The organism is Glycomyces rhizosphaerae, from assembly GCF_042647865.1.
In the GTDB taxonomy this organism is placed as follows: domain Bacteria; phylum Actinomycetota; class Actinomycetes; order Mycobacteriales; family Micromonosporaceae; genus Glycomyces; species Glycomyces rhizosphaerae.
Genome location: NZ_JBHRWO010000018.1, coordinates 1 through 57,671, shown reverse-complemented (window position 1 = coordinate 57,671; position 57,671 = coordinate 1). Strand labels below are relative to the sequence as shown.

37 protein-coding genes and 1 pseudogene (1 of these 38 running past the window's edge) are annotated in these 57,671 nt (G+C 66.3%); 27 read left to right on the top strand and 11 right to left on the bottom strand.

The window, feature by feature from the left end; all coding sequences use genetic code 11:
* The 5 genes from ACFO8M_RS18290 to ACFO8M_RS18270 all read left to right on the top strand — a co-directional run.
* A protein-coding gene (locus ACFO8M_RS18290; RefSeq protein ID WP_387978196.1) for a protein kinase domain-containing protein crosses the window boundary here: on the top strand, nucleotides 1-4,106 show its 3' portion. 2,182 nt of this gene lie to the left of the window's left edge; 4,106 of the gene's 6,288 nt are visible here — the last part of the coding sequence; its start codon lies beyond the left edge, outside the window; its stop codon occupies nucleotides 4,104-4,106.
* The gene (locus ACFO8M_RS18285) at nucleotides 4,103-6,958 is read left to right on the top strand and encodes a DEAD/DEAH box helicase (protein WP_387978194.1); all 2,856 of its coding nucleotides are present in this window, start codon (nucleotides 4,103-4,105) and stop codon (nucleotides 6,956-6,958) included. The genes ACFO8M_RS18290 and ACFO8M_RS18285 overlap by 4 nt, the downstream gene beginning before the upstream one ends.
* A complete protein-coding gene (locus tag ACFO8M_RS18280; protein WP_387978192.1) occupies nucleotides 6,958-11,031 on the top strand; it encodes an Eco57I restriction-modification methylase domain-containing protein in 4,074 nt (1,357 codons plus the stop codon). The genes ACFO8M_RS18285 and ACFO8M_RS18280 overlap by 1 nt, the downstream gene beginning before the upstream one ends.
* Nucleotides 11,032-11,145: 114 nt before the next feature.
* On the top strand, nucleotides 11,146-11,967 hold the full coding sequence (locus tag ACFO8M_RS18275) for a helix-turn-helix domain-containing protein (RefSeq protein WP_387978190.1): 822 nt from the start codon (nucleotides 11,146-11,148) through the stop codon (nucleotides 11,965-11,967).
* Nucleotides 11,964-12,149 (top strand): DUF397 domain-containing protein, encoded by a 186-nt coding sequence (locus tag ACFO8M_RS18270; protein ID WP_387978188.1) that lies wholly within the window; start codon nucleotides 11,964-11,966, stop codon nucleotides 12,147-12,149. Before ACFO8M_RS18275 ends, ACFO8M_RS18270 begins: the two co-directional genes overlap by 4 nt.
* Before the next feature lie 224 nt (nucleotides 12,150-12,373).
* Here the strand turns inward: ACFO8M_RS18270 and ACFO8M_RS18265 are convergent, their stop codons facing one another.
* The 4 genes from ACFO8M_RS18265 to ACFO8M_RS18250 are packed head-to-tail and all read right to left on the bottom strand — an operon-like array spanning nucleotide 12,374 to nucleotide 15,092.
* Complete coding sequence (locus tag ACFO8M_RS18265) at nucleotides 12,374-12,613, bottom strand: hypothetical protein (protein ID WP_387978186.1); 240 nt, start codon at nucleotides 12,611-12,613, stop codon at nucleotides 12,374-12,376.
* The gene (locus ACFO8M_RS18260) at nucleotides 12,613-13,374 is read right to left on the bottom strand and encodes a hypothetical protein (RefSeq protein WP_387978185.1); all 762 of its coding nucleotides are present in this window, start codon (nucleotides 13,372-13,374) and stop codon (nucleotides 12,613-12,615) included. The genes ACFO8M_RS18265 and ACFO8M_RS18260 overlap by 1 nt, the downstream gene beginning before the upstream one ends.
* Nucleotides 13,375-13,377: 3 nt before the next feature.
* Entirely contained in the window at nucleotides 13,378-14,649 is a 1,272-nt protein-coding gene (locus tag ACFO8M_RS18255) for a hypothetical protein (RefSeq protein ID WP_387978183.1), read from the bottom strand.
* The gene (locus tag ACFO8M_RS18250; RefSeq protein WP_387978181.1) at nucleotides 14,646-15,092 is read right to left on the bottom strand and encodes a hypothetical protein; all 447 of its coding nucleotides are present in this window, start codon (nucleotides 15,090-15,092) and stop codon (nucleotides 14,646-14,648) included. Before ACFO8M_RS18250 ends, ACFO8M_RS18255 begins: the two co-directional genes overlap by 4 nt.
* 479 nt (nucleotides 15,093-15,571) lie before the next feature.
* Here ACFO8M_RS18250 and ACFO8M_RS18245 point away from each other — a divergent pair, with 479 nt between their 5' ends.
* From ACFO8M_RS18245 to ACFO8M_RS18225, 5 genes are all read left to right on the top strand, one after another.
* Nucleotides 15,572-15,883 (top strand): hypothetical protein, encoded by a 312-nt coding sequence (locus tag ACFO8M_RS18245; protein ID WP_387978179.1) that lies wholly within the window; start codon nucleotides 15,572-15,574, stop codon nucleotides 15,881-15,883.
* Nucleotides 15,880-16,194 (top strand): hypothetical protein, encoded by a 315-nt coding sequence (locus ACFO8M_RS18240; RefSeq protein ID WP_387978177.1) that lies wholly within the window; start codon nucleotides 15,880-15,882, stop codon nucleotides 16,192-16,194. Before ACFO8M_RS18245 ends, ACFO8M_RS18240 begins: the two co-directional genes overlap by 4 nt.
* Nucleotides 16,191-16,502, top strand: coding sequence for a hypothetical protein (locus ACFO8M_RS18235; RefSeq protein WP_387978175.1), 312 nt, complete (start codon nucleotides 16,191-16,193; stop codon nucleotides 16,500-16,502). The genes ACFO8M_RS18240 and ACFO8M_RS18235 overlap by 4 nt, the downstream gene beginning before the upstream one ends.
* Before the next feature lie 79 nt (nucleotides 16,503-16,581).
* Nucleotides 16,582-17,163, top strand: coding sequence for a type IV toxin-antitoxin system AbiEi family antitoxin domain-containing protein (locus ACFO8M_RS18230; protein WP_387978174.1), 582 nt, complete (start codon nucleotides 16,582-16,584; stop codon nucleotides 17,161-17,163).
* Nucleotides 17,160-18,071 (top strand): nucleotidyl transferase AbiEii/AbiGii toxin family protein, encoded by a 912-nt coding sequence (locus ACFO8M_RS18225; protein ID WP_387978173.1) that lies wholly within the window; start codon nucleotides 17,160-17,162, stop codon nucleotides 18,069-18,071. The genes ACFO8M_RS18230 and ACFO8M_RS18225 overlap by 4 nt, the downstream gene beginning before the upstream one ends.
* Nucleotides 18,072-18,095: 24 nt before the next feature.
* Here the strand turns inward: ACFO8M_RS18225 and ACFO8M_RS18220 are convergent, their stop codons facing one another.
* The 4 genes from ACFO8M_RS18220 to ACFO8M_RS18205 form a co-directional block, all read right to left on the bottom strand.
* A complete protein-coding gene (locus tag ACFO8M_RS18220; RefSeq protein WP_387978171.1) occupies nucleotides 18,096-19,820 on the bottom strand; it encodes an ABC-three component system protein in 1,725 nt (574 codons plus the stop codon).
* On the bottom strand, nucleotides 19,820-20,068 hold the full coding sequence (locus tag ACFO8M_RS18215; RefSeq protein WP_387978170.1) for an ABC-three component system middle component 6: 249 nt from the start codon (nucleotides 20,066-20,068) through the stop codon (nucleotides 19,820-19,822). Before ACFO8M_RS18215 ends, ACFO8M_RS18220 begins: the two co-directional genes overlap by 1 nt.
* On the bottom strand, nucleotides 20,055-21,002 hold the full coding sequence (locus tag ACFO8M_RS18210; RefSeq protein WP_387978168.1) for an ABC-three component system protein: 948 nt from the start codon (nucleotides 21,000-21,002) through the stop codon (nucleotides 20,055-20,057). Before ACFO8M_RS18210 ends, ACFO8M_RS18215 begins: the two co-directional genes overlap by 14 nt.
* Before the next feature lie 110 nt (nucleotides 21,003-21,112).
* A complete protein-coding gene (locus ACFO8M_RS18205) occupies nucleotides 21,113-22,996 on the bottom strand; it encodes an AAA family ATPase (RefSeq protein ID WP_387978166.1) in 1,884 nt (627 codons plus the stop codon).
* Between the two features lie 138 nt (nucleotides 22,997-23,134).
* Here ACFO8M_RS18205 and ACFO8M_RS18200 point away from each other — a divergent pair, with 138 nt between their 5' ends.
* From ACFO8M_RS18200 to ACFO8M_RS18170, 7 genes are all read left to right on the top strand, one after another.
* Complete coding sequence (locus tag ACFO8M_RS18200) at nucleotides 23,135-24,415, top strand: sigma-70 family RNA polymerase sigma factor (protein WP_387978164.1); 1,281 nt, start codon at nucleotides 23,135-23,137, stop codon at nucleotides 24,413-24,415.
* Nucleotides 24,324-27,449 (top strand): helicase-related protein, encoded by a 3,126-nt coding sequence (locus tag ACFO8M_RS18195; RefSeq protein WP_387978162.1) that lies wholly within the window; start codon nucleotides 24,324-24,326, stop codon nucleotides 27,447-27,449. The genes ACFO8M_RS18200 and ACFO8M_RS18195 overlap by 92 nt, the downstream gene beginning before the upstream one ends.
* Nucleotides 27,446-29,287: a DrmB family protein gene (gene drmB / locus ACFO8M_RS18190; protein ID WP_387978160.1), complete on the top strand. Its 1,842-nt coding sequence runs from the start codon at nucleotides 27,446-27,448 to the stop codon at nucleotides 29,285-29,287. The genes ACFO8M_RS18195 and drmB overlap by 4 nt, the downstream gene beginning before the upstream one ends.
* A gap of 3 nt (nucleotides 29,288-29,290) precedes the next feature.
* Entirely contained in the window at nucleotides 29,291-30,388 is a 1,098-nt protein-coding gene (locus ACFO8M_RS18185; protein WP_387978158.1) for a division plane positioning ATPase MipZ, read from the top strand.
* 35 nt (nucleotides 30,389-30,423) lie between these two features.
* Nucleotides 30,424-32,460, top strand: coding sequence for an N-6 DNA methylase (locus tag ACFO8M_RS18180; RefSeq protein ID WP_387978157.1), 2,037 nt, complete (start codon nucleotides 30,424-30,426; stop codon nucleotides 32,458-32,460).
* A gap of 79 nt (nucleotides 32,461-32,539) precedes the next feature.
* Entirely contained in the window at nucleotides 32,540-34,675 is a 2,136-nt protein-coding gene (locus tag ACFO8M_RS18175; RefSeq protein WP_387978155.1) for a UvrD-helicase domain-containing protein, read from the top strand.
* A gap of 215 nt (nucleotides 34,676-34,890) precedes the next feature.
* On the top strand, nucleotides 34,891-39,723 hold the full coding sequence (locus tag ACFO8M_RS18170; protein WP_387978154.1) for a DEAD/DEAH box helicase: 4,833 nt from the start codon (nucleotides 34,891-34,893) through the stop codon (nucleotides 39,721-39,723).
* A 249-nt stretch (nucleotides 39,724-39,972) separates the two neighbouring features.
* Here ACFO8M_RS18170 and ACFO8M_RS18165 read toward each other — a convergent pair.
* Nucleotides 39,973-40,743: pseudogene (locus tag ACFO8M_RS18165) on the bottom strand (McrC family protein); the annotation flags it as partial.
* A 194-nt stretch (nucleotides 40,744-40,937) separates the two neighbouring features.
* A complete protein-coding gene (locus ACFO8M_RS18160; RefSeq protein ID WP_387978152.1) occupies nucleotides 40,938-41,381 on the bottom strand; it encodes a hypothetical protein in 444 nt (147 codons plus the stop codon).
* Between the two features lie 1,073 nt (nucleotides 41,382-42,454).
* Between ACFO8M_RS18160 and ACFO8M_RS18155 the strand changes: the two genes are divergently transcribed.
* The 8 genes from ACFO8M_RS18155 (at nucleotide 42,455) to ACFO8M_RS18120 (ending at nucleotide 54,091) form a co-directional block, all read left to right on the top strand.
* The gene (locus ACFO8M_RS18155) at nucleotides 42,455-43,135 is read left to right on the top strand and encodes an IspD/TarI family cytidylyltransferase (protein ID WP_387978150.1); all 681 of its coding nucleotides are present in this window, start codon (nucleotides 42,455-42,457) and stop codon (nucleotides 43,133-43,135) included.
* Nucleotides 43,128-43,835 carry an SDR family NAD(P)-dependent oxidoreductase gene (locus ACFO8M_RS18150; protein ID WP_387978148.1) on the top strand — a complete coding sequence of 236 codons (708 nt, stop codon included), beginning with the start codon at nucleotides 43,128-43,130 and terminating at the stop codon, nucleotides 43,833-43,835. Before ACFO8M_RS18155 ends, ACFO8M_RS18150 begins: the two co-directional genes overlap by 8 nt.
* Before the next feature lie 11 nt (nucleotides 43,836-43,846).
* Nucleotides 43,847-45,538 carry a CDP-glycerol glycerophosphotransferase family protein gene (locus tag ACFO8M_RS18145; protein WP_387978147.1) on the top strand — a complete coding sequence of 564 codons (1,692 nt, stop codon included), beginning with the start codon at nucleotides 43,847-43,849 and terminating at the stop codon, nucleotides 45,536-45,538.
* 162 nt (nucleotides 45,539-45,700) lie between these two features.
* Nucleotides 45,701-46,210, top strand: coding sequence for a SigE family RNA polymerase sigma factor (locus ACFO8M_RS18140; RefSeq protein ID WP_387978145.1), 510 nt, complete (start codon nucleotides 45,701-45,703; stop codon nucleotides 46,208-46,210).
* Nucleotides 46,207-47,553, top strand: a complete 1,347-nt coding sequence (locus ACFO8M_RS18135; protein WP_387978143.1) for a hypothetical protein — start codon at nucleotides 46,207-46,209, stop codon at nucleotides 47,551-47,553. The genes ACFO8M_RS18140 and ACFO8M_RS18135 overlap by 4 nt, the downstream gene beginning before the upstream one ends.
* A gap of 201 nt (nucleotides 47,554-47,754) precedes the next feature.
* Nucleotides 47,755-50,466, top strand: a complete 2,712-nt coding sequence (locus ACFO8M_RS18130; protein WP_387978141.1) for an MMPL family transporter — start codon at nucleotides 47,755-47,757, stop codon at nucleotides 50,464-50,466.
* Nucleotides 50,463-52,832, top strand: a complete 2,370-nt coding sequence (locus tag ACFO8M_RS18125; RefSeq protein ID WP_387978139.1) for a YhgE/Pip family protein — start codon at nucleotides 50,463-50,465, stop codon at nucleotides 52,830-52,832. Before ACFO8M_RS18130 ends, ACFO8M_RS18125 begins: the two co-directional genes overlap by 4 nt.
* A 116-nt stretch (nucleotides 52,833-52,948) precedes the next feature.
* Nucleotides 52,949-54,091, top strand: a complete 1,143-nt coding sequence (locus tag ACFO8M_RS18120; protein ID WP_387978137.1) for a thioester domain-containing protein — start codon at nucleotides 52,949-52,951, stop codon at nucleotides 54,089-54,091.
* On the opposite strand, the gene ACFO8M_RS18115 is transcribed toward ACFO8M_RS18120, so the two are convergent.
* Nucleotides 54,036-54,749 carry a MerR family transcriptional regulator gene (locus tag ACFO8M_RS18115; protein WP_387978135.1) on the bottom strand — a complete coding sequence of 238 codons (714 nt, stop codon included), beginning with the start codon at nucleotides 54,747-54,749 and terminating at the stop codon, nucleotides 54,036-54,038. The two genes, ACFO8M_RS18120 and ACFO8M_RS18115, sit on opposite strands and share 56 nt — an antisense overlap.
* 224 nt (nucleotides 54,750-54,973) lie before the next feature.
* Here ACFO8M_RS18115 and ACFO8M_RS18110 point away from each other — a divergent pair, with 224 nt between their 5' ends.
* A complete protein-coding gene (locus tag ACFO8M_RS18110; RefSeq protein ID WP_387978133.1) occupies nucleotides 54,974-55,327 on the top strand; it encodes a hypothetical protein in 354 nt (117 codons plus the stop codon).
* 888 nt (nucleotides 55,328-56,215) lie between these two features.
* On the top strand, nucleotides 56,216-57,481 hold the full coding sequence (locus tag ACFO8M_RS18105) for an ATP-binding protein (protein ID WP_387978131.1): 1,266 nt from the start codon (nucleotides 56,216-56,218) through the stop codon (nucleotides 57,479-57,481).
* Nucleotides 57,482-57,671: the final 190 nt, after the last annotated feature.

Genomic DNA, 57,671 nt, shown 5'->3' with positions numbered 1-57,671 from the left:
CGGCCATCCGCAAGACCCTGCTCGCCGGCTCAGCCGCAAAGCATCCTGAGACCACCCGTCCCCTGTTGGCCTTCCGGCTCCACCAGTTCCTGTCCAAAGGCGACCACGTCTACACCACCGCCGAACCCGAGCAGACCCGCACGTTCACCCGCGACTACCAGGTGGTGGTCCCCGGGACCGCCGACAATTACGACCGCGGCAAGCGGCTGTACCCGTTGGCGTTCTGCCGCGACTGCGGCCAGGAGTACCTGACGGTCCTGCGCACCACCGACATCCGAACCGGCCGATTCGAGTACCGCGCCCGTATCGACAACGACCTGGTCGACGACGACCACGTCCAGACCGGGTACCTCTGCATCGACACCGACCAGCCCTGGACCGCCGACACCGCCGCCCTCATCGCGGACGACCGCCTCCCCGAATCCTGGCTCGAAACCGACGCGGCCGGGAACCGGACCCTCGCGAAGAACAAGGTCGGCCGCGTCCCCCGCGCGGTCCAGGTCGACCCCACCGGATATGAAGGCGACGGCATCGGAGCGGCGTTCATCTCCGGGCGCTTCGAGTTCTGCCTCGCCTGCGGCATCACCCACGAAGGCGCGCGCGGCAAGGACTTCGGCCGCCTCGCCGCGTTCAACCAGGAAGGGCGTTCCTCGGCCACCTCGGTCGTCTCCGCCAACATCCTCGACTCGCTGCGATCGTCCCACCTGCGCGACAAGGCCAAGAAGCTCTTGGCGTTCGTCGACAACCGCCAGGACGCCGCACTCCAGGCCGGGCACCTGAACGACTTCGCCCGCGTCGTCCAGCTGCGCGGCGCTCTTTACCGCGCGCTCAAGAAAGCCGACAGTGGACTTGACGACGAGGACGTGGCCGCCGCCGTCGTCGCCGAAATGGGCCTCGGCCCCGCCGAGTACGCGGCCAGCGAGGCGCTGCCGGGTTCGCAGCTGGCCCGCCGGGCCCGCAGCACCTTCGAAGCGGTCGTCAACCTCCACCTCCACGTGGACCTGCGCCGCGGCTGGCGCGTCACCATGCCGAACCTGGAGCAGACCGGGCAGCTCGTCCTCGAATACCACGACCTCGACCTGATCGCGGAAGGCGACTGGAGCGGCTGCCACCGGGCGCTGGCCGACGCCGATCCGCAGACCCGCCGCGGCCTGCTCAAGGTCCTCCTCGACGCCATGCGGCGATCCCTCGCGATCGAAGCCGACTGCCTTGACGCCGAAGGGTTCGACTCGCTTCAGCGCGGCAGCCAGAGCCGGCTGTCCGAGGCGTGGCGGCTCGACGAGACCGAGGACAAGCCTGAGCAGGCCACGGTCTACCCGATGCCCGAACCCAAGGGGTCCGACAAGTCCTGCGCGTTCATGTCCGGCCGCAGTAAGATGGGTCGCCACGTCGCGAACGTCCTCAATGGATTCGGTAGCCGCCTCTCAACCGATGAGCGGCAGGAGATCATCCACGACATACTGCGCATCCTCGCTCGCTACGGCCTGGTGACCGAGGTGGCGCCGCCGCCGAGCCGGCGCGGCGGCCTGTACCGGGGGCCGCGCCGCCCCGACGCCACCGGCTACCGGGTCAACGCCGGGGCGTTCCTGTGGAAGGCCGGTCGCGGACGCGAAGGCATTGACGACCCGCTGGCGATCACCCGCAGACAGGGGCGTCCGCCCGTCCACACCTACTTCCGGGACCTGTACGACTCACCGGAAGCCGCCCTGGTCAACCTGCGCGCCAAGGAGCACACCGCGCAAGTGAGCCCGACCGAGCGCCAGCTCCGCGAGGACGACTTCCGCGAGGCGCGGCTGCCGCTGCTGTACTGCTCGCCCACGATGGAACTCGGCGTCGACATCGCCGAACTCAACGCGGTCATGATGCGCAACGTCCCCCCGACCCCGGCGAACTACGCGCAGCGCTCGGGCCGGGCGGGGCGCAGCGGCCAGCAGGCCCTCGTGGTCACCTACTGCGCCACCGGCAACAGCCACGACCAGTACTACTTCGACCGCCGCGAGCAGATGACCGCCGGAGCGGTCACGCCGCCGCGCATCGACCTGTGCAACGAAGACCTCATCGCCGCGCACCTCCACGCGATCTGGCTCTCCCAGCTCGACGCCTTCCGGCTCGGCCGCTCCGTCACCGAACTGGTGCAGACCGACGCGCTCGAAGTCGACGACCCCGACACGAAAGCCGAGCTGCCGCTCCACGACCACGTCACAGACGCGATCCGCTCCACGGCCGCCCGCGCCCGGACCCTCGAGATCGCCCGAGCACTCCTCGCCGATCTGGAACCCGTTCTGGCGGAAACCACTTGGTGGGACCAGGAGTGGCTGGAACGCACGGTGAGGCAGATACCCGAGACCTTCGATGCGGCTTTCGGCCGCTGGCGGACCCTCTACCGCTCCGCCAAGGTCGAACGGGAGGAACAGCACCGGCGCCAGGACGACACGAGCCTGACGCCGCGCGATCGCAAGCAGGCCGGGCGCCGCCGCAGGGAGGCTGAGACTCAACTGGCGCTGCTGCGCAACGAGAGCGACGACGACTTCAACCTGGGCGCGGACTTCTACCCGCACCGCTACCTCGCCAGCGAGGGCTTCCTGCCCGGCTACTCCTTCCCTCGGCTCCCCTTGGCCGCCTACATTCCCAACCGCGCAGGCACCGGAGCCGAAGGCGACTACCTCCAGCGCGCCCGCTTCCTGGCCATCCGCGAGTTCGGGCCCGACGCCCTGATCTACCACGAGGGGCGCCGCTACCAGGTCAAGCGGATCCAGTTGCCGCCCAGCGAATCCGGCGACCTCGCGCTCACCCGCGCGAAGCGCTGCCCGGTCTGCGGATGCGGCCACGACGAACGCGATAAGACCGACATCTGCAATATGTGCAAGACCAGGCTCCCGAACGAGGGCCGCCAGAACCTGCTCGAACTGCGCACCGTCTTCACCACCCCCAGGGAGCGGATCTCCTCCGACGAGGAGGAGCGCCGCCGCGCCGGGTACATCCTCGAGACCTCCTACCGCTTCAACGACAAGGGGCAGCAAGGGGGCCGGTCCGACGCGATCGTCCGCGACCGGGACGGCGAGCTCGCCCGCATCGCATACGGCGACGCCGCCACGGTGCGAGTGGCTAACATCCGCCGGAGGATCGCCGGCCGCGACGAACCCGACGGCTACTTCATCGACCCCTCCACCGGGCAGTGGATCAGCAAGAAGCAGGCGGCGGACGCCGTAGGCGACGCCTCCGAACTCGCCGACGACGACACCGAGACCCGCCTCCGTGCCCTAGTGGTGCCCTATGTCGAGGACACCCGCAACATCGCCGTCCTCAGTCTCGACCACGCGATCGACCCCGACCAGGCGCTTTCGCTGATGTACGCGCTCGAACGCGGCATCGAAGCGGCCTTCCAGCTCGAAGACTCCGAACTCACCAGCGATCTGCCCACCGGCAGCGACGACCAGACCAGGTTCCTGCTGTTCGTCGAATCCGCCGAAGGCGGCGCAGGCGTGCTCCGCAGACTGCATCAGGACCCGGGCGCACTCGCCAAGGCCGCCCGCAGAGCCCTGGAGATCTGCCACTTCGACCCCGAAACCGGCGAAGACCTGTGGAGCGAGGACTGCGCCAAAGGCTGCTACAAGTGCCTGCTCTCCTACGGCAACCAGATCGTGCACGACCGCATCAACCGCCACGGCGCCAAGGATCTCCTGCTCAAACTCGCCCGCGCGCAGGCGCTGCCGACCGCCGCCGGGAAGTCCCGCACCGACGAGCACCGCCGCCTGGAACAGGGCACCGACTCCAGCCTGGAACGCGACTTCCTCGCCATGGTCAAAGCAGAGGGCTACCGGCTCCCGAGCCAGACCCAAGTCCTGCTCGACGAGCACCACGCCCGCCCCGACTTCGTCTACTACGTCGAAGGCGGCACCTACGCCGTGTTCGTCGACGGGCCCGTCCACGACCGCACCGACGTGGCCCTGCGCGACGCCGAGGCCGAAACACGGCTCATCGACGCCGGCTGGATGGTCATTCGGTTCCGCTACGACGACGACTGGCATGATGTGATCGCCCGCCACCGCGAGGTCTTCGGACCCGGCAAAGCCAAGACCGCTGACGACACCGAGGAATCAGCATGACCGACATCGCCCCCGGCAGCCTCGTCACCGCCCGCGGCCGCGACTGGGTCGTCCTGCCCGAGTCCGAGACCGACCTGCTCGTCCTGCGTCCCCTCGGCGGCTCCGACGACGACATCGCCGCGATCTTCCCCGAACTGGAGACGGTCGAGCCGGCCAGCTTCCCGCCCCCCACGGTCGACGACCTCGGCGACGCCTCCTCGGCCGGGCTCCTGCGCACCGCCATGCAGATCGGCTTCCGCTCCTCGGCCGGGCCCTTCCGATCCCTCGCCCAGATCGCCGTCGAACCCCGCGCCTACCAGCTCGTGCCGCTGCTCATGGCCCTGCGCCAGGACACCGCCCGACTGCTCATCGGCGACGACGTCGGCGTCGGCAAGACCATCGAGGCCGGACTGATCGCCGCCGAATTCCTCGCCTCCGGTGAAGCGAAGGGCCTGGCCGTGCTGTGCTCGCCCGCGCTGGCCGAGCAGTGGCAGGCGGAGCTGCGCGGCAAGTTCGGCATCGACGCCGAACTCGTCCTCTCCTCCACAGTGGCCAAACTGGAACGGGGACTCGAATCCGGCGAGTCGCTGTTCGACCGCTACCCCAACATCATCGTCTCCACCGACTTCATCAAATCGCCCCGCCACCGCGACCTGTTCATCCGCCACTGCCCGGACCTGGTGATCGTCGACGAGGCCCACACCTGCGTCGCCACCGACGACCGCGCCGGCAAAGGCCAGCAGCTCAGATTCGAACTCCTGCAACGACTCGCCGCAGACCCCTCCCGCCATCTGCTCCTGCTCACCGCCACACCGCACAGCGGCAAGGCCACCGGGTTCCGCAACCTCCTCGGCCTCCTGGACCCGGGCCTGGAGGACGTCGACCTCAAGACCGACACGGGGCGCCGCCGCCTCGCCCGCTACTTCGTGCAGCGCCGCCGCGTCGACATCCGCCGCTACCTCGACCAGGACACCGCCTTCCCCTCCGACCGGCAGTTCCGCGACCAGGTCTACCAGCTCACCCCCGCCTACCGGGCCCTGCTCGACGACGCCCTCGCGTTCGCGCGCGGCCGCCTCGCCGCCTCCTCCGGACTGGAGCACCGCAAAGCCTGGTGGTCCACACTGGCCATGCTCCGCTCCATCGTCTCCTCACCGCGCGCCGCCGCCCAGACCTGCGCCTCCCGGTCCCGCACCGCCCAGGCCGGGTCCATCGACGAGGCCGACGAACTCGGCCGCCCCATCGCCTACGACTTCACCGACGCCGACCGCATCGAAGGCGTCGACGTCTCGCCCGGCGCCGTCGACGACGACCACGCCGCCGTCCTCGAAGCGCTCCAGAAGCAGGCCGAAGCCCTCGAAGGCCCCGAGCACGACGCGAAACTCGCCGTCCTCATCAAGCAGCTCAAAGTCCTCCTGAAGGACGGCTACAACCCCATCGTGTTCTGCAAGTACATCGGCACCGCCGACTACGTCGCCGAACAGCTCGCCAGCGCCCTCGGCAAGAAGACCCACGTCAAGGCCGTCACCGGCACGATCTCCCCGCAGCAGCGCATCGACCGCATCGAGGCCTTCGCCGCGCTGGCCGCCGAAGAGCCCGACTCCCGGCGGGTCCTGGTCGCCACCGACTGCCTCTCCGAGGGCGTGAACCTCCAGCACCACTTCGACGCCGTCGTCCACTACGACCTCGCCTGGAACCCGACCCGCCACGACCAGCGGGAAGGCCGCGTCGACCGGTTCGGCCAGTCCACCGACCAGGTCAAGGTCGTCACTATCTACGGCAAGGACAACGGCGTCGACGGCAAGGTCCTCGACGTCCTGATCAGGAAGCACCGCCAGATCTACGAGACGCTCGGCTACCGCGTCTCCGTCCCCGACGAGACTTCCTCCGCCGTGACGAGCGCCGTCGTCGAATGGGTCCTCATGCGCGACTCCGGGCCCGACAAGGAGCAGCCGCTCCTGGACGGCCTCCTCCAACTCGAAGCCGAAGTCGAGCAGGCCTGGCAGTCCGCCGCCGAACGGGAGAAGGCCTCCCGCACCCGCTACGCGCAGGAGCCCATCCGCACCGACGAGGTCGCCACCGAACTCGCCGCCGTCCGCGACGCACTCGGCGAAGCCGAGAACATCGCCCCGTTCACCCGCCACGCCCTCCACGCCCTCGGAGGACTGATCACCGCGCCCGGGCCGCAGGGTTTCAACGCCGACGTCTCGGCCACCCCGGTCGGCCTGCGCGACGCGCTCGCCGCCGCTCTCGGCGGCGAAGCGGTGGACGGGAACCGGCCCATCCCGTTCCACACCCAGCCGGCCGTCGCACGTGGCGAGGCCGCCCTCGTCCGCACCGACCCGGCCGTGGCCGCCATCGCCGACTTCGTCCTCAACGGCGCCCTCGACGACACGATCGACGAGGCCCACCGCCCGGCCCGCCGCCTCGGGGTCATGCGCACCTCCGCCGTAGCCAAGCGCACCACGCTCCTGCTGGTGCGCTTCCGCTTCCAACTGCGGATGCCCTCCCGTCACGGCGTGCGCCACCTCGTCGCCGAGGACGCCCGCATCCTCGCCTTCCAAGGCGCGCCGAGCAACCCGACCTGGCTCGACGACGAAGCGACCGCGGCCCTTCTCACCGCCGAACCGGACGACAACACCGCTCCCGAGTTCGCCCGCAACGCCGCGAAGCTGATCCTCGACGGCCTGCCTGGACTCGACGCGCACCTGAACGCCACCGCCGACCGGCTCGCCGAACGCCTCGCCGACTCCCACCAGCGCGTCCGCGCCGAGACCGGCCGCAAGACCTCCACCGTCCTCGACGTCACCGCGCAGCGCCCCGCCGACCTCCTCGGCGTCTACGTCTACCTGCCCGTCCCCACCGGAGCCGCATGATGCCGACCACCACCGGCCACACCGCCGTCACCACCGAAGGCGACCTCATCGCGGGCGAACTGCTCACCCGCATCGAACGCGGCATCGAACTCGACGGCGCCCGGCCCGCCGACTACGGCGCCATCGGCCGCCGCAGCGTCGCCGACGACGCCGAACGCGCCTGGGACTACCTCAAGACCGCATGGACCGGCCTGCGCGACACCGTCCCCGCCTCGGACCACCCCACCGATCCGACCGGGGCCGCCCGCCGCTCCTGGATCGAACCGCTGTTCTCCGAACTCGGCTACGGCCGACTCGCGAGCACCGGCGGCGGCATCGCCTCCGACGACGGCCAGAAGCGGTTCGCGATCAGCCACCGGTGGACGCACGTCCCGATCCATCTCGCCGACTGGGCAACCGGCCTCGAAGACCGCCAAGCCGGACAGCCCGCCCCGCACTCGCTCGTACAGGAATGCCTCAACTCCACTGGCACGCACCTGTGGGGCCTCGTCACCAACGGCCGCCAACTGCGGCTGCTGCGCGACTCCACGGCCATCGCCGGAACCGCGTACGTCGAGTTCGATCTCGAGACGATCTTTGACAACGAGCTGGTCAACGAGTTCATCCTGCTTTACCGGCTGTTGCACGTCTCCCGCTTCGAGGTCGCCGACGACGCCCCACCCTCGGCCTGCTGGCTGGAGAAGTGGCGCACCAGCGCCATCCAGGCCGGAATGCGCGCCCTCGACCAGATGAAGACCGGCGTCCGCGACGCCATCACTGTCCTCGGCACCGGATACCTGAGCCACCCGGCCAACGGCCACCTCATCGACAACCTCGACGCCGAACAGTTCCACCGGGCCCTGCTGCGGGTCATCTACCGCCTGCTGTTCCTGTTCGTGGCAGAAGACAAGGGCGTCCTGCACCCTGAGGACGCCGATGAGCAGGCCAAGGAGCGGTACCGCAAGTACTACTCGTCGGCGAGGTTGCGAGCGCACGCCAGGCGTCGGCGCGGTACGACGCATGGAGACCTGTACCAGGGACTCAGGCTGGTGCTGGGTGCGCTGGGAAGCGAAGGCGGGCAACCGAAACTGGCGCTGCCGGGGCTCGGCGGCATCTTCGAGGACACCGAAGCCGACGAGGTCCTGGACGGCTTGCGGCTCTCGAACGAGTACCTGCTGCGCGCGGTACGCGCGCTGGCGGTCGTGCGCGACAGGAAGACCCGACGCAACCGGGCCATCGACTACCGACACCTCGACGCTGAGGAGCTCGGGTCGGTGTACGAGTTCCTGCTGGAGCTGGTGCCTAAGTACAGCCCGGCGCAGCGGCGGTTCCAGCTCATAGAGCTGGCCGGGAACCAGCGCAAGACGACCGGCTCGTACTACACGCCTTCGAACCTCATTGAGCGCCTGCTCGACACGACCCTTGACCCGGTGATCGACGCGGCCGTGAAGCGGGGAGAAGCAAAGGGCGGAGCCGATCCGGCACAAGCCATTGAGAAGGAACTGCTGGACCTCACGGTCTGTGACCCGGCCTGCGGATCGGGGCACTTCCTGGTAGCGGCGGCGAGGCGCATCGCGAAGAAACTTGCAGCCGTGAGGGAGCAGAACCCTGAACCGACGCCGAAGGCGCTGCGGGCGGCGCTGCGGGAAGTGGTCGGCCGATGCATCTACGGCGTCGACATCAATCCGATGGCAGTTGAGCTGGCCAAAGTCTCGCTATGGATGGAGGGGTTGGAACCGGGGAAGGCACTCGGGTTCCTTGACGCCCATATCAGGTGCGGGAACTCTCTGGTCGGTGCTTACCCGGCGCTGATGGCCAAGGGGATTCCTGACGAAGCGTGGGATCCGATCGAAGGCGACGACAAGGCCATCGCGCGGAAGCTGAAGAAGCGTAACAAGGAGGAGCGGACCGCACGCGAGCATGGCGGTGGTCGACTGGACGGGCTCTTCGAGCTTGAGGCGGGAGCCAGCCACTCGAACTCTGCGCTGGCGAAGAGCCTGCGGCGGATTCTCGAAGCGCCCTCGGACAGTATTCGCGATGTCCGGCGGAAGGCCAAGGCGTACAAGGAGCTCCAGGAGTCCGAGGAGTACCGGAAGGAAATATTGCTCGCCGACACCTGGTGCGCGGCGTTCTTCTGGATGAAGGACGCGCGAGAGGACCAGGAGCTCGCACCTACTGATGGGACCTACTGGGACCTCGACGAGTTCGGGTTCGACAACCCGATCGGCCAGGCCATCGCAAGGCAGGCCGCCGAGATCGGCGACGCGAACCGCTTCTTCCACTGGCACTTGGAGTTTCCTGAGGTTTTCAGCTCAGGGCCCGAAGTCAAAGCCAGCGGACACGCAGGGTGGGACGGCGGCTTTGACGCTGTTGTGGGGAACCCGCCTTGGGAACGCATCAAGCTCCAGGAGCTCGAGTTCTTCGCGACACGAGATATCAAGGTCGCTGAGGCTTCAAATGCTGCTGCCCGGAAGCGCCTGATCGCGAACCTGGGCGAGGACAATCCGCGGCTTCACGCGAGTTTCCTTGCGGCGAAGCGGGAATCATCCGGAAGCGCTCATTTCCTGAAGTCTTCAGGGCGCTGCCCGCTCACCGCTATGGGCGACATCAATACCTACAGCATTTTCGCTGAGACCGATCGAACGATCACAGGACCGCGTGGCAGGACCGGCGTTATAGTCCCGACAGGGATCGCAACCGACGCCACTACGCAGAGATTTTTCAGAGATCTAGTCGAATCCAAGTCACTTGCAGCGCTTTACGACTTTGAGAATTCGGCACCCGTGTTCCCCGACGTGCACCGTTCCTTCAAGTTCTGCATCCTGTCGATTGCAGGCCCGGCTGCGCGCGAAGAAGTCGCCAGGTTCGCCTTCTTTCTCCACGACCCAGCCGAACTCGACGATGCCTCGAAGTCCTTCAATCTCTACCCGGAAGAGATTCTGCTCCTGAACCCGAACACCGGAACCTGCCCGGTATTCCGGAGCCGGCGGGATGCTGAGATCACCCTGGGCATCTATCGCCGGGTGCCGGTACTTGTCAAGGAAGGCGACCCGAACGGGAATCCTTGGGGAGTATCGTTCATGACGATGTTTCATATGTCTAACGACTCGCATCTCTTTCGCTCCCGCGAAAGGCTTGAGGAAGACGGATGGCGTTTGGAAGGCAACACCTTCATCCGGGGCGACGAGCGGATGCTTCCGCTCTATGAGTCAAAAATGATGCACCATTACGACCATCGTTGGGCGACTTATGGGCAGGACGGCTCGATCCGCGATTGCACGCTGTCGGAGAAGCAATCGTCCAATGATGTAGTACAGCCCCGCTATTGGGTGTCAATGAATGACGTTGATAGCGGTAAGCGCGATAAGAAGGGCCAGATCATATACGAATCGGGCGTTTCAAGTCGGCTAAATTCAGTCGGATGGAATCGCGAATGGCTGATTGGCTGGAGGGATATTTGCCGATCCACGGATGAACGTACCGGAATCATTGGCCCGTTTCCTAAGGCGGCCGTGGGGAACAATCTGCCGATATCGATCGTTAACCTTAAAGACACGATAGACGTGGCAAATCTGATTTCGAATTGCAGCGCCTTCGTTTTTGATTATCAAACTCGTCTCAAGGTGGGGGGAGTACATCTCAACTTCTTCATCTCCAAGCAGCTGCCAGTGTTGGATCCCATTTCGCAACACGCGCATACTGCATTTACTGCTCCCAGGGTACTCGAACTTGCGTTTACTTCAAATGACATGAGGTCCTTGGCGCGAGATCTGGGCGATGAAGGCGAACCTTTTGTTTGGAATGAGGAACGGCGGTTTGTGATGCGGGCGGAGTTGGATGCTTTGTTCTTCCATCTCTATGGCATTGAGCGTGAGGATGTTGATTACATCATGGAGACGTTCCCGATTGTCAAGCGCAAGGACATTGCGAAGTTCGGTAGCTTCCGAACTAAGGAGCTGATCCTTGAGATTTACGACCAGATGGCTGCCATCGGAGTGTCGTTCGAGAACCCGCCTGTCGATGGGGAGAACTTCTTCTCGCGGTTGACGCCTCCTCCCGGCCAAGGTCCGCGTCACGCTCCGCGTGAATCGTAAGGTGTCGGATTGGCGACAGAAGCCGGGTTACGTGGCGGGTTACGGGCGTCGTTCTGTCGGAAACGCCGTCCTGATGGTTGTGTCTGCTGTAGTGCTTCTGCCACTATCCGTGTCATGAGCGCGAAGGCTTTCCTCACCATCATCCAGATCGCACGGTTGCTCGTGCAGTACCGCAAGCGGGCCAAGCTCACCCACAAGTCGGTCGCTGACAAGGTCCAGATGAGCGTTTCGAAGATCCGCGACCTTGAACACGCGCGGTCTCCACAAGTGAAGTGGGCGGACATGCTTGCGTTCGCACGCGTCTATGGGCTCAGCCCTGAAGAAACCGAGAATCTTGTTCGGCTCGCTGAGTCCTCCGAGACCCCGGATCTCTTCCACTCCTTCAAGATCCCGTCGGTCTTCTTCACCTTCCTTCAAATGGAGCTGACAGCCTCGAAGATCATGATCTGCGAATCGGAGCTCATCACCGGCCTGTTCCAGACCGAGGCGTACATGGACGCCATCACGGATGACGACGCGCCTGACCGCAAGGGCCCGGCCGGAGCGGCCGGGTTCCGGCTCGACCGCCAGACCAGCTTCATGGAACGGGACTGGTTGCCCGAGGTCGTCTACCTGACTTCGGAAGCGGCGCTTCGCCACGAGATCGGCGGCTCGGAGGTGATGGCGCAGCAGCTTGAGCACCTCAAGCAGCTCGACCGGGACTTCTCGCTGTTCAAGTTCCTTGTGGTGCCTTTCTCTGCGGGGGCGTACCGTTCGCTTGGTAGCTCCTATCGGATCTTCGAGTTCGAGGGCGGCGAGTTCCCCAAGACGGTCTACCTAGAATCGTTTGAAGGGGCTCGTTACTGTGAGGTGCCGGAGACGGTGGCCTCCTTCCAGAACGCCTTCGACGAGTCTGTCAAGAAGGCCATACCGATGAAGGATTTCAAACTGTCATGAGGACAACGAAGTGGCGCAAGTCCAGCCGTTCCGGCAACGGTCAAGCTGGCAGCGACTGCGTTGAAGCCCGTGCCGCCGGGGCCGGGTTCGAGGTTCGCGACTCCAAGCTCTCCGAGGACTCCCCGGTCTTCGGTCTGGAGCAGGGCGACTTCGTCGCGCTGCTGGAGAACGCGAAACGCTGAACCAGTCGGCCCGCAGACCTCCCGGTGCTGACAACCCGAGCGGGTGCCTGAGGGCCAGGCAACCAACGGCAGGAGCCGAAAGCGCCAGTCAACCGAACCGCAACTACCGACACCGAGCCGGGGCCCGCACACGCGGGCCCCGGCTCAGCTTGATGGACTTCCGGAAGGATCCGGTTGGAGGTCGACCCAACCCGCCTCACTCCCTCGCCGGTGCGACCCGCCCGCTACCTCCAGAGCACCAGGTACGCTACGAACCCCATCAGACAGACCATGACCCCGAACAGGAATCCGCTGAGTTCCGAGCGATCGCTCTCCTCGTCCTCCTGAACGAGTCGAGCGATCTCCTGTTCCAGGTGTTCTCTCGCCTGCTCGTGCGCGAAGCACACCTGATTGAGCCGGCCGATCTCCGCTACGAGGTCCTCGACGCTGTGCCGCTCAAGCGGCAGGAACGGATCGATCGCCACTACATGCCGCCGTCGATCGCGGCTTCGATACTCGCGTGCAGCTCGTCGAGGTACCCGCTGGTCGCGAGGAACTCGGCCATCGAAGTAGCGGTCATCGCGCATTCCGCGGTTCCGGCGGGTTCGCATCCGGCCTCGAAGACCTCGCCGGGTTCGAACCGCACCAGTATCTCGACCGTGTAGAAGTCACCGAGGAGGACGGCGGTCGCCATCGACCGCTGAGCGGTCTGGTTGGTCGGCGTCTCCTGGGCGGTGATCCGGGAGTCGTGCCAGGGTGAGCCGCTCTCCAACTGGAGCTCCGTGTCGATCGGCGCGTCGCTGAACGACTCAGCAGTCCCCTTGGCCGAGTCCTGGTAGTGCTCGAACGCGAGCACGTTCGTGTCGAACACGTCGATGACGGCGTGCACGGGGTCGAACCCGGGGCCCTCTTCCGGTTCGACGAAGACCGTGCAGGTGCCGGTCCAGGCGGTGTCGGGCTCGTCGGGATACGAGGTGGAGGTGTAGTCGACGGTCCCCGCGTTCGCGAACTCGCCGAGGAGCGGCTCGAAATTTAGTGCAGGGCAGGCGCCGTCGAACTCGGACAGCGCGGCGGCGCGGTCGTCGAACCGTTGCAGCTCAGGAGGAGTGGCCTCGGCGACCGTAGTGGGTTCCGCGGTCTCGGGGTCCACTGCTTCACCGTCGGGCGATTCCTCAGCTGTACAGCCGAAGAGGGAGACGGTCGCCATGAAGACCGCGACGGCTCCGACTGCGAACTTCGGTCTCATGGTTCAGTACCCGCTTCCCGCCACAAGATAGGTGGTGCCGATCAAGTCGAAGTCCGCCTGGGACAAGTTCCGGAGCTGCGCCGCGCACTCGGCCCGGAGGTCCGAGGCCTCCTGGGCGGCCTGGCCGACCCCCTCGACCATAGTCGTCATGACTTCGCGGACTTTCTCGGCTGAAGGAATGAGTTCGGTCTTCGGGTTCAAGGTCGCGTCGACTCCCGCGAGCCCGCCGATGGTGGAGAGCAGCCCCGTGATGCCGATCGTGCTCGCCGCGACGGGGCCGAGAACAGGAGCCAGCCCGACCGTACCGGTGACCAGGCCGGTGGTGGTGAGCACGCTGATCGCCTGGTCGCCGAAGAGTCGCCGCACCGAGAGCTCGTCGATCCGCGCCTGTCCGTTCCGCAGGGCTCCGGCCACCGCGAAGTGCAGCCCTATCTGCATCGCCAGGTCGGAGTCCGCCCCTCGCGTCAGGTTCAAAGCGATGGCGATATGCCGTTGCAGCGCTTCGCGGACCGCCTCCGAGTACTGCTCCCTGAAAGTCTCGGCATCTTTGCCCTCCCAGTTCTGGCCGAGCGCCTCGATGTGCGCAAGCGTCGTGGAAAGGTCGCTCTGCGTCGCGTCGAAGGCCGCGTACAGGTCCGAATGCGCCTGCGCGGTGTGGAACATGCCGTCGAGGTCGTCGAACTGCAATGCCGTATCGCAGGCGGTGCGCAGATCGCCCACCAGGATCTTCGCCCGCTCCTCGCCCGCGGCTTCGATGTCCCCGATCACCGCGTCGGGATCAGGTCCCATCGGGGCGTACCCCTGGTAGTAGTTCATGCCGTCGACGGTGGGGAGGACGATCTCGGGGCCGTCGTACCACTTGAACGTGGTGATCGTCTCCGCCCCCCAGCCGTCGCCGCCGATGGTGACATTGTCGCCGACACCGGCCTTGTGGTCCTCCCACTGCTCCTTGGACATGTCGATGTAGGACTCCCAGCCTGGGTAGAGCTCCTTAGCGACCTCGCGGATCATCGCATCGCGAACGGGCGGCTCGAACCCCTCGACGAAGGCGAGGATCTCCGGTTTCGTCGGCACTCCGGTGGGGTCGTACGGCCCGTCCGGTTGCGGGGGAGCGGGTGTGATGGTCCCGGTCTCGGGTTCGAGGTATTCCTCCTGGAACTCGTCGACCGCCCACTCGGCGGCGTCCGCCGCATCGGAGACCCGGTCGGAAACGGTGCCGACCGGATCGGTCACCAAGCCCTCGGCAGTCTCTGCTAGTTCGTCCCAAAAGCTCACAGCGCCGTTCCTTCGGTTCGGGTGGAGGAAGATCCGCCGAGATGCTTGTCGAACTCGCTCGGCGCCTCGGTCAGTGAATCGCCGCTCTGGCCTTCCTCCATCGGTGTGTAACCGCCCGTCTCGAAATCGGCGGAAGCCGCCTCTTCCAGTGCACTCATGGAAGCCGCGATCTCACCTTCCGCCAGTTCATCGTCGTCTGCGATCTGTTCGAGCTCGGGGCCGAGGCGGTCGTAGTTCTGCCTCGATTCCACGACCGCGTTGCGAAGCAGCAGGTGGTAGTCGGTGAACACGGCGGCCACCTCCGCTGACATCCCGTTGGTCTCGAGATGGCCGCCCGCGTCGACCACGAGCTGTTCCAGGGCCTCGTAGGCATCGGCGAGGACGGGCACGTCGGTTCTGGCGACTTCACGAGTCGCTTCGGGGTCGAAGTTCCTGTCGCTCAAGTCAGGGGGCTCCTCTTCATTAGGGTGCAATGGCGATTTCCGGGGCATATCGATCCAATGCAGAGCAGCACTCATGGTAGCGGATCCCTGCCGCAATCGAAGTACGCAAAAGGGGGACCGAGCGCGATGCTCGTCTCCTCCGTCCTGCTTCCCCTCTTGTAGGAGAGGACGATGTCTGCCGCGTAGTCGAGGACGCCCGGCGGGCGCTGCTACCAAAGGCGTCGACGCGAGGTCGCCTCGATACCGGTGTTGATCATCAACACCTCTGAACGCCACTGCCGACCGCACCTCCTCCGCGTATAGCGCGAATGACTGCCGGATTAAACCCCAGGTCAAAGGCTTGGAATGACCGCTCGACTCTCCTATGGTCAATGTGTCGGCGCGCGGTGGGGCGCACCGGCTCGGCGGGAGGAAGCGGCTCGGCGCTGCCATTGGTGGGGCTTCCTTCCGCCGCCTCATCGATGAGACGGAGCGAGACCATGCCGCAAGCGCAACCGCAGACCGAACCGGGCGTAATCCGGCTCGGGCACATTGTCATCGAGAGCCACAGGGCCGTCGTCACCTGGCCCGGCTCCGGCGACGGCGTCGCCATCGACTTCCCCGACCTGCGTTCGCGCTTCGGCATTGTGGCCGGGCTCGACCGCGACCCCCGGCTCCGTGTCGAGCCGTGCCACGCGTCCCTCGTTGACCTCGAAGGCCGGATGCTCATCCTTGAAGCGGTCGCAGCACTGTGGATTCGCCACTCCATCGCCTCGGTCCCTGCGGCGCTGCGAAGGGGGGTGTGCCGATGAGTCGCCGTCCGCAGCCCTCGCCGGTCCGCACCGCCGGTCGCCATGAGTGGGGGAGGACCGTTGTCGCGGGCTGTGCGATCCGCATGTGGGCCGACCTGCGCAACCGCCGCACCGTCATCCAGCTCGACACCCCCGAGTCTCAGGATGTCGGCGTCGTGGTCACGATCGGCGACGTCGGCGCTGCTGACCTCGGCCGTCCGGTCCTGCTCGTCAACCCGCAGCAGCGCTCCTGGGCCGGCACGCGCGAGGCCCGCATCCGCCTGCTGGACTTTGCAGTCCGCTACTTCCGCGACATGGAGGCGTCCGCATGAGCACCGCAGCGCGCACCGAATTCGAGCTCGGCACCTTCAGATTCGCGAGAGTCCTGTCCTTCGCCGTCCTCGGCGACGACCCGCACGACCCCGGCACGGTCCGCGTCGTCCTCGACGACGGCATCCAGGAGCCGTACCCGATCCTCGCTATCGAATCCGTCGGCCGCTTCGAGCCACCGCCCGTGTCGGTCTGGCGCGAGAACTGGATCGCCCCGAGCGACCCCTGGGCGCGCATCATCTACGGCAACACCCTCGGTGTGATCCGCCAGGCCCGCGCCCGAATCAAACGAACCGGCCTGTCGGCTTGAGCGTGTCGAAGACAAACGAATTGCTTACAGATATACTTGATCTGTAAGCAATTCGTTGTATCGGCGTGGAGGTCGTTCGATGGGCGGTATGCCTTTGCCTCTGATCTTCCAGCGCTCGGACCTTGCCCGGCTCGGGCTGACACCCCATCGTCTGTACGCGATGGCGAAGGCCGGGGAGCTGGAGCAGTTCGCTCCCGGGGTCTACGTCCGTGCCGGCGCGATGGACGACACCGCCGCCACGTGGGCGTCGATCGCGATACGGAACCCGTCGGCGACGATCTGCCTGACCTCGGCCCTGTCGATGCACGACCTGACCGACGAGATTCCCGCCGCCACCGACATCGCCCTGCCGCGGGGCGATCGAACGCTCACCACACGCTTCGCCCCGATCCACTGGCACTCTTTCGACAAGGCCACCTTCACGATCGGCAGGGCAGCGCACGCCATCACCGAGGACATCGAGATCGGCCTGTATTCACCCGAGCGGACCCTCATCGACGTCTACCGCCTACGGCATGACATCGGAGCCGACGTCGCCCACGAAGCGTTGAAACGCTGGCTCCGACGACGCGGCAGCACACCATCCGAGTTGATGGCGATGGCGAGATCCTTCCCTAAGGCGGAGCCCAGTCTCCGGACCGCATTGGAGATCCTTCTTTGAGTCCGAATCCGCAGCATGGAACGCCCTCCGGCGACGCTTTCCTGGCCATTCAGCAGCATTCCCGGAAGCACCGGCTCGATGTCCAGGAGCAGATGACCCTGTACTCCCTGGAGGGACTGCTCGCACGTATCGCGACGTCGCCGTTCCGCGAAGACTTCGTGCTCAAGGGCGGAGTCCTGCTGGCGGCATTCAGCCTCCGCAGGCCCACCAAGGACATCGACCTGCAGGCCACCAGGCTCGCGAACGACCTCGACGAGGTGGCTGAGCGATTCCGTGTCATCGCCGCCATCGACGTCGAGGACGGTCTCGCCTTCGACCCCGCGAGCGTCGCCGCCCGAACGATCCGAGACGGGGACGACTACAACGGTGTCCGGGTCAAGCTGATGGGCCGGCTCGGCAGGGCGCGATTGTCGATCGGTGTCGACGTGAACTTCGGGGACCCGATCTGGCCCCGGCCCGTGGAGGTCACCGTGCCGCGCCTGGTGGACGACGGGCGCGGGCCGGTCACGATGCTCGGCTATCCGCTGCCGATGGTGATCGCCGAGAAGACGGTCACCGTCATTCAGCGCGGAACCGTCAACACCCGGTGGAGGGACTTCGCCGACCTGCACACGATCTCACGCAGCCGTGACATCGCGGCCGGCGAACTCCGCGCGGCGCTCGACGTCGTCGCCGAGTACCGCGGCGCGGTTCTGCGGCCGCTGCTGCCCGAGCTCGCCTCGATGCCGGAGATCGCTCAGTCAAGATGGGCGGCATGGAGGCGCCGCCAAGCGCACGTGGCCTCCCTGCCCGAGGATTTTGCGGATGTGCTCGGTCGGGTTGCCGCGTTCGTCGACCCGGTACTGCATGAGGTCTGGTCGGCATCGGCCGGCTGGGACGCTGCTGCCACCAAGTGGAGCCAGACATAGGGGGAATTCGAGCGGGCGTCCGGGTCAGTCGAACTTGAACCCGAACAGCCCGCCGGTCTCGTCCGCGTCGGTCAAGGGCGGGTGCAGCAGGTACGGGTCGGGATCGAAGCCGCAGTCGCGGCCCTTCGCCAGCACATCGGAGTTGATCGGCACGATGTACTGGAGCCCCTCGGCTTGCGCCACTTCGGCGGCGAGTTGCAGGCCCGAGGCGACCTGCCGCTCATCGACTCCGTCGAAGATCCGGCCGTCGTGGACCAGGAAGTCCGGGCCGCGTCCGCCTCGATGAGCCATGACCGCGCATACGAGGTCGAAGCACAGCACCCGCATGTTCCCGATGCCGTTGCTCTCCTGGTTGGCGATGTGCGGGCGGATGTCGAGGTTCTTCTCGCCCTCGTTGATCGTCAGGTACGCCTCGCGGGTCCGCGAGTAGATCCGGCGGGCGTAGTCGGTGAACAGGTTCGAAGCCTCGCTTCGGTACGAATCCCGTTCACGCAGATCCTCATGGACCCGGCTCTTCAGTTCCAGCAGTTGGAGCCGGACCTCGTCCTGGATGTTCTGGATCCGGTCGAGCAGGTCCGTCTGCTCCCGCAGCGACCGGAGCTGGGCCTCTTTCGAAGCGATCGAATGCTGGAGCATCTGGAGGCCCTGGAGCGCGCCGCCTTGGTTGAGGCGCTGAAGGATCAGCGAGCGCTCGTCGTCCTTCTCTTTGCGTTCTCGGCGGCGCTGATCGATGCGCCGGCGCGTCTCCTGGAGTTCTTCACGGAGGAACCGCTGCCGGTTCTCGGCGACGACCCGGTGGAACTGCTCCACCTCGTCATAGCGGCGCTTCACTTCACGCGGCAGTGCGATGCCGAGCTCTTGGAAGGCCGTCGAGAGGTAGTCGTCGGAGGGGATGTGCTCGCGTTCGAGGGAGTCGCGGATGTCCGCCTCGTTGCGCTTGTCGATTTCGTCGGCTCGGGCCAGATGGTCGATCTCGGTCGTCAACTCGTCGGCCCGGGTCTTCAAGCGCTCGAACTCGGGTATGACCTGGAACCTGTCGATCTGCTCTTGAAGCTGCTCCATGTCGTGCATGAGCAGGCGCACCTTGCCGTCGATCTCCGCTTGATCCCCGACGACCTCGCCCAAATCGAGGCCCTTGAGCGCCTGCTTGAGCCCGGTCACGGAACTCTGCTTCTCGGCCAACGCCCTGTACTGGTCGATGAGCCTGGCGTCAAGGCCGAGGAGATAGGCGAGATGCGTAGAGAACACCGTCTTCTTGATCGCCTTGGTGGAGAACTCCAGCGGTGCTTGAAACCCGCCGTCGCGCTCGCGGCGGATCGTGTAGCCGAGGAGGAATCGCGCCGACAGGCCTTCGACTTCAGTGCTCTGGGGGTACAGGTTCCGCTGGACCTCGGTCTTCCAGTCGCCCAGGCTCATGACGCCGTCGAACGCCCTGCCTTCAAGCGGAGGGGAGGTCTGCACGCGTTTGGCGCCGCCCTGACGGTTGACCTCGAGGGTGCCGCCGAGGATCGGCCAGTCGAGTTCGAGGCTGAACGTCCTCGGCAGGAATACCTCGCGCGAGCACAGGTGCTTGCCGGCGTTCGCGCCAAGGAGGAAGTGCAGCACCTCGATGAGGCTGGTCTTGCCGGAGCCGTTGCGGCTGTCGGAAGAACTGGAGTGCTGCGTCCGCTCGGCGACGATGATGTTCATGCCGGACCGGAAGCGGAACTCCTTGAAGCCGGGGTAGTCGGCGCTGAGTCTCCTGAGCATCAGCGCCTCCCGGTGCGGCGCAGTGTATGGCCGTCGAACTCGACGAGGCCGAGCGCGTAGAGCATGTCGAGTGCGAGCTGGAACCATCCGAAGGTGATCGGCTGCTCGAAGCCGTTGCCTGCGCGCCACTCCTTGAGTCGGGTCCAGGTCTCCGAGACCGTCCGGGGCGATTCAAGCTGCATGCTGATCTGCGCGGCCACAGAGAGCAGCGCCCGCTGGGGGCTGACCGAGCGGTTAGGAAGCAGCATGGGATCCAGTCTCCACTTGGGTGCCGACATCGGGCGGGTTCTCGAAGATGTGGCAGCGCTGAAGGAAGTACGCGAGCACAGTGTAGGCGGCCATCAGCTTGCGTCCGGCGAGTGAACCGCCCCCGACGCAAAGCAAGAGGTCTTCGATGATCTCGTCCGCGTCGGAGCCGGCTTCGAATAGCTCCGAGTACCGGGAGTTCATCGCTTGAGCGGCGAAGGGTTCTGCCATCTCGTCACGGTGGCTGTCGTAATAAGTGTCGACCAGAGTCGTGTACTTCCATGCCTGGCGCAGCCATTCTCGGTTCCAGTCGACGATCCGGTTGAAGTCGAGCTTGTTCTCCTTCGGGAGCGGGATGGAGGACATGTCGTCGGGTCGAGGTGCGGGCATGAGCTTGGTGAGGGTATCGAGCAGGTCGCTGACCTCCTCGATGCCGGTGCGTGACACCAGCATCGTGAAGTCGAGCTCGTCCTTGAGAATGCGGCGCTGGAGGTGTGGTTCAAGATCCAAGAGCAGATCGATGAGCCGGTCCTCGCCCCAGGGGGTGATGGTTATGCCGGGATACTCCAGTTGAGCTGCGGCGATTGCGCTGCCGAGGTCGGGGTGGGAGCCCCCGGCATCGTTGTGGACGAACACGAACTCGCGGAACTCTCCGGCACGGTTGGTGCACGCGCTCTGAATGTCCTTGCGGAACTTGCGGATCGCGACGGCAGGGTTCTGCGTCGTCGATCCGTAGCAGGCGTAAAGCTTCCCGTCCCAGATTCCCAAGCCGTCGGCGCCTCGGTCGCCGCTGCTACGGACTGGCAGGTACCCGCCCGTCGCCGACTTGGCCATCAGCTCGTGGAAGAGCTTCTCGAAGGCGGTGTCGGTGGTCTCCTTGAGCATGGATTTGAAGGCGTCCCTGACGAAGCGCCGGTAGAGGGGTTCTCCTGTCATTGGGCCTCCAGGCTTGCGAGGGGTTCGAGCCGCATTCGGTCGCTGACAGTAATGTCAGTGTGGCACACGGATATTCGACTGTCCAGCACCGTCCCTGGAACGGCTCGAGCTCAGTGCTTGGTCAGGCCGCGGGCCATGTCGAGGACCTCGGTCAGAGCCGTGCACAGCTCACCGTCGCAGCGTCGCACCGCCTGCCGGTAGTTGGAGGGCCGCTTCGACTTGCCTTCGCCGAGCTCACGGCAGACCCCGTCCATGGCGGCGTCCCACGGAGCCCACTCGGTGAGCACCTGCTCAAGGTTGTCATCCCAGACGTAGAGCCTGCCGCGCAAGCGGCCGCTCGGGAAGTCCTGCAGCGGCTCGGCCTTGTGGTACGCCTGGATCCGGCGGTTCTCGGCGATCACCTTCTTCCGCTCCGACTCGGCGTCCTCGGCGGTCTTGCCCTTCTTCTCCAAGAGCCGCGCAGGGTTTCCTTCGTCGGAGTCGAAGACCGTCATCGCCGGGATACCGAGCTCATCGAAGATAATCTGCGCCGCAACCAGATTCGACTTGCCGTTGACGTTCACCACTGCGACGCCGAACTTGAACAGCGGCGCCTTCCTGGCAGCGGCTTCCTCCAGCACCGCCTTGTCGGTCTCGCCCTCCACCAGCACGGCGCCCTCGGCGACGAAGCCCGCCACGAACTGCTCGGTGAGCAGCGAGTTCAGTTGGCCCTGAAGCCGTGCGGCGGGCAGATGCTCGCCGCCGCGGCTCCGGATGGTCTCAATCGTCACCTGGTGGACGCGGCTGGCCGGGCTGGTGTCGCTCTGGGAGCGGCTGATGCGGCGCACCTGGTTGAGGTGCAGAGGGTCGATGAAGACCGAGTTGTGCGTGGCGAACACGACGGTGAGGTTCGACCCCTCCGCTTCGGCCGCTGAGCGGAGGGACCAGGCGAGCTGGCGCGACTGGACGTCGCTCTGGTGGGTCTCGGGCTCCTCCAAGGCGAGCATGACCGCGCGGTCCTCATGCCCGCCGGTCGGCTGCGTTGCGAGCTGCTTGAGGGCGCTGAGCATGACGGTCCGCTGGAATCCGTGTCCCTGGCGGTCGATCGGCACTTCGACCGTGCCGTCGTAGACGCGCATCTCGAACTTCACGTCAGGCGTGTGCTGCGGGATGTTGGCCCGCAACTTGATCCGGTGGCCGGGTCGGTACTCGGCCATCTCGGCGCTGACACCGTCGCTCAGGTCGTCCATCTGCTGGCGCAGCTGCTGCTCCGCCAAGGTGTTGGAGTGCTTCCACGCCCCTTGCCAGACACCGCGGATCCGCTCGTTGACCGGCTTCCGGTCGAGTCCGTCCACCAGTCGGCTGAGGATCGAGTCCTTCGTCTCCCGTGCCTGCTCGTCCGCGCGGAGGTCGGCGCCGACGAGCACGTATTCGAAGCGCTGCCGGAGCTTTCCCCTGCTCAGTAGCTCAGTTGCGTCTGTGAAGAGCTCGTTGAGGTCGTCAGAGTGCTCCTGCTCCCAGTCGAGCATCGCCCGGAGGATCTTGTTGCCCGAGTCGGCAGCGGGCAGTCCGTCGTAGGCAGGTGTCTCGGCAAGCCTTCGGTAGGCCTGCTTCTTCTCCTCGAGCAACTTCTTGGAGCGGATCAGCTCGAAGTCTTCGCATGCCTTCACCAGGCAGGTGAAGTCGTCCCCGTCCTCGGTCCAGATGCGGCGAACGGTGAGCGAGTGCGCGCCGGGCGGCAGGAACCGCTCTCCGATGACTTCCCGGTCCTGGTCGGTGATCGCGGTGAACCGGAGCTCCACCGAGATCACGGGCTCTTCGTCGCCAGCGGCGTAACGGGACACGTCCTCTTCGCTGAGGTCCTTGGCGGAGCCGTTGAGGCACCAGTTGATCGCCCGCAGGATCGAGGACTTGCCGGCGTCGTTGGGGCCGATGAGTGTGGTGACGGTGTCGAAGTCGATGGCGAGGTCGCGGATGCAGCGGAAGTTGCGGATGGCGGCGGAGCTGAGTCGCATGGCTCGACTCTCCTTAGGAAGGGTGTGCTGGAGGCCCCGAGCGTAGCGGTTGGTGTGAACATGATCAACCCACTCTGTGTGCTAATGTTTCACATCACAGGTCGGAACGCTGTCATAAAATAGAGGGGAGGTGGGTCCATGTGGGCAGTGAAACCGCAGGCCGGTAGCCCGCTGGCGGTCGGTGCACGGCGCGCCGCCGTTGACAGGCTGCTCGCCCGATACGCCGACACCTCCGGCTGTATCACCGAGGGGGTTCTAGCCGGGGTCATCGAGCTCTGTGGGCTCCCCGACGAGGAAGCCCAGCTCACTCGCTTGCGTGCAACCGTCCTACCGGATGACCTGGGGCACTTCCGAGAGCCCGTCGCAGCGGCCCTCCGATTGATGGACGACGACCGTCACCGCAATCATCTGGACCGGCGGCTTCTCACAGCCGCTGAGGAAATCGGCCTCAGCGTGCTCCTCCGAGGCGGTCCAGAGTTCGCTGAGGTCGAGCCCGACAAGCATGAACTCCCCAACCTGCCGGCCAACGACATCAGGCGCCGAGCCCGGGACGCGCTCGTGCTTCACAATCAGAAGCTCGTTCACTCGATCATGAGGTCCTACCTGCAGGAGTCGCCCGCACTCGGATACGAAGACCTAGCCCAGGAAGGCATGCTGGGATTGATGCGCGCCGCGCGCAAATTCAGCCCTACGAGCGGCTACAAGTTCTCGACCTACGCGACGGTGTGGGTCCGCCAGTTCATCGAGCGTGCGCTCAAGGACCAGTCGCGGACTATCCGAATCCCCATCCACGCCTTCGAAGACCTAGTCAAGCTTCGCCGGGTCGAACGGCGGCTCCGTGCCGAGAGTCGTGAGCCCGACATAGCCGAAGTCGCCGCAGCCTGCGGCTGGAGCGTCGACAAGGTCAAGAACGTCCGGCGCGACGACTGGACAGTGGTCTCGATGGACAAGGTCGTCAACGAGGACACGCCGTTCGGTGAGCTTATCGGCGAGTACTTCGCACTTCCCGGAGCTGACGTTCCGGTAATCGACGCGGCCGAAACTGAACGAATTCGGAACCTCATCAACCTCTTCCCTACTCGCGATGCCGCAGTACTAGCTGCGAATCTCGGTCTCTTCGACGGCGAAGAGGTCACCCTGGAAACCCTCGGTCAGGTCTTCGGCGTCACTAGAGAACGCATCCGCCAAATCAGGATCAAAGCACTGAAGCGACTCCGCCACGCCTACCGGGACTCGACTGGCGACCTGCACGCGGCGCTGCGACACGAGATCGCCAACCCCACCAAAGACATACCTGACCTCGAACCAAAGGAAGGGAAGAAGGCCGATGTCCCCTCGCGACGAACTCACCGAGTACCTGCGAAGGCAGTTGATAGGTCCCGCAGAAGGCGAGGAGGAAGTCCTCGAAGGGCCGCCTGACAGCCGGTACCTGATGGGCACCCTCTACCCGCGGGACGCCGACCTGCACACCAGACTCGACACCGCGGCCGAGGCCATCGACGGCCAAGGGCCCGAGCCCGACCGTGACGACACGCAGCCCGCCGTCGACCCGCTCCCCGAGTCGAACGCATGGCTGCCCTCGTCAATGGGCATCACCTTCTTCACCGACGCCGCCACCCTCAACGTCGGATGCCGGGCCGCCCGCTACCGGCTTGAGCCCGGCCGCGCCCGGCGCTGGCATCGGATCCCGATGCCCGACGAGACCCACAAGCTCGCGCGGGGAACGACCAGTGTCAGCGTCTTCGAGGGCCGCGGGGAACTGCTCATTCAACGCCGCCCCTGCGGTTCAGGGTCCCTGATCACCGTCGCACTCGCCAACAAGGAGGTCGCGGGCGAAGGCGGCGGCACCGACTGGGACCGCATGCTCTTCCAGGTCGGTCTCGACATCGACATTCCCGAAGGGCGGCTCCTCGAGTACCCGTCGGCCCGGCTCGTCAGCCGCGACCTCGAAGAGCAGGAGCTGCGGCTCCAGTACCGGCACGTGCGGACGTACGCCGTCGGCAACGGTTGCGCGGTCAAGGAGCGCACTGATGCGGCCGGCATCGTCACCGGTCTCTCGGCGACGTTCATGCCGCAGGTCGACGTCCCCGGCGTCCGGGCATCAGGCCCGGACTCACCGGTGCTGAACATCAGCCACCTCGCGGACCCGGCGGTGCCGGTGCAGCAGCTGCGCACCGAACTCGACGGTTTCGCCGCGCTCTACCGCGCCTGGTGCGACGAGCAGCACCGAGCAAGCCTGCCCCCTTGGGGCGAGGATGCGGCGGCACGCATCCTCGCGCGCATCGACCAGGCCGTGGACCGGATCGAGTCCGGGGTCCGCACCCTCTGCGATCCGGCTCGACCCGAGCTCCTGCGGGCCTTCCGCCTCGCCAACCGCGCCATGGCATTGCAGATGCGCCACAGTGAAGACGACCTCGGTGGGAGGCTCCGCGACCGCCTGGACCCGGCCGCACTCGAACCCGAAATCAGGACGACCGCGACCTGGCGGCCGTTCCAGCTGGCGTTCTTCCTGCTCGCACTCGACGGCACAGCGGATGCGGGCCACCCGGACCGGCACGTCACCGACCTCATCTGGTTTCCCACCGGCGGCGGCAAGACCGAGGCGTACCTCCTCGTCGCGGCGTTCACGATCCTGCTGCGCCGCAATGCCGCGGACGGCGGCGGGACCGCCGTGCTCAGCCGCTACACGCTCAGCCTGCTCACCACCCAGCAGTTCCAGCGGACCGCCGCGACGGTCTGCGCCCTCGAAGCGCTCCGCCAGGACGACCCGGAATCCATCCCCGGCAAGGCGATCACGCTCGGGCTCTGGGTCGGTGAGCAGACCACCCCGAACCACCACGACCGAGCCCGAGAGGCCTTCGCGACCGAGCGCACCGCGAGCGAGCCCGAAGGCCGCTTCATCCTTGACCGGTGCCCGTGGTGCGGCACCAGGATCATGCCCCGATACCACTCCGACGACGACCGGGACTACGGCGTGCGGGCCGCAGTCGACTCCTGCGAGTTCTTCTGCCCCAGGGAGACCTGCCGCTTCCACGGGAGACTGCCGATCTCGGTGATCGACCAGGATCTCTACCACGAGCCGCCTACCTTCCTGCTCGGCACCGTCGACAAGTTCGCCCGGCTTGCCTGGGAACGCGAATCGGGAAGACTGCTCGGGGCCGGAACCGGCTGCGCGCCACCGTCGCTGGTGATCCAGGACGAACTCCACCTCCTCACCGGCCCGCTCGGCACCACCGTCGGCGTGTACGAGGCCGCGGTGATCGGGCTGTGCTCCGCACGCGGCGCTCGCCCCAAGGTCATCGCCTCGACCGCCACCATCCGGCGCGCCGGCGACCAGGTTCGCGCCCTCTACGGCTCCGACGTCCAGCTCTTCCCTCCCGCCGGGCTCGACGCCAGGGACTCCTATTACGCCAAGGAGGACAGCGACGAACGGCACCCGGACCACAAGCCGGCCCGTCGGTACCTCGGTGTCATGGCCCCTGGACACACCGCGGGTCGCGCCGCAGTCGCGACCGCCGCGGCGATGCTCCAGGGCCCGATGGAACTCCCCACGGCGCACCGCGACGACTACTGGACGCTCGTCTCCTACCACCAGAGCCTGCGCGAGCTCGGACGCACCGTCACCGCGGCTTCCGACGACCTCCCCGCCGAACTCCGAGGCATCGCCCGCAACGCCCCGCCTCGCCAGCTCACGGAAGCCGCCGTCGAAGAACTCTCCAGCCGCCGCGACCGCTACGAGCAGCCCGGCATCCTCGACAACCTCGCCAAACCCTGGACCGATCCCCGAGCAGTCTCGTTTCTGCCGTGCACCAACATGCTCTCCGTCGGGGTCGACGTCAAACGCCTGGCGCTCATGCTCATGCTCGGCCAGCCCAAGACCACCTCCGAGTACATCCAGGCCACCAGCCGCGTCGGCCGCGACCGCGTGCCCGGCCTGGTCGTCACTTTTCTCAACGCCACCAGGGCCCGCGACCGCTCGCACTACGAGTCCTTCGGCATCTACCACCGCTCGCTCTACCGGCATGTCGAACCGACCAGCGTCACCCCCTGGTCAACCCCGTCACGGAAGCGGGCCCTCCACGCCGCGTTGGTGATCCTGGTGCGCCACCGGCTCGGACTGACCGAAGAGGACCGAGCAGGCGAGATCCTCGACCGGATGCCCGAGGCCGAACGCCTCGCCGCGGAGATCGCCGGATGGGCCCAGCTCTCCGGCGGACCCGAACAAGCCGCGGCGGTCCGGGCCGACCTCGGCGAAATCCTCGCCACCTGGGTCGCCGAGGCGCAGCAGGCCCGCGACGAGGGCAGACGCCTCTACTACCACACCACGACCAAGCAGCATCAGCGCCTGATCAAAGACTTCGGTCAGACGCGTGGGCACTGGGAGACGCTCCAATCGATGCGCAATGTCGACCGCGAATGCAAGGTCGACGTGATGAAGGGATTCTTCAAGTGAACCGAGTGCTGCGCGTGCGCCAGTCCCAGACGATCGTGCCGTTCGGCGTGGGCGCCGTCATCGACATCCAAGGCGAGTCCTTCGTCGCCGCAGGCACCGAGCACTGGCCACGCGGCGGACCGGCGACCGAGGTCCGCGCGCCGCGGCTCGCCCAGCGGCTCGGCGTCGCCCGCTTCTACGCCGCACCGCCGACACTCAACGAGCGCTTCGACTCCGAGCATGCACCGGGCGCGCCGTACCTGCGCTTCCCCGCCTGGCTGTTCTGCCGGTCCTGCCGCCGCATGCGGCACTGGACCTGGCGCGACGAACAGCCCGGCGAAGCGCCCCGGTGCAAACGATGCCCCGAGAAGCCCGTCCTCTCGCCCATGCGATGGGTGCAGATCTGCCGCGACGGGCACCTGGGCGACGTCAACTGGCGTTGGTGGGCGCACTGGAACGCCGAGAACAGCACCACGATCAAGTGCACGATGCAGGACAGCCCGATCGATTTCACCGTCACCGACGGGAAATTCGGCCTCGAAGCGCTCGACATCGTTTGCCGCGCACCGAAGTGCGGGGCCAGGCGCAACCTGCTCAAGCTCCTCGGACCCAGCGGCATGGCCTGCACCGGACGCAATCCGTGGCAGCCCGCGGCCGAGGACTGCAAGCAGCGGACCCTCGTCGTACAGCGGACGGCCGGGAACCTCTACTACCCGACCGTCTACTCGGCGCTTGACATCCCCCAGCATTCGGGCGGGCACGGCGACGCCGATCCGCTCGCAGCCGAAGTACGCGCACACGATCTCTGGATCACGCTCTGCGGCATGGACGACACTGCCGGAATCACTGCCCTGCGACCTGTCATCGCCGCCGCTACCGGTGCCACGGAAGCGTTCATCGACACGCTGCTCGCCGAGGAGCGCGGCGAGCTGGGCACCGACGGTGCCTCCGCTCCTCCCACTGCGGCCGCAACCGACTTCAGCCGCGAGGAATGGGCGGCCTTCACTTCCGACCGGCCCGATCTGAGTCGCAACTTCGACATTCGCACCGGCTCGCTCGGGATCGAAGATGAAGCCGATCCCCTATGGACCGAACTGGACGGGCTCGTCGGTCGCGTCGTTCTTGCCGACCGGCTCCGCGAGGTCCGGGCACTGGCGGGCTTCAGCCGCTACTCGCCCGAAGCTCGGCAGCTTCCGGTGAACACCACTCGCCGGAGTAGCTGGCTGCCCGCCGTCGAAGCCTACGGGGAAGGCATCTTCATCACGCTCGACGAGCAGCGGCTCGCCGCATGGGAATCCGTCCCGAGTGTCCGTGCCCGAGCCGCCCAAGTGGACGACGACATGCAGCACTCGTTTCAGCTCACCCGGCTTCAAGCGGCCGCCGGGACGCGGGTGTCGCCCCGGTTCCTACTGCTCCACACCCTTGCCCACCTGCTCATCCGGACGCTGTCCTTCGAATCGGGATACAACACCGCGAGCCTGAGGGAACGCGTCTACGGGCGCCCCGAGCACGGACAGCACGGCCTGCTCCTCTACACCGCGGCAGGCGACGCCGAAGGCACCCTCGGCGGCCTCGTCAGTCAAGGCGAGGCACCGCGCCTGGCCGAGACGCTGCTGCGCACCATCGAATCCGCCGCCTGGTGCTCCGCGGATCCCCTATGCCTCGAACACGCCGGGCAGGGCTACGAAAAGCTCAACCGCGCCGCCTGCCACGCCTGCGTCCTGCTCCCAGAGACCAGCTGCGAAGCCGGCAACACCCTCCTGGACCGCTCAATGCTCATCGGCGGCAACGGCATTCCCGGGTACTTCGAGTCGTTCGCCGAGCTCGCCCGCGACGCCGCCGCTCTGGCGGTCGAGTGAACCATGGGAATCCGTTACCTGGACCTCACCGACGCGCAGCGCCACGTGCTCGAAACGCTCGACTTCGATCGGAACCACCTGGTGACCGGACCGCCTGGGTCGGGGAAGTCAACCCTTGCGCTCCACTGGGCAGTCATGCTGTCCCTCGCGGGCAAGCGGGTGCGCCTGATGACCCGATCCCGCCTCCTGGCCCGATACTTGGAGATCCGCCTCGACTGGCTCTCCCCAGACGCGAACATCCGGGTCACCACAGTCCACGACTGGCTCAGAGAGTCGTTCGGCTTCTCCCATGCCGCCAGTGCCGACGGTTGGCCGGACTGGGACGATCTGTACCCCAAGGCGATACGGACCACCCGGTCGGGCATCGCAATCGTCGTCGACGAGGGGCAGGACCTTCCGCCGGAGTGCTACCACCTGGCTCGCTTCAGCGGTGCACGGTTGACTGTGTTCGCCGACGAATGCCAGCACCTCGGGCCACGGCAGTCCACACTCAGAGAGATCGCCGCCGGAATCGGGGTGGAGCGGTCGTCCGAAGTCCGAGGCAGCCACCGAGTCCCCGCCGCCGTCGCGGACCTGATCACCTGGCTCGGCGTGCCGAATCTCGTCCCCGCTGAGGCGACACGCGAGAGCGTGCCGCGAATACACCCGGTCGGTGACCCGGCGGGCCTCGCCCGTCTCGTGCTCAGACTCAGACGCGAACACCCGAGTCGGCGCATCGGCGTCATCTTCCGAAGCGCCGACGAACACCAGCGACTGGAGGAGGACCTGCGCCGCCTCAACCGCCACCTGAACCCGCAGAGCTACCGTTCGCGGCCCGGACCGCTCACCGTCGACCCGACGCGTTCAGGTCTCCTGCTGGTCAACCGGAAGAGCGTCAAAGGGCTCGAATTCGACATCACGGTCGTCGCCGACGCGCACAACGACGCCGCGATCGACCCGACCGATGCCGGCGTCCGCATCACCTACGCGATGCTCGCCGCCCGCACCCGGGACCAGCTGCACCTCTGCTACCAGGGGACGAGGGAACCGCCGCTGCTCGAGGACATGCCAGGTGCCATCGTGCTGCGGCAGCCCGGTCCGACACGCACCGCACTGGCCTAGGATGCGGACTGCTGACATGAGAAGGGGGAAACGTCATGGACGCTGTAGAGGTGAGTTCGGCCGATATCGCCAGGCTGGCAGGGGTGCGACCCACCGCCGTCAGCAATTGGCGCCGCCGCCACAGTGACTTTCCCGCCCCAGTCGGCGGCACCGAGAAGAGCCCCAGGTTCAGCCTGGACGAAATACGCCAATGGCTGGCAGCACAGGGACGGAACATCGACGTCGGCTCGCAGCGCGAGTTCGAGCACGCAGTGAACACCGCCGCCGTCACCACGCCGGTTGCGGAAACCTTGCGCAATGCCCTGTTCGCACTGCTCGACCATGCGGGCGAGGAACGAACCGATGAGCACGGTTGGCGCATGCGCCTGCAAGCGGACGCGAACCGGCTGACGAAGGAGCAGCCCGGCCTGGCCGACGGCGACGCGATCGACGACATCGACACCGCCCAGGCGACAATGCTCAACGCGGCGCTCGAAGCCGCCGGGGACCTGCCCGTTCGTGAGCTGGCCGCCGATCTGTACGACGAAGTCGTCACCAGACGCCTCGGCAAAGGCGACACCGCGACACCCGCCGAGCTCGCCGACCTGATGGTCCGCTTGGCAGAGCCCGGAGAGGGACCACTGGTCGACCTCGCGTGCGGCGCCGGCTCCATCCTCATGGCCGCAGCCCGGCATGGCTGCCGCGAGGTCGCCGGTACTGAGACGAACGCCGCGCGTGCGCAACTGGCCGCACTACGCCTGAGAGCGGAGCACTTCGAACCCGCTGTCAGCGTGTCGATCAAGCGCGTCGATGCTCTCGGCAACGATCCGTTCGGGCCGGGCACTGCCGCCGCCGTGGCCACGAACCCTCCGTTCAACGACCGCAATTGGGCACAGGACATCCAAGAGGACGAACCCTGGTGGATCTACGGCATCCCCTCCAGCAGAGACTCCGAGCTCGCATGGCTGCAACGAGCGTTGTTCCAGTTGCGCCCAGAGGGGATCGCGGCGGTCGTCATGCCGCCATCCGCGGCCATGCGCCCGTCAGGCCAGAGGATCAGGAGGCGAATGCTGAGCGACGGCGCCATCAAAGCGGTGTTCGCACTGCCCCGCGGCAGCTTCCACGGAACCTCACTCGCCCCGCACCTGTGGCTAATGAGCAGATCTTCAGCACCCTCGTTGGAACAGCACGTCCTCACTGCGGACTTCAGCGACTACACGGCAGAACCGCACCGACCAGACTGGGGCCGCATCGCGAACGACGCCGTCGCGGCCTGGTCAGCCTTCAGACGAGGTAAGGATCTACCGATCAGCCAGGCGAGAGCCACGTCAGTGATGACGCTGCTCGAAGGCAATGCGGACTTGACGCCTGGGCGCTATCTCCCGTTCCGGCTGCCCGCTCCGGACCTCCAATGGTTGGAGCAGCAGCGGTCTGCGACCAGCGCTCAGGTAGGCGCCCTCGCGGATCGAATGGGGAGCATTCCCGGCACGCTTCCCGAACTGACCGGCGCCGTTCGCTGGGAAACGATGGAGTCCCTCGCTCAGGCCTCGGAGGTCAGTCTCCATAGGGGTCTTCCGTCGGAAGGGAAACCAGGGCCGGAAACCGCGACGATCAGGACCGTCCACGCGGATTCCAGCGGCCGGGAAGGGCAAGCGCCGGTCGAACCCGGGCAGCACGTGCCGCGCATTAGAGAAGGTGACTTGTTGGCGGCGGTATACGGTGAGCGCCTTTGGGTCCGCCAGGCGACCGCGGATGATCTCGACGCGGCACCGGCGTGGGGGACGGCCATCATCCGCACCGACCCGAGGCAGATCGACCCGGCGTTCCTCGCCGGATTCCTGTCCAGCACGTTGGCCCATCAGCAGCTCGCCCGCTCATCGACGTCCATGGGCGTCAATTCGATGCGTGACCTGCTGAGAATCCGGGTCGCCCTGCCGAACCTCCAGGACCAGCGGCGCTACGCCGGCCTCTTCACCGTTCTCGCGGAAGTGGCCGTAGACGCCGAGCATGTGGCCGCCCGCACCAACGAACTGACCCGGGCCTGGCGGGACAGCGCCTGGGCCGCAATCGTCGGCACCGACCCCGTTGAGTGACGGCGGAACCGCTCCCTGCCACCGTGCCGGTATGGTTGGTGGCCGACCCTGCTGAACCTCTCACGCGAATGGGGTGCCCGTGTCCGGCAATGCCGATGTCGCCCTTTACCTTCCGAAGCAGCTCAACCGCCGGTTGCGGAAACTGCCGCCGGAGGTCCGCGAACTGACGACGAGCTTCTTCGCGAAGTTCAACGAGGACTTCCGCCGCAACGCGATCCACCTCGAACCGATCCGGCAGGTCAAGGACCGCAGGCTGCGCACCGCGCGACTGAACCAGGCTTGGCGGGCGATCCTTTTGCAGGCGGACGACCAGGAGTTCGTGCTGCTCGACGTGGCCCCGCACGACGAGGCCTATCGCCGGATCAAGGTGATCAGCTGGGGCGTCAACCCGACGTTCGCGAACTTCGAAGTCAGCTACCTCGACGAACTCCAGTTGCCCGTGCAGGCACAGGCTCTGGGAAGTCCTGCTGCTGAGAGACACTCGGCCGGTGTCTTCGACCCCTACACCGACGCTCAGCTCTCCGAACTCGGCATCCGCCCGGAGCTCCTACCAGCGCTGCGTCCGCTGGCCACCGAGGAGGAAGTCCTCGCGCTGGCCGAAGGACTCGACGACCGGATCGCGCAGATCGTCGTCGACCTCGCTTCCGGTGTCGCCTACGAGACCGTCATGGACCAGATCACCCGTCCCGGCGCTTCCAGCGACGAGATCGACGTCAGCGACATCGCCGCCGCCCTGAGGAATCCGGCCTCCCAAGTGACCTCTACCGATGCTGCGGTCGCCAAGATGATCGACGCCGGATTCGAGGCGTGGCAGCTGTTCCTCCACCCCGACCAGCGCAAGCTCGTCGACCGTTCCTACAACGGGCCCGCTCGCGTCGCAGGAGGTCCGGGCACTGGAAAGACCGTTGTGGCGCTGCACCGGACCGCCCGGCTCGCTCGGGCGCTCGAGGTCGGCGGCAACGACCGAATCCTTCTGACCACCTACAACAAGCGACTCAAGTCCGATCTGGAGCGCAGGCTCGGCAAGCTGCTCGACGATGCGGCCCGAGCGCGAGTGGACGTGGTCAACATCGACCGCCTCGCGTTGGACATCGCGAGGGAGCTGACCGGGGAACGGCGCCGACCGGTCTGGAACGACGATGAACTCCGCGACCTTTGGCAGCAGGTACTCGATGCAGCGGACGAGACCGGTTTCGAAGCCGCCTTCCTCCTGGAAGAGTGGCGCGAAGTGATCCTGGCGGGATTCATCACCTCCAAGTCCGCCTACCTGGCGGCAGAGCGCCCGGGACGAGGAACGCGCCTGGGGAAGGCGCAGCGAGCCCGCGTCTGGGACCTGGTCGAGCGCTACCTGGCCCTTCTCACCGCCGAGCAGGTCTGGTCAGGGGAGCAGATCTGCATGGCCGCCGCGCTCGCCGAAAACGCGCGGGCCTGGACCGGGAAGCGACGGTACCGGCACATCGTCGTGGACGAGGCCCAGGACCTCTCAGCCGTGCATTGGCGCCTGCTTCGGATGCTATGCCCTGAAACGACCGACGACCTGTTCATCGCAGGCGACAACTTTCAGAGAATCTACCGGCAGCCACTGCGAATGGCACCGCTCGGCATCGACATTCAGGGCCGGTCCCGAAACCTCACCTTGAGCTATCGGACGACGCGCCAGATCCTCGATAAGGCCATGCTGGTCATGTCGGATGCCGAAGCCGACCCGGTTGACGAGGACGCGACCGACTTGAGCGGATATCGCTCCGTCCTCTCCGGAGCCGAGCCGAGGTTTCTTCCACAGCGCGACGAGCGGTCGGAGATGCGAGCCGTCATCGACCAGGTCCTCAGTTGGGCTGATCGCGGCGCCGAACGCAACTCCATCGTCGTCTGCATGCCGAACGCGAAATCGGTCCCGCGCTACGTCGACGCACTTCAAGCAGCGGGCGTTCCCGCCGTTGCGGTCCGGGACGACATCCCCGAAGGAGACAGCGTCCACGTCACCACCATCAACGGGCTCAAAGGCACTGAATACCACCGTGTGGTGCTCACCGAGGTCGGCGCCGACCGCTATCCGCGCCGCTTCGCTACCAGTCTCGCCGACGCCGACCCGGTCGCCCACGCGCAAGCGCTCGAACGCGAGCGAAATCTGCTTTTCGTGGCGTTCACCCGCGCCTGCCGTGATCTGACGGTGGTCTGGTCAGGTGAGCCGAGCCCGCTGCTCCGCCAAGGCTGAGCCGGCGCGGCCATCGCCTTGCCCGCTGGGGTATCTGTTCCCCCTGGTTCGATCCAATCGAATAGAGCGCGCTTGCACGCCGTCCCTTGGGGTTCGGTTCCGATGTTGAGGGTTGTAGACAGAAGCGCAGTACGCTAACGTCCCTCATGTATTGAAGGCGTTACGCAAAGTGGTGGGCACGTCTGACGCCCTTTCTTCCCTTGGGAGGCAGCGCCATGGCCGGAACCGTCCGAGACATCCTCGACCACATTCGCGAGACCTCGCAGAACAACGCGGAGCGCGGCCGTCGATTCGAGCAGCTCATGCTCGCGTTCTTCCGTACCGATCCGCAATGGAGACAGCAGTTTTCCGAAGTGTGGATGTGGGCCGATTCCCCTCTCGCCGAGCACAACGCCACCGACACCGGTATCGACCTCGTCGCCCGCGAAGCGGGATCCGAAGCGTTCTGTGCGATTCAGTGCAAGTTTTACGGACCCGACAAAGTCATCCGAAAGGCCGACCTCGACTCCTTCTTCACCGCCTCGGGCAAGAGGGGCATCAACCGCCGCATCATCGTCTCGAGCACCGACAAGTGGGGCCCGAACGCCGAGTCCGCACTCGTGGACCAGCAGGTCGAGGTGACCAGGGTCGGCATGTCCCAACTCGACACAAGCCCGATCGACTGGGGCAAGGTCGCCTCCGAATACGCATGGGCGGAAGGAGAGCGTCTCGGCCCACAGTACCTGCACGCCAAGAAGGCGCTCATGGCGCATCAAGAGGAGGCGATCGAAGCAGTTCTCAGCGGGTTCGAGATGCACGACCGTGGCCGACTCACCATGGCCTGCGGCACGGGCAAGACCCTGACCTCGCTCAAGGTTGCCGAACGGCTCGCCTCCACACTGGAAGAGCCGCTCAGTGTGCTGGTCCTGGTGCCTTCGATCGCCCTGCTGTCTCAGACGATCCGCGAATGGGTTTTCGAGGCCGAGACCGCTCTGCGGCCGTTCGCGGTCTGTTCCGACCCGAAGGTCTCGAAGCGCGCCAACCAGACCGACTCCGGAGACCAGTCGGTGCACGACCTCGCCCTGCCCGCCACGACGAGCGTCGCGAAGCTCGTCGATCGGATCCGCGGCGGCGAATACGGACCCGGCATGACAGCGGTCTTCTGTACCTATCAGTCCCTGCCGACCATTGCCGCGGCCCAAGTCGCCGGCCTCGAAGCGTTCGACCTTGTCGTCTGCGACGAGGCGCACCGCACCACCGGTGCCGCCCTGACCGATCGGGACGAGTCCAACTTCATCCGAATCCACGATCCGGCCTACATCATCGCCGAACGGCGCCTCTACATGACCGCTACACCGCGGATCTACACGGAGCCCGCCAAAGCCGAGGCTCAACGGAGGAGCGTCGAGCTCTGCTCGATGGACGACGAGGCGAGATTCGGACCCGAGTTCCACAAGCTGGGCTTCGGGGAAGCGGTCGAAGCCGGACTCCTCGCGGACTACAAGGTCCTGGTGCTGGGCGTCGATGCGGGCTACGCGGCCAGGACCATGCAGGTGGAGCTCGCGGACGACAACATGGAACTCAATGTTGCCGACGCCGCCAAGATCATCGGAGTCTGGAACGGCCTGCGAAAGCGCCTCGGACCCTCGATCGAGGAGAACGGGTTCCGCCCCGGCGAGGCACCCATGCGGCGCGCCGTCGCCTTCGCGCGGAACATCGCCGCGTCGAAGCACCTGACCGAAGTCTTCCCGCAGGTGACCGACCGGCTCGGCGGGTCGGCCGAAGGCGGTCTGCGTTGCGAGATCGAGCATGTCGACGGAACGATGAACGCCCTGGAACGCGGCAGGGCACTCGAATGGCTGAAGTCCGACCCCGGCGAGGGGACCGCCCGGATCCTCTCCAACGCCCGATGCCTGTCCGAGGGCGTGGACGTGCCGGCGCTCGACGCGGTGCTGTTCCTGCACCCGCGCAACTCGGTCATCGACATCATCCAGGCAGTGGGACGGGTGATGCGACGAGCTCCGGGCAAGGATTACGGGTACATCATCCTGCCCGTCGCCGTTCCGGAAGGCGTTCCCCCGAACGAGGCCCTCGACGACAACGAGCGATACAGGGCGGTGTGGCAGGTTCTCAACGCCCTTCGCTCCCATGACGACCGGTTCAACGCGGAAGTCAACCGGATCGGACTCAACAAGTCCCGCTCCGATCGGATCCAGATCGGCCACATCGCCGACGACCACGACCCGAGCGACCTCGGCACCCTCGTACAGGCGGCCCGGGACGGCATCCCGTCGGTCGAAGAGTGGCGCAACGCCATCTACGCACGGATCGTGCAAAAGGTCGGCACCCGGGCCTACTGGAAGGAATGGGCCAGAGACATCGCGGCCATCGCGGGAAACCACATGACCCGCATCCGAAACGCCCTCGACCTGCCGGGCAGGCGAGCGGTACTCGACTCGTTCGTCGCAGCCCTGCGCTCGAACCTCAACCCCTCCATCTCAGAGCATGATGCGATCGAAATGCTCGCACAGCATCTGATCACGAAACCGGTCTTCGACGCCCTCTTCGAACAGTACGAGTTCGCCGCGCACAACCCGGTCTCCGAGGCCATGGAGACCGTGCTCGAAGCCTTGGACGACCAGGCCATGGACTCGGAGCGCGATACGCTCAAACGGTTCTACGAGCAAGTTCGGACTCACATCGAAGGCATCGACAACCCTGCGGGGCGTCAGAAGGTCCTTCTGGAGCTGTACGAGCAGTTCTTCAAGAACGCCATGCCGCAAGTGTCCGATCGACTCGGCATCGTCTACACCCCTGTCGAAGTCGTGGACTTCATCCTCCACCTCACCGATCAAGGCCTGCGGAAGTACCTCGGTGCCTCGCTGAGCGACGAAGGGGTCCAGGTGATCGACCCGTTCGCGGGCACCGGCTCATTCCTCGTCAGGCTTCTCCAATCGGGCCTCGTCCGCCCTGAGGATCTCGTCAGGAAGTACGGCAGTGAACTGCACGCCAACGAGATCGTCCTGCTCGCCTACTACATCGCCGCCGTCAACATCGAAGAGGCGTTCCACGGCAGGTCTGGGGAAGCGGGCTACCGGCCGTTCGACGGCATGGTCTTGACCGACACGTTCCAGCTCTACGAAAGCCGGCATGAGGCCTCGGACGGTGTGCTCGGCGGCAACACCGAACGCGCGGTGCGCCAGCAGAGCGTCCCCATCATCGTCGTCATCGGCAATCCGCCGTACTCCGTCGGCCAGAACAACCAGAACGACGGCAACCAGAACCTGAAGTACCCCGAGCTCGACCGGCGCATCCGCGAGACATACGCGGCCAAGTCGACCGCCACCAACAAGAACTCGCTCTATGACTCGTACGTGCGCGCGCTGCGCTGGGCGAGCGACCGGATCGAGGACGACGGCGTGATCTGCCTCGTCCTGAACAACGGGTTCATCGACGGGAACACCGCCGCAGGGCTGCGCCGCACCCTCACCGAGGAGTTCGACGCTATCTACTGCTTCAACCTCCGAGGCAACCAGCGGACCGCCGGCGAGCTCTCGAAGAAGGAGGGCGGCAAGATCTTCGGTTCGAGCAGCCGGGCGGGAATCGCGGTGATCCTGCTCGTCAAAGGCGGCAGTGCGGCTGAAGGCGAAGCGTGCAACCTCTTCTACCGGGACATCGGCGACTACCACGATCGGAAGCGCAAGCTGGAGATCGTGGCGAACGGGACCGACCTCATCCGGGCGAAAGGCCTGGACGCCCTTGGATGGCAGCAGCTCGACCCGGAAGCCGACGGCGATTGGATCAATATCAGAGACAAGCGCTTCCAAAGTTTCCGCGTGATGGGGCAGACCGCTGGGCCTGGAGAACTCGATTCCCCGATCTTCGGGGTGCGTTCCCGAGGGCTCTCAACTGGCCGGGATGCTTGGGCCTACAACTTCTCGAATGCCTCAGTAATCAGCAACGTGCGGTCGATGATCGACTTCTACAACGGTCGAGTGGACCAGACGGAATCCTCCAGCAAAGCCAGCGCGGCCAAGGCATCGGCCGTGAATGGTGACTTCTTGGTTGCAGATGGGAGCCGTTTCAGTTGGAACGTAGCCGACCGAGGCAGACTACTGCGTGGAGAACGGCTCAGCGTTGACGAACAGCGGGTTTTCCAGGGTACCTACCGTCCGTTCGCCAAGCAGTACGTCTACTTCACCGCCGCCACGAGTGACCGCGTCTATCAGTTGGAACGATTGTTTCCAGCCTCCGACCTCGGCAACGTGGGCTTCTACGTCGTCGGCGCAGGTTCTGCTGTCCCATTTTCAGCTTTGGTGACCGATGCCGTGCCAAACCTTCATGTAACCGGAGCGGGCAGCGGCGGACAGTTCTTCCCACGCTTCACATATCACGCCAACGCGACGGGCGGAACGCTGTTCGACCAGGAGCCTTCCCAGTACACACGAGAAGACAACATCACTGATGCCGCCCTGATGGACTACCAGGAAACCTACCGAGACGCTTCGATCTCGAAGGACGACATCTTCCACTACGTCTACGGCATTCTGCACTCGCCGGGCTACCGGTCGGAGTTCGAAGCGGACCTTCGAAAGTCGCTGCCTCGTATCCCCAAAGTCGAGCGGTTCCACGATTTCGCCCGCTCGGGCAGTCGGCTCATGCGGCTGCACCTCGCCTACGAGACGGTCGAACCGTGCTCTCGCATCCGGGAGATCGTCAGTGCGACCGCCACGGCCGACCCTGGGGACCTCTATCGCGTCGACCGCAAGATGCGATTCGCGTCCAGGCAGGATCGCACCCGGATCGTCTACAACTCGCACGTCACGCTCGCCGACATCCCGGAAACCGCCTATCGCTACCAGATCGGCTCGCGTTCGGCCGTCGAGTGGATCATGGACCGCTACTACGTCCGCACCGACAAGGCCAGCGGCATCGTCAACGACCCCAACGACTGGTCCGAGGATCCGCGCTACATCATCGACCTGCTCAAAAGGATCGTGACCGTGAGCCTGGAGACCATGAAGATCGTCGACGCCCTCCCCGCGCTCGAGATCTTTCCGGACCAATAAGACACCCGATGTTCTAGCGTTTGCCCTGGTGCTGGAAGCGGCCCTTGAGGAACGGTCGAGCAGCTCTTCAGCTAGCCGCGCGATCGTTCGAAGGATCGCCGTCGGCGGGGCGGCGAGGTCGAGCGGGAACCGGAAGATGCGGATGGGGGAGTTCCGAATGCTCAGCCATTCGGGATCCTGCAAGCCGTGGGCGTACACCAGGCACCCGGTCGTCGCACCGAGCGCGGTGCAGTACGACACGATCTGGAAGTGGTCGCCGTTCGTTCCCCGTTTGTCCTGGAACTTGTACTTGGCGTCTACGACCGCGTTCGGAGCTCCGTCGACGGAGACGACCATGTCGGCGATGATTCGGACGGTCCGCTGGTCATCGAGGTGGCCGTGGAACTGGTCGTCGACCCGACCTCGGAAGCGGGCGAACGACTCCCGCAGCGCCACGGTCACGAACTCCTCGAAGACCTGGTGCACCGGGACCACGAACGACGCCACGTTCAAATCGCCCGGGCTGGTCTCTGAGGATTGGTGGCGCAGCACGATTTCCGCGATCCGGAGCGCATCGGTGTAATGCGCGTTGAGGCGTGTGGGCGACCAGGCCTGGTCCGACGTCACGCCGGCCAGGTAGCGGACATCATGAAGGCGCGCATCGAGACGGGCGATCCGCGCCGGAATCCCGTCGGGAAGCCTCGGGACACGGGCCATGCTCCGCAACGCGGTCCTGAGCAACCGATTCTCGAACACGTCGGTCGAGTACTCGTCGTGTCGCACCTCCAAGGGGAACGACTGCCCAGGACGGGCGGCGATCTGATCGGCCACCCTCAGACGGCCCCGGACGAGCGGCAGGGTGGCATCGACGGACGCATACCCCCGGATCGGCCCGCGAGCCAGCGCGCGCTCGGAGTACCGGACCAGCGACTCGGCCAGTGCGGGCCAGAGATCGTCCTCAGCAGCGCCGGGTGCGTCCTCGGGAAGGAAGTTCGGGTTCTTGGCGTACCCGAGCAGGAACAGCAGCCGCGAGATGCCCATCTTCGGTTTCACTTGGACGTCCAGGTCGCCGATGCGAACCGCGCCCACCTTGCCGGTGCCGCTCAGCCGCCATCGTCCACCCGACTCGGGTGCGATCTTGACGAGTCCGGTTTCCGAAAGCGCGGCAGCGGTGCCGTGATCGATGGCGCGGACCACGGGCTCCTTCTGGAATTCGCCCAGCACCACGAGTTCGGTCACGTCGAAGGACGCTCCTCTGCCGCATCGGGACCCACCGCCACACCTGCTGCCCGCCTGATGGCTTCAAGGCCGAATCGGTCGTGAACGTCGGCGCGGCTGAACCTGCCGTGGAAGTGCTCCTCCAGCAGGGGCAGCAGATCATGCCGCCATATCCTCGCAAGCCCGGCATCGGTTCCGGCATCGGAGCGCATGAGGTACGAAGGACCGATCTTGAAATCGCGGTCCGACTCGGGGATCGCCGCATTCAGGGCCTGCAACAGCGCGGGACGGGGGTCATCGGTGCCACTGGGACCCAGCCATCGCCGGAGCAGATCCCGTACGGGCGGTTCTTCGGGGTGCATCTCCTCGAACGCGAACCGTCGCCGGATCGCGGCGTCGAGCAGCGCGATCGAGCGGTCGGCAGTGTTCATGGTGCCGATGACGTAGACGTTCTCCGGCATATCCCCACTACCGCACACTCCCCTCATCGAAGGACAGCGTGTCCATCGAACCGCGAGGCGGCGGACGCCCCCCGTTATCTGGTCTACTCGCAAGTCGGCGGCAAGCACGACGCCGAACTCTCGGATGCCTATACGCGGCACGCGTTCCTCGCTGCACGGCTAGAACAGATGGAGACGCAGGGGCTGCCGGACTCGACCACAAACGGATCGCGGAATGGCTCGAAGACAAAGGACTCGACTCGCGAGTACCGGTCAAGCGGGTCCGTGGCGTGTGGCGGGTGGAGGCGCCGGAGCGAGCATTCGGAGGTCGAGGCCGTCTCACGACGGCGAAGATCGGCCAGTACGCCGCGGCCCGCGACACGATCCTGCAACTGTGGTGTGGTTCTCCGCACGCTCGGACGAGGGCGCTTCTGGATCGCACCGCCGTCTACCCTGCGGTCGCCGAAGGCCGACAAGGTCGAAGAGCGCATCACCCTGTTCCGCTAACGGCTCGAACTCGACCCGATCAGCCCCGCCCGGTTGGCCGGCCTCGCCGCCGAGGCCGGACACCGCCACCTCTCCGAGCAACTGCGTGAGCTGCGATGAGCCCATGACCCCACGCCGCCGGGGCCAGCGCGACTGCACCCGCTACGCCCTCACCGTCACCGTCACCGTCACCGCGCACCACCGGGCTCGGCCCGTCTTGCTCAATCCATGCCAATTCTGCGAGATCGCAGGATTTCCGCGATGACGCTGAGATGAACCCACGGTGACGTTCCGTAGGGAACGCTTGCACCTTTGGTGCGGCATGCGGCCGATCACTGCCCGATCGCACCATTGACCTGCGGAACTCTTGGCTGCTTCCGAGTGAACCAGAGGTTGCGCACAAGCGAACGTGAGCTTGAATCGTGCTACTGTGACTGCTACTGTGACGGAATTCATTGATCGTCGAGGCAACTAGATCGCCTTGAAGCAGTGGAGACCGCATCGGCGCGGTTGGCACTATTGTCCTCTTTTGTCACGAATGCCCCCTTCTTCATCCATTCGAGAGTTCCCTCAGAACTTCGTGCGCCCATCGCGGAGGTAAACCCCAGATGTACAGCCTGATGCTGCTCAACGGCGGAATCGGAAGCCGTGTCGCGGCAGGTCGCCCCAAGCAGTTCATCGATGTGGCGGGACGCCCGATCATCATCTACTCGCTGGTCGCCGCCGACGCCGTACCCGAGATCGACCAGATCGTCCTCAACTACCCCGAGGGGTTCCGTGAGGAGATCGAACGCCTGGTCACCGACTATGCCATCCAGACGCCCGTCACCTATGTGACGGCGGGCGCGAACCGGCACGAGTCGGTCGCCGCCATGCTCCCCGAGTGCCGCAACGACCGCGTCCTCATCCACGAGTCCGCCCGTCCGCTGGTCGGCGCCGCCGACTTCAAACAGCTGGTCGCCGACCCCCGCGAGAACGTGAGTCTCATGCTCCCCATCCCCTTCACCGTCGCCCCCGTCGACCCCGACACGACCCTGGTCACCGGCTCGCTCGAACGCGACCGGCTGCGGAACGTCCAGCTTCCGCAGAAATTCCTCAAAGCGGATCTCGCCGACGCGCACGAACAGGCTCGCGACAGAAATCTGGTGTTCACCGAGGACGCGACCCTGTGCGCTGTGACCGGCCATGAGGTCTACTTCATCGACGGTCAGGACACCAACATCAAGGTGACCACCCCGACCGACGTCAAGCTCGCCGGCTTCCTCCTCGGAGGTGACGACGATGTCTAAGTCCATTCTCATCACCGGCGCCTCGAAAGGCATCGGCGCGGCCACCGCCGAGCGCTTCTTCTACGCCGACAACGACGTCACCGACCTCATCCTCCTCGCCCGCGAGTCCGAGGAATTCGAGAAGCTCATCGCGCGGCTGACCGACGACAACCCCTACGGCAAGCGCGTCCTGCCGCACTTCATCGACCTGGCCGACCGCGCCCGCATCGTCGGGCTCATGCGCGATGTCATGGCCGAGGCGGGCAAGGTCGACATCCTGATCAACAACGCCGGATACACGGCCCCGTGCGCGCTTCAGCAGATCTCGTTCGCCGACTTCGAGCGCACCATGGGGGTGAACGTATACGCGCCGTTCACGATCGTGCAGGAGCTGCTCCACTGCGGCAACACCTTCGAGCTCATCGTGAACATCGCCTCCACCGCCGGGATGAGCGGTCGACCCGGCTGGCTCACCTACGGAGCCTCCAAGGCGGCGGTGATCAATATGAGCGAGGCGATAAAGGAGGAGCTGTCGATCTACGGCACCCGCGTCGTCTGCATCTCTCCTGGCCGCTGCGCGACCGACCTGCGCCGAAAACTCGCCCCCGACGAGGACCCCTCGACGATCATGCAGCCCGAGCACGTCGCCTCGGTGATCGACATGCTCGCCTCCGATGTCGGCCACCTCGTCGACAGCCAGAACTTCGTCGTCCGTCGATAAGAGACACTCGAATGCTCATCAAGATCACGCAGCTCAGATACATCCGGGCGCTCCTGCCGAACACACTTCCAGTGCTGTGCCACGCCGCCATCCTCTTCGGCGTCTCGGGGGCCTGGCCCGCAGTGGGACTGGCACTGGTGGCGGCGACGCTGGTGTTCTACTGCTACCCCAGGAGCGCCAACGTGCCGGGCCGCTACGCGCCGGGCCGGATGGTGCTCGCGTTCACGCCGTTCACCGCGGCCGTCGCCGCAGGCTCGGAGGTGCCCGTCGCGTGGGCGCTGGCCGCGCTCGCCACGGCCGGGATGATCGCCGTGGAGGTGCTGCTGGGCCGGGTGGTGTCGGCGGCGAAGATCGCGACGACGCACCTTCCCACCAATCCTTCTACCGCTGACTCGTTCCTGCGTCGGACCGTCCTGTACTACTTGTCGACGTTCGCGGTGTTGGCCGTGCAGGTGCCGCTGGCGGCCCCTGGAGTCGCGGCCGCGACTCCGTTCGCGGTCGCACTGGCGGCACTGCCGACGGCGGTGCTGGCCGCGGCGAAGTTCCTGGACCTCACCCATCGCGTCCTGCCCTCCACCGAGGACATCGCGCTGACGGTGGCGGACGCGCTCGACCAACTCGATCCGACGTTCATGGTCTACTTCGCCGGGCCGCCGAACACCACCTACCAGCTTGAGATGTGGCTGCCGTACTTCGACCAGATCTACGGCGGGTACTTCATCATGACCCGCGAGCGGCATAACCTCCAGGCCCTCGCCAAGGCCACCGAGCGGCCGGTGGTGTTCGTCGAGGGCCAGGGCCCGATCGACGGGGTCATCCCCGAGTCGGTGAGTACGGTCTTCTACGTCAACAACGGCATGAAGAACACTCACCTGGTCCGCAACCCCGAACTGCGGCACATCCAGCTGCTGCACGGTGACTCGGACAAGGTTTCCAGCTACAACCCGGTCACGGGCATGTACGACCGGATCTTCGTCGCCGGACAGGCCGGCATCGACCGATACAAGAACCACGGCGTGTCGATCCCGGCGGACAAGTTCGACATCGTCGGGCGCCCGCAGGTGTCGATCCTCGATATCCCTCGGACCGAGATCAGCGACGTCAAGGCCCCGACGGTGCTGTACGCGCCGACGTGGACCGGCTTCTACGAGGACGCGAACTACTGCTCGCTCCCGTTGGGGCCCAAGCTGGTGAAGACGCTGTTGGAGCGGGGTGCGACCGTCGTCTTCCGGCCGCACCCGTACACCGACCGCGACGATGGCGCGGCCCGCAAGCGGGTCGAGACCGAGGACCTGCTGCGTGCTGACGCGGCCAAGACCGGGCGCGCCCACTTGTGGGGGGCCAAGGCCTGCGAGGAGATGACGCTGTTCGACTGCGTGGACGCCTCCGACGCCCTCGTATGCGATGTCAGCGCTGTCGCCTCGGACTGGCTCTACACGGAGAAGCCGTTCGCGGTCGTCGATGCCCGCGACGAAGGCGCGAACTTCGTGGAGACCTTCCCGCTCGCCCGCGTCGCCTACCGGATCGACAGCACCGGGGCGAACCTCGCTTCGGTGCTCGACGATCTGCTCAAGACCGACCCGCTCGCGCGTGAGCGGGTCCAGGAGAAGGTGTACTACCTCGGCGACTTTCCGGCCGAGACCTACGAACGGGCGTTCATCGACGCCGCTCAGCGGTACATCGGCGTCGGCTCGCTCGCCTGAATCCCCGCACTGCCAAGCCTGAAGGGGCCCGCCTCAACGGCGGGCCCCTTCAGGCTTGGCAGTGCGTTTGGGCGCTGATCGAAAATCAAGGGCGAACCCACTGCAACCCGCGGCGGTCCCGGTTCCGTAGAAACGGGGACAGAGACGCGACGAAGGGCCCCCATGACTCCACAGCAGGAACGCGAATTCCGCGAGTACGTCCAGGCTCGCCGGTCGGGCCTGCTCCGAACCGCGTACCTCATGTGCGGCGATTGGCACCGGTCCGAGGACGCCGTGCAGAGCTCGATGATCAAGCTCTACGGGGCGTGGTCGAAAACCAGGCTTGAAACGGCCGACGCCTACACACGCCGGATCGTCACCAACACCTTGATCGACGAGTCCCGGCGCGGCTGGTTCCGCCGTGAACGCTCCTACTCTGACCTGCCCGACGGCATAGCCGACGGGACCGGTCCCGAGGAACGCCTCACCGCCGTCTCCGCTCTCGCCATGCTGCCACCCAGGCAGCGGGCCACCCTGGTCCTCCGCTTCTGGGAGGACCTCACGGTCGATGAAACCGCACGGATCATGCGCTGTTCGACCGGCACCGTCAAGAGCCAGACCGCGCGGGGGCTGCAGACGCTGCGCGACCTGTATGAGAAATCGAATCTCGCAGGCCAAGGAGCCGAATCATGAACCCAGACGACATGCGCGGGTTGTTCAACGAAGCGCTCGACGGAGCCCGTCCGGTCCCGACCTCGAGCACCGACGACATCGTCACCGCCGGCAGGCGCCGAGCACGGCGCCGACGCGCGGCGATCGGGACCGGCGTGATTGCGGGAGTTGCGGCTCTCGCCGCAGCCGTGGCGATCCCGATGGCACTCACGGGCTGGCCGACCCCGCTCGACGCCGCCGGGTGGGGCACCCAAGAAGAGGGGCCGGTCATCCCTGACACGAACACGTGCGAGGCCCCCGACGACCAGAGCGACGAGCAACTGGCCACCGCCGCGATGTACGACCAGGCGCTGGAGACGGCGATGACCGCGATCGGCGCGAGCCTCGGCGGCTACTGCGGTGGGGGCGAGCCCGAATACGACGGCTTCTATTTCGACGCCGAAGCCGGCGATTACCGCTACGAAGAGTTCGCGATCTTCTCCGACTCGGGCGAGCACGCGATCCTGCGGGTCGAGGTCTTGGAGCCGAACGAGACCCCGGGCGCGGAGCGCATGGAGGGTCTCGCCGGTTGCGGCGGCGCAGACGTGGAGTGCACCTGGGACGAGGCTGAGGATACCGAGCCGCTGCTGCTGGTCGAGGAGACTCGGACGGTGGTCGTGGACGCGGAGGAGAACCCCGAGGGCGATCAGGTTCCGGTGCAGGCCGCCTTGCTCGAGCTCGATGACCGCGTCATCGTCCATGTCGAGCTCGAAGAGGCGCTCAGGACGGGCACGCTCAGCACCACGCCCCAGCAGCTCGCCGATATCGCGCGGGCGATCCCGGTCGGACAGGAGGCCTCGGAGACCGAAGAGGACGGCACCGAGGGCTACACGCTGCCCGACGACGCCGCCCTGGCCGAGGCTCTCATCGACGGCATCGCGGAGCAGTTCCCCGGCGCGACGGTCCCTCCGGCCACCGAAGTCGAGTTCGCCGGACAGGAGCAGACCGAGGCCTACGAGGAGGGTTATCGCTACGGCAATGACAACACCCGAATCGCTTACGCCGACGCGACGGTCAACGAGGAGCGGGTCAGGTTCTTCCTGCAGGTGACCCCGCTCGAATCCCCCGGTGACGGTGGCGCTTCGCAGGGACCGGCGGAGCACTACGCGAACTGCGACCACTTCGAGTGCGATTACTCCCAGCCGAACGACTCGACCGGACTGGTGCACCGCACCTCGGTGGACGTCCGCCCGGGCCCGACCTCGATCGAACACCGCGCGGCCGACGGCTGGGTAGTGGGAGTCGGAGCCGAATCGATTGGTACGACCGAACCCCCATCGATCGACTTCGAGCCGCTCGACAAGATCGTGAGTTCCATCCGCTGATCATCTGGAAACCGAACGGGCCCCTGCCGATGGCGAGGGCCCGTTCTGCTCGGCCGCCCTGGTCGAAGTCGGCGTCCTGAGGGCCGCCGTGCTCCGGCCGGAGTCGAGCGGTTCCTTCGACAGCGACCAAGTGTGCAAATTGGTCAAACCGACCCGACTAGCGCCTACGATCAGGGGCACCGTCCAACGTAGGGGGTTGGCATGTCCTCGGTGCTCTACAGGCTCGGGCTTGCCTGCGCCAGAGGCCGCTACCTGGTCGTGGCCCTGTGGATCGCCGCGCTGCTGGCTGCGGGGACCGCGGCGGCGCTGTTCAACCAGGGGACCGACGACACGTTCACCATCCCGGGCTCCGAATCGCAGGACGCCCTCGACTACCTCGACAGGGTCTTCCCGGAATTCGCCGGCACCTCCGCGAGTCTGGTCCTGACCGTCCCCGAAGGGCAGCAGGTCGACGCCGACGAGACGCAGAAGGACGTGGCCGACGCCGTCACGAAGGCCGAGAAGGTCGGTCAGGTCGCCGCGGTCGCGAACCCCTTCAGCGACGACGTCTCAGGGGCGGTCTCTGAGAACGACCAGGCCGCGATCATCAGCGTGCTTCTGACGGTCGGGCAGGCCGATGTCGAGGAGTCCACCAAGGACGACCTGACCGCGATCGCCGATGACCTCGCCGCCGAGGTCGGCGACGGCGCCGAGGCCTACACCGGCGGCGACGCCTTCTCCGACGACATCCCCGGGCTCGACGTCACCGAAGCCCTGGGCCTGGCCGTCGCCCTGATCGTGCTGCTGCTGATGTTCCGTTCGCTCATCGCCTCGGTGATGCCGCTGTTCACCGCCATCCTCGGCGTCGGCATCTCGGTAGGCCTGGTCTACCTCGCCACGGCGTTCGCGACCGTCTCCTCCACCGCTCCGATGCTGGCAGTCATGCTCGGTCTGGCGGTCGGCATCGACTACGCCCTGTTCCTGCTCTCGCGCCACCGCGACCAGCTCGCCGAAGGCATGGAGGTCCGGGAGTCGGTCGCGCGGGCCACCGCGACCGCCGGGTCGGCGGTCATCTTCGCCGGACTCACCGTCGTGATCGCCCTGCTCGGCCTGTCGGTGGCCGGTATCCCGTTCCTGACGACGATGGGCGTCTCGGCCGCGCTCGCCGTCGCCATCGCCGTGACCATCGCGGTCACCCTCCTGCCGGCGCTCATGGCCCTCGTCGGCGAACACCTGCGTCCGCGAAAATCGAAGCGGCGCAAGAAGCAGCCGCGACACAAGCCGCAGTTCGGGCGCTGGTGGGTGAACACCGCGACCAGGGCCCCGATCGTGACCATCGCCATCGTCGTCCTCGGCCTGGGCGTCTGCGCCCTCCCGGCAGCCGATCTGGAACTCGCGCTACCGAACAACGGCGACGCCACGGAGGGCTCCCCGGCGCGCGAGACCTACGACGTCATCGACGAGTACTTCGGTCCCGGCTACAACGGCCCCCTGATCGTCACCGCCGACGTCATCACCAGCACCGACCCGGTCGGCCTGGTCGACGACATCGCCGCGGACATCGCCAAGATGGACGGCGTGGCCTCGGTGCCGCTCGCCACCCCGGACCCCGACGGCGACACCGGCGTCATCCAGGTCATCCCGACCGGCGACCCCGACTCCGCCGAGACCAAGGACCTCGTCACTGAACTTCGCGGCAAGGAGCCCTACTTCCTCAAGACCTACGACGCGCAGACCGCCGTCACCGGCCTCACCGCGGTCGGCATCGACGTGTCCGCCCAGCTCGGCAGCGCCCTCGTGCCGTTCGGCGTCCTCGTCGTGGGCCTGTCGCTGATCCTGCTGGCGATGGTCTTCCGCTCGATCTGGGTGCCGATCAAGGCCACCGCCGGGTACCTGCTGTCGGTCGGCGCGGCGTTCGGCGCGACCTCGTTCGTGTTCGTCCAAGGACACTTCGCCGACGTCCTGAACGTGTCCAGCACCGGCAACGTCATCAGCTTCCTGCCGATCATCCTCATGGGCATCCTGTTCGGACTCTCCATGGACTACGAGGTCTTCCTCGTCTCGCGGATCCGCGAGGACTACGTCCACCACGGCGACCCGCACCGCGCGATCGAGACGGGATTCGTCTCCGCATCGCGGGTCGTCACCTCCGCCGCGATCATCATGTTCTCCGTGTTCGCCGCGTTCATCCCCGACGGCAGCGCCACGATGAAACCGATCGCGTTCAGCCTCGCGCTCGGGGTGTTCATCGACGCGTTCATCATCCGCATGACGCTGGTCCCGGCGGTGCTCGGGCTCCTCGGCCACCACGCCTGGGGTCTGCCGCCCAGACTCGATCGCCTCCTGCCGGTGTTCGACGCCGAAGGCGACGCCCTCGTCCGCGAACTGCGCCTCGCGGACTGGCCGGCACCCGGCAGCGACGAAGCCGTCGCCGCCCGCGACCTGAGGTTCGAGGACGACCGCGGCCGGACCGTCTTCGAAGGCGTCGACATCCACCTGGCACGAGGCAGCGCCCTGGTCATCGCCGGCGCCGGTCCCGCAGGCAAGACCGCGCTGCTGTTGGCCCTCGCCGGACGCGTCCCCGCGGTCAAAGGGGATCTGAAAGTGCTCGGGCACGTCCTTCCACAGCATGCCCGCGCGCTACGCCCCGAAGTCGAGGTCATCGAATGCCGCCGCGAACCCGACCCGGGGCCGATCATCGCCCGCGCCCTCGCCGACGGGGTCGGCCTGGTCGTACTCGACGACGTCGACCTGGTGCTGCGCACCGCCGCCCGCGACCACCTGCGCGCGCTCATCGGCGCCCGCCGGAACGCCGCCGGCGAGCCCGTGTCCTTTGTGCTTTCCTGTCAGGACGCCGACCGCATCGGAGACCTGATCCCGGCGGACGCGGAGCCGTTCGCCCTCACCGCCCAGACAGCCGAGGTGGCCCGATGATCAAACCGTTCGCCGACCCCGCCCGCAGCGTCGCCGCCGACACGCCGAACTGGAAGACCTGGTCCGGCCTCATCATCGTGCCCGTCCTCGTCATGGGCCTGTTCACCTGGGCCCTCTGGTCTCCGGATGCCGACCACGGCACTGCCGCCGCGGCGGTGGTCAACCTCGACGACCCCGTCACCATCAACGACAAGACCGTCCCCCTTGGACGCGAACTCGCCGGCGATCTGACGCACTCGGACGACTCGGCCTACGAATGGGTCCTGACCGACAAGGACGACGCCGCCGACGGCCTGGCCGACGGCGACTACGCCGCTGTCGTCACCATTCCCAAGGACTTCTCCGCCAAGGCCACCTCCTCGGCCACCGCCGCACCGCTCGACGCCACCAAGGCCGTCGTCACCATCAAGACCACCGACGATGCGGGCGCCGCGGACCCGGCACTGTCCGAATCGATCGCCCAGACCACCCAGCAGACCCTCAACGACCAGGTCGTCGAGACCTATCTCGACAACGTCTACGTCGCCTTCAACGACATCCACGACCAGCTCGAGCAGGCCGCCGACGGCGCAGGCCAACTCGCCGAAGGCACGGAGGAGCTCGCGGACGGCGCCGACAGCCTCGCCGACGGCACCGGCGAACTCGCCAGCGGAGCCGACGATCTCGCGGAAGGAACCGGCGAACTCGCCAGCGGAGCCGACGGCCTCGCCGAGGGGACCGCCGAGATCTCCAGCGGCATCGACGGCCTCGCCAAAGGGACCGCCGAACTCGCCGGCGGCGCCGACGGCCTCGCCGCGGGCGCCACCGAACTCAGTGCCGCCGCGCTGGAACTGTCGATGGGCGCCGACGCTCTCGCCATGGCCACTGCGCAACTCGCGACCGGCTCGGCCGGACTGTCCAACGGCCTCGACGAAGTCGAAACCGCCGCCGACGAACTGCCCGAACTCACCCGGCAGCTCGCCGACGGCGCCGAACAGGTCGCCCAAGGCAACGAGGAACTGGCCGACAGCGTCGTCCCTCTCGCGAACCGGATCATCGAAGCCATCGACGACCTGCCCTCCGCCGCAGACGCCGCAGACGAGTTCCAGGACCTCGCTGACCGCTGCACGCCGCTGCCCGGCCCGGGCCGGTTCTGCGAGGACCTCCAGGAAACCGCCGACCAGTTCTCGGAGGACGCCGTCACGATCGACGACGGCGTCGCCTCGATCCGCCGGAACATCGTCGAGACCCGCGACGCGGTCGAGGCCCTGGCCTCCGGTTCCCAGCAAGTCGCCGACGGCAACGACGAACTCGCCGACCAGATGCCCTCGCTCGCCTCGAGCATCACCGAGGCCGCCGACGGCGCGAGCGAACTCGCCGACGGCGCCGAGGAGACCGACGACGGCGCACAGGAACTCGCAAGCGGCGCCGGCCAATTGGCTGAAGGCACCGTCCGCGCCGATGAGGGGGCGGTCGAGCTCGCCGCGGCCGCGGGAGCGGTCGACGATGGCGCGCAAGCACTCGCCGAAGCCGAAGGAGCGCTCGACGCGGGCGCAATGGAACTCGCCGAAGCCGCAGGAGAGGTCGACGCGGGCGCGGAGCAACTCGCCGAAGCCTCAGGCGAAGTCGACGAAGGCGCCGAGAACCTCGCCGACGGTGCGGAGCAGGTCGACGACGGCGCCGAAGACCTCGCCTCGCAGCTCTCGGACGGGGCCGACGGCGTCCCCACCTACACCGACGACGAACGCGACAACCTGAAGACCGTCGCCGCCGATCCGACCACGGCCGACATCGATGCCACCGGCACCGGCGAACTGGCGCTGCCCCTGTTCGCGACCATGGCGCTGTGGACACTTGCCCTGGCCGCCTACCTCGTCACCCGGGCCGTGCCCGCCGGCATCGTGACCTCCCGCGAGTCGACCTCGCACGCCATCGTCCGCGCCGCGGCGCCCGGCGCCGCCGCCGCAGGAGTCGCCGCCCTCGCGATCACCGCGATCGCCGTACCGGTCCTGGACCTCAGCGCCTCGCGCGGTCTGCGCTTCCTGGGCGTGGCAGTGCTGGCCGCGGTCGCGTTCGTCGCGCTCAACCAGGCGGCCGTCGCGATCTTCGGTCGCGCCGGAAGACTGGTCTCGGGAGCCGTACTCGTCCTCACGGCCGCACTGGGAGTGGTGTCCACTGTGCCTTCACCGCTCTACGGCATCGTCGGTCTCCTGCCGACGCACGGCGCGGTGATCGCCCTGCGAGGGGCCGCCTTCGGCGGCAGCGGAATGACCACCGGCGTCATCCTGCTCACGGTCTGGCTGGTCGTCGGGGCGCTGGCGACCATCGTCATCACCGACCGCCGCCGCCACCTCAGTCCGAGTCAACTCCGCCTCGCGCGACCCTGAGTGGCCGTGCGCCGGGTGTCTGAGAAGCCACACCGCTGACGACGAGCGCGAGGGCCTTAATGTGCCCATTCAGTATCAGCGCGACAATCCCTCGATCAGCAAATGGGTCTTCACCAATGACAAGAACAGCCTTGAAAGGATCGCTGGCCGCCGCCGCGGGTCTCGCGCTCGTCCTCGGCGGTGTCGGCAGCGCGCTCGCGCAGGACGAACCCGCCGAGGACTTCGCCTCGGGCACTCCGTCCGGCGGGCCGGGCCTCGACCTCAATGGTCAGTTGGACGGTGAGGACATGCCCGTCAACGCCTACATGCACCAACTGGTCGTGGAAAACTGGCCCTACACCGTCTACGGCGTCCAGGTCGAGATGGAACCCGAAACGCTGGACCCCTTTGAGGAGCGCGCCTGGGGGGACGTCCCGGTCGAGAACCTGCCGCTCGTGCTCGGCGTCCTTGCGAACGGCTACAACGGCGACTACGCCTCTGGGGTGCTCGATGCCGCCGGCGCCGGTTCGGCCATCACCACCGACGAGTACGGCGTCGAGGAGATCGCCTATGCCGGCACCCAGGCCGCCATCTGGCACCTGACCGACGGTTGGGAGATCGACGCCGAGGACCCGACCGACGAGGTCGACGACGTCGACGAGCAGGTCCTCGCCGTCATGGACTACCTGATCGACAACGCCGAGCCGATCGAGGAGCCGAACCCCGAGCCGCACTTCGCGATCGACAATGCCGAAGCCGTCACCGACGGCTCCGAGGTCGGGCCGTTCACCGTCTCGACCAATTACAGTCCGGACAGTCCGACCAGTATCCTGCCGCCGATCAGTCTCACCCAGCCCGAAGGCGCGACCCTCGTCAACGAGCGTGGCGACGCCCTCGACCGCTTCGAGGACGGCCAGGCCATTTGGGTGGAGTTCGATGGGGAGGAGACCGGCCCCGTCACCGTCACCGCTGAAACGGCCACGTGGATCGCACCGGTCGGGCGCACCTTCGCTCCCGTCGACGAGAGCGGCGCCGATACCGAGGGGCAGCGTCTGATCCTCGCCTCGCAGATCAGCGACAGGGTTGCCACGGAGATCGAGTTCGCGAGCCCGGATGAGGCCACCTCCCCGGAGTCGGAGGCGACGCTCCCCGTCGCCGGTTCGACCCTGCCCACGGTCGTCGGCATCGCCGCCGCACTGGTCGCCGGCGTCGTCGTGCTGGTGCTCAAGCGCCGTCGCGCTGGCACCGCCGGTGGGGACCGGGGCGAGAACGACAAGTAAGGATCCTCCAAATCGGAGCGAACAGGCGGCGGTCGCGGGCGGTGGCTGTTAAGGCGAAGGCGTCGTGCGCGCCGTCCAGATCGTCGACGTAGAGCCCGAACATCGCGGGACCGAACTGGCCGCCCTTGCCCGCCGATGCATCGAGCGTCAGCAGGAAGAACGAGTCGGTCTCCCACGCGCCGAACTGGAACGAGGCGATGCTCTGGTCGTATTCGAGGCCGAAGGCTTCGGTGTAGAACCTGACGGTCGCTTCGAGGTTCCGAGCCGGAATGGTCACCTGTACCACCCGGTCCTCCTTCACTGTCGTCATGTCAGTCCCTTCTTCGTAGTGCCGGCCGATGGTCTCGGCCAGTCGTGCGATGGCATGAGCCCGCTCCAGGAGCCGCTCGCGGTGCGCTTGGAGCACCGTCGCGGCGTCCTGGCCGCTCTGGTCGGCCAGCAGGGTCCGGATCTGGTCGATGGGCAGGTCCACTGACCGCAGGTGGCGGATCAGCGTCGCCTGCGCGGATTGGTCGAGTCGGTAGCGCCGGTATCCGGTGCCGGGATCGCCCCGGGCCGGTCGCAGCAGATCGACCTCGTCGTAGTGGCGCAGTGCCGGTATCGACAGGCCTGTCTTGACGGAGAACTCGCCGATGCTGAGCAGTTCGCGGTGACTCATGCCGACCACGCTATGGGCTCCGGTTACCTGAGGGTCAAGCCTCGGCCAGCACTCGTTCGACCCCTCGCGCCGATCCGGGAGAACGCCTTTATGCGCGGCGGCCGGACAGGGGTAGATCGCGCACGATCTGCCTTGCCCAGGACTTGCCCACGCTCAAACCAGATGCGCGTCGAGCCCTGGGCATGTCAAAGTCAGACCACTCCCTCAACGAACGGACCTGCGCGATGCCTGACTCGAAGACGATGACCCTGTGGCGCCCATGCGGTCCGGCCGAGCTTGAGCTGGTCCGCGAGTCGGGATGGACCGCTTGGCCTCCTCGCCTGCCCGACCAGCCGATCTTCTACCCGGTCCTCAACGAGGACTACGCGAGGAAGATCGCTCGCGACTGGAACGCGCCCCGAGACGGTGTCGGATACGTGACCCGCTTCCAGCTCGACGGCGCCTTCGCCGAGCGTTACCCAGTCCAGCAGGCCGGCGGCAGCACCATCCTCGAACTCTGGGTCCCCGCAGAAGAACTCGACGACTTCAACCGTCACATCGTCGGCCGCATCGAAGTGACCGCCGAGTACCGCGAGTGAGACCTCACCGGGCTCGCCTAGCTGGGACCACGTACGAGAACCAGTAACGACGACAGCAAAGGGCCCAAACCAAACGGTCTGGGCCCTTTTATCCGTCTGCAGGGTTCATCGACGCCTATGGGAACCTGTACCCGCAGGTCAGATCTCTGTTTGCCAAGACCCGAACAGCGCCTGAGGACAAGTGAGACCATCCGGCAGCCCGTGACTCCCCGGGTGTTCCATACGATGCTGGTATGAACCGCGTCGAATTCACCATTGCTACCGGCGATGGGCCGTGTCTGATCGTGGTCGATGGTGTGGCTCTCGAAGAGCACGCCCGGCGAGCCGAGCTCAGGTCGGCTAGGGCTGATCGACAGGAGCACCTCGCTGGGGCCTACGGCGGCCTCACGCATCTCGACGCTGTCCGTTGGCGGAGTCGGCACTTCCTCGGAGCACCGGCGTTGCCCGGGACCGGCGACCGTGACACGGTGCTGCTCGGTTGCGATTGGGGTGATTGGGGATGCTGGCCCCTGTACGCGGAGGTTCACGTCTCCGCCACGACAGTAACCTGGCGCGCGTTCCGGAACGGACATCGACCCGGCTGGGGGCAGCCTCGGGACGTTCCACAGCGAGTGTTACACCCAGAATTGTCGGTACGTAAAGAAGCAGGCCCAGACCTGATGGTCTGGGCCTGCTTGTGCATCTGCAGGGATCATCGAGGCCTATGGGAACTTGTTCTCGCAGGTAGACGCCCTTCGCGCCCGCATGGCGGGTCAGTCTGGCTGGAAGACGGCAGATGTAACCAGTGCTGAGCGCGGCCGGACTCGGATCAGAATCGCGGCGAAACTATGACTGTAGTATCGGCAGATCTGTTATTACAATCATGAATCCGTCTGATACCGTCGCCGCATGTCGAACCTTCTGCCTCGCCGAGCGCTCTCCCATCTGAACGAGCGCGTTGACGCGTTCCGAGCGGTCGTGGTCGGTGGTCCTCGGCAAGCGGGAAAGACCACGCTGCTGCGGCAGCTGCATGCTGAACGAGGCGGAACCTTCGCGACACTCGATGATCCGACCGTTCTCCAGACGGTCCGGGCCGACCCGTCGGGATTCGCAGGATATGGTTCGGCGCCGCGGATCTTCGACGAGGTCCAACGCGGTGGCAATGATCTTCTGCTTGCGGTTAAGCGGCTCATGGATCTCGACGATGCGCCCGGCCAGTTCGTGCTGTCGGGCTCGACGCGGTTTCTGACGGTACCGACATTGTCAGAGTCACTTGCGGGGCGAGCCGTGTTCGTCGACCTCTGGCCGTTGAGCGCCGCCGAACGGACGAGGTCAGAGGTCGATGCGCCTGCGCTCCTGTTCGATCGGGAGCGATTGTTGAACTCATCGCCGGCGTCGCAGTGGGGTAGGGGCGACTACTTCAAACTCATCTGCGAGGGAGGCTATCCGGAGGCGATCCGAATCCGGTCCGAATCGCTTCGCGCGGACTGGTTCGACAGCTATGTGTCCACGGTGGTATTGCGGGACGTCGCGGAGTTCGCAGACGTTCGCCATGCCAACCTGGTGCCGCAGCTCCTGCGCCTGGTCGCCGCGCGTAGCGGGTCGAACCTGGTGTTTTCCGACCTCGCCAAGAGCCTCGAACTCAACCACGCTACCGTCCGTGACTATCTCGGCTATCTCGACATCGTCTACCTGACCGCGAAACTGCCGACGTGGTCGACCAACCTGACCTCGAAGCTCATCAAGACCCCGAAGGCCTACGTCACCGACTCAGGTCTGACGGCATCACTGCTCGGAGCGGATCTGGAAGCGGTGTCCGCCCCCGGGCACCCTCTCGCGGGACCACTGGTGGAGACCTTCGTGTTCGCCGAGCTGACCCGACAGCTGACGGTGAGTGCGATCAGGGCTGGACTGCATTTCTACCGCGACAGGGACGGCCGCGAGATCGACTTCGTACTCGAACGCAGAGACGGAACAGTAGTGGCCATCGAGGTCAAGGCCTCGGCGACGGTGCGGTCCGACTCGTTCAAGCACCTCCATTGGCTCCGTGATCGACTCGGTGACCGATTCCGCGCGGGCTATGTCCTTTACCTGGGTGAGGAGCTGAGGCCGTTCGGACCTGACATGGCGGCCGTTCCCCTCTCCGCGCTCTGGGGCGGCGCGCACCTGCCGTGACCGCCGCTTCGATGAACTGAGGCCCACCGAAACTCGGCAACTATCCACGTGCGCGAATAGGGAACGTAACGGGCCTCCCCGACGTATCGGAGAGGCCCTTCACACAATCTGCAGGAGTGACAGTGTGTTGGTTCAGGACATAGGAAACCCATGTCTCGGGTCATAGGAAACTTTCCACGGTCTGATCTGG

What these genes read in the sequence shown, in the direction of transcription:
- ACFO8M_RS18120 (WP_387978137.1), top strand. Translation starts at nt 52,949, where the DNA reads ATGACAAGAACAGCCTTGAAAGGATCGCTGGCCGCCGCCGCGGGTCTC.
- ACFO8M_RS18110 (WP_387978133.1), top strand. Translation starts at nt 54,974, where the DNA reads ATGCCTGACTCGAAGACGATGACCCTGTGGCGCCCATGCGGTCCGGCC.
- ACFO8M_RS18125 (WP_387978139.1), top strand. Translation starts at nt 50,463, where the DNA reads ATGATCAAACCGTTCGCCGACCCCGCCCGCAGCGTCGCCGCCGACACG.
- ACFO8M_RS18245 (WP_387978179.1), top strand. Translation starts at nt 15,572, where the DNA reads ATGCCGCAAGCGCAACCGCAGACCGAACCGGGCGTAATCCGGCTCGGG.
- ACFO8M_RS18155 (WP_387978150.1), top strand. Translation starts at nt 42,455, where the DNA reads ATGTACAGCCTGATGCTGCTCAACGGCGGAATCGGAAGCCGTGTCGCG.
- ACFO8M_RS18130 (WP_387978141.1), top strand. Translation starts at nt 47,755, where the DNA reads ATGTCCTCGGTGCTCTACAGGCTCGGGCTTGCCTGCGCCAGAGGCCGC.
- ACFO8M_RS18205 (WP_387978166.1), bottom strand. Translation starts at nt 22,996, where the DNA reads ATGCGACTCAGCTCCGCCGCCATCCGCAACTTCCGCTGCATCCGCGAC.
- ACFO8M_RS18220 (WP_387978171.1), bottom strand. Translation starts at nt 19,820, where the DNA reads ATGCTCAGGAGACTCAGCGCCGACTACCCCGGCTTCAAGGAGTTCCGC.
- ACFO8M_RS18285 (WP_387978194.1), top strand. Translation starts at nt 4,103, where the DNA reads ATGACCGACATCGCCCCCGGCAGCCTCGTCACCGCCCGCGGCCGCGAC.
- ACFO8M_RS18160 (WP_387978152.1), bottom strand. Translation starts at nt 41,381, where the DNA reads ATGCCGGAGAACGTCTACGTCATCGGCACCATGAACACTGCCGACCGC.
- ACFO8M_RS18215 (WP_387978170.1), bottom strand. Translation starts at nt 20,068, where the DNA reads ATGCTGCTTCCTAACCGCTCGGTCAGCCCCCAGCGGGCGCTGCTCTCT.
- ACFO8M_RS18270 (WP_387978188.1), top strand. Translation starts at nt 11,964, where the DNA reads ATGAGGACAACGAAGTGGCGCAAGTCCAGCCGTTCCGGCAACGGTCAA.
- ACFO8M_RS18135 (WP_387978143.1), top strand. Translation starts at nt 46,207, where the DNA reads ATGAACCCAGACGACATGCGCGGGTTGTTCAACGAAGCGCTCGACGGA.
- ACFO8M_RS18140 (WP_387978145.1), top strand. Translation starts at nt 45,701, where the DNA reads ATGACTCCACAGCAGGAACGCGAATTCCGCGAGTACGTCCAGGCTCGC.
- ACFO8M_RS18150 (WP_387978148.1), top strand. Translation starts at nt 43,128, where the DNA reads ATGTCTAAGTCCATTCTCATCACCGGCGCCTCGAAAGGCATCGGCGCG.
- ACFO8M_RS18260 (WP_387978185.1), bottom strand. Translation starts at nt 13,374, where the DNA reads ATGAGACCGAAGTTCGCAGTCGGAGCCGTCGCGGTCTTCATGGCGACC.
- ACFO8M_RS18185 (WP_387978158.1), top strand. Translation starts at nt 29,291, where the DNA reads ATGGGAATCCGTTACCTGGACCTCACCGACGCGCAGCGCCACGTGCTC.
- ACFO8M_RS18195 (WP_387978162.1), top strand. Translation starts at nt 24,324, where the DNA reads ATGTCCCCTCGCGACGAACTCACCGAGTACCTGCGAAGGCAGTTGATA.
- ACFO8M_RS18115 (WP_387978135.1), bottom strand. Translation starts at nt 54,749, where the DNA reads ATGAGTCACCGCGAACTGCTCAGCATCGGCGAGTTCTCCGTCAAGACA.
- ACFO8M_RS18200 (WP_387978164.1), top strand. Translation starts at nt 23,135, where the DNA reads ATGTGGGCAGTGAAACCGCAGGCCGGTAGCCCGCTGGCGGTCGGTGCA.
- ACFO8M_RS18280 (WP_387978192.1), top strand. Translation starts at nt 6,958, where the DNA reads ATGCCGACCACCACCGGCCACACCGCCGTCACCACCGAAGGCGACCTC.
- ACFO8M_RS18230 (WP_387978174.1), top strand. Translation starts at nt 16,582, where the DNA reads ATGGGCGGTATGCCTTTGCCTCTGATCTTCCAGCGCTCGGACCTTGCC.
- ACFO8M_RS18170 (WP_387978154.1), top strand. Translation starts at nt 34,891, where the DNA reads ATGGCCGGAACCGTCCGAGACATCCTCGACCACATTCGCGAGACCTCG.
- ACFO8M_RS18105 (WP_387978131.1), top strand. Translation starts at nt 56,216, where the DNA reads ATGTCGAACCTTCTGCCTCGCCGAGCGCTCTCCCATCTGAACGAGCGC.
- ACFO8M_RS18275 (WP_387978190.1), top strand. Translation starts at nt 11,146, where the DNA reads ATGAGCGCGAAGGCTTTCCTCACCATCATCCAGATCGCACGGTTGCTC.
- ACFO8M_RS18210 (WP_387978168.1), bottom strand. Translation starts at nt 21,002, where the DNA reads ATGACAGGAGAACCCCTCTACCGGCGCTTCGTCAGGGACGCCTTCAAA.
- ACFO8M_RS18180 (WP_387978157.1), top strand. Translation starts at nt 30,424, where the DNA reads ATGGACGCTGTAGAGGTGAGTTCGGCCGATATCGCCAGGCTGGCAGGG.
- ACFO8M_RS18235 (WP_387978175.1), top strand. Translation starts at nt 16,191, where the DNA reads ATGAGCACCGCAGCGCGCACCGAATTCGAGCTCGGCACCTTCAGATTC.
- ACFO8M_RS18145 (WP_387978147.1), top strand. Translation starts at nt 43,847, where the DNA reads ATGCTCATCAAGATCACGCAGCTCAGATACATCCGGGCGCTCCTGCCG.
- ACFO8M_RS18240 (WP_387978177.1), top strand. Translation starts at nt 15,880, where the DNA reads ATGAGTCGCCGTCCGCAGCCCTCGCCGGTCCGCACCGCCGGTCGCCAT.